The following is a 53,972-nucleotide window of genomic DNA, read 5'->3' as shown; positions in this document are numbered from 1 at the left end:
TATGGTGGCACAGGCAACGACACCTATGTGGTAGACAGCTCCTATGACACGGTTTCCGAGTACGCATCAGAAGGCACGAATGATTGGGTCTATTCTTCTGTCAGCTACAGCCTAGGTAGCAATGTAGAAAATCTCTACGTGATGGGAACAGCCTACTCTGGCTACGGCAACAGCCTCGACAACGTCATCTACGGCAATAGCTCGAGTAACTACCTCGATGGTGGTACGGGCAATGACGCGATGTATGGTGGCTACGGCAATGACATCGTAGTCGGTGGCTATGGCAATGACACCGTGAATGGCTATGGCGGTGGTAGTACAGAAGTTGACTACCTCTATGGTAGAACTGGCGGTTACAACTACGGGTACGCTGATGCTGATACCTACGTTCTCGGTGACGCCTACGGCGCTTACTACAATGGCGCTTCTAGCTACGCTATCGTGACAGACTACACCTACTCCGAAGGCGACAAAATCCAACTATATGGCAGCTCTAGCAACTACTACTTAGGTTATGGCAACTACGGCGGTACCAGTGCTACAGATACCTACCTCTACTCCTATAGCGCCTCTGCTGGTTACGATCTGGTTGGTATCGTTCAAGATGCAACCACTCTCAACATCAGCTATGTGTAATTAGCACGGTTGGACTGGATGGGATTCGCTAAGTCTCCGAGTTTGTCGTTGCTTAAGCTAACAATCCGTTTAATGTAGATTGGAAACCCCCAGTCTACATTTTGCGTTGATGAAGCCTCGGCTGTGCCGCATGAGGGAGTTTCAGGTTGATATTTTGCAGATGTCGAGTCGGAAATAGCGGCAAACTCTAGTGTTTTTTCCCAGAACCTGCGATCGCCCTTTGCTCCGTTTCCTCGTATGCTCTTCGGCTTGAGCAATCACCTTGGGTGGTGCCCTTTTGGGGCGATCGAAAATCCCCGACGGGTAGCTCGATTCTCTGCTAAGAGTACCTGAAAACTCACGCGATTGCTCATTTCACCACTTCTCACTTCCAACGTCCAGTTGCCAGGGCGAAGCTGCCAGAACAAAGAATTCGATGAATCCATGGCTAGCTTTTGACCATTCAGCCACCACTCCACAGGCTGGGTTGGTGTTGCCGCGAGTTTAAACTCTAACCGTTGCACAGCATCTGATTCGGTTGGGTATAACAGGAAAGAATCCCCCTGCCGAGGAGACACAATCTTTAGATGATTACCCGATAAAGATAATTCTCCCCCCTCTGGCAATGTCTGCGAAACAGAGGATAACGTCGCTTCACGCGGCTGCATGGCTAACCACTCGTTATATTCCTCCGGTAAATTCAGCCGATATTGTGAGGGTTGCCCATCGCTTCCTGAAGATACCCCTTGATAAAAGGTATCTGGATGGCGTTCGTATTCGCCCAAGTCTTCTGGATAGAAGTATTCCTGCACCACTGAAGGACAAGCTGGAGTTGGGCGCATTCCAGAAAGAGCACACACCGGTCGTTGCACTAAACCGGAAGGAGGCGAAAAGCCTGTCGGTTCTTGATGTTCGTGTAGGTGTAGCATAATCCGATTCCAGAGTGGGGCTGCACCCGTCACTCCAGAAACCTGCCGCATCGGTTCGCCATCAAAATTGCCCACCCAAGTTGCAACCGTATAGTCGGTGGTAAATCCCACCGTCCAAGTATCCCGATAATTCGAGGAGGTGCCCGTTTTAACGGCGACTGGAAACGGTAGATTAAGCACCGAGTCAACACCAAAGGCTTTCGCACGGGCATGAGGGTCACTTAACATATCAGTAATCAGTGCCCAAGTTGTAGCGGTGCCAATTGGCTTTTGATGATGGTTTTCCGGATTAAGGAAAGTTTTGGGGGAACTCATCTGAGTTACCAATGGTTTAACTTGTCCTTGGTTCGCCAAGATCAGATAAGCGTGGGCTAACTCCCACAGACTCACTTCACCACTGCCCAACGTTAACCCTAATCCGTAATAGTCTGGAGGATGAGTTAAGTGTGCAAAGCCCAGTTGATGCAATCGTTGCAAAAACGTTGGCACTCCAACTTTCTCCAAAACCCGCACGGCTGGAATATTCAGAGAATTCGCTAAAGCCACCCGAACTCGTACCGGCCCTTGAAAGGTTTCGCTATAATCCGCAGGACTGTAGAGTTTCGCCCCAGGAATGGCGTAACGAGTTGGCACATCCGCTAAGACGGTATTGGGGCGAATAATGCGGTTTTCTAGAGCCAATTCATACACAAAGGGTTTCAGGGTAGAACCGGGTTGGCGTAAGGCTTGGACTCCATCATTTCGACCTAATTGGGCTTCCAAAAAGTAATCGGGAGAGCCAACATAGGCTAAAACTTCATCTGTATGGTTGTCTATCACCAAGGCGGCGGCATGATGGACATTATTCGGGGCGAGGGTGCGAATAATTTGCTGTACTTGGGCTTCTACAAATTGTTGCAGAGGACGGTCTAGGGTGGTTCGGATTTGGGACATCCGATTGGGGCTTGGGGATTTGGGATTTGGGATGGATGAATGGGGGAGTTGACTGGCTACCCAAAATAAGAAATGGGGGGCGGCAAGAATGCCTTGTTGACGCGATTGAAGGGAAATTTTTTCTTCGTAGGCTCGATCTGCCTGCTGGCGGGTGATATAGCCGTCTTTAACCATACGGTTGAGGACGTATACCTGCCGCCGTTTTAAGGGTTCCCAATAGTCGTAAGGATTAAGATAGTTGGGATTGTTGGGGATAGCGGCAAGGATGCTGGCTTGGGCAATGTTGAGTTCACTTGCAGACATGCCGAAATAGATGCGGGAGGCGGCTTCTACTCCATAGATATTCCCGCCCATGGGCAGTCGGTTGATGTAAGCGTCGAGAATTTCCTGTTTACTCATGCCTGCGGCTAAGCGCCAGGATAGCCAAATTTCACCGAGTTTGGCCGATAGCGTGCGGGGCGCAGGTTCAAGCATCCGGGCGAGTTGCATGGTAATGGTGGATGCGCCACTGGTAATTCTGCCGGCCTGAATGGAACTGACAAGCGATCGCGCAATCGCCTTCATCTCCAAGGCACCATGTTGATAAAATCGCCCATCTTCTGCCGCTAGAATCGCCTGGATGAAAGGGGGAGATACCTGTTCAAGGGGGAGTACAGCCGTATGGTCTTGGTCACGGGTGAGCAGGGTTCCGAGGGGGAGTCCGTTGCGATCGCTAAATTCAACAGCTTGTTGATCTTGAATTAGATCGCTAGCGCGAATCGGAGCTAGATTAGGAAGCGATCGCACCACAAGTCCCAGAAGCACCACAACTAGGGTCAGTTTCCAGAACCGCCGATGTGAACGGTTCAACCTCTGCCAAACCTTCTGCTGAATGTAATCCCTCATAAGACAAAGGATGGAATTACTAAATTAATTCTGTTCTTTACCCCACCTTATCCTTTCGGTCGGGATACAAGCTGTAAATTGCGTTGAGACCCAGTTTTTAATTCTTGGTGATGTAGCATTGAGCAAAAAACTCCCAAGTTAAACTACATGAACTGTTTCTCCAGACAACTCGAGATCGCCAGTTAAGGATGCAACTTAAACTGGCTTCTATTTTTTCTGGCTGTAAGGGTTATGAATTCATTAAAATTAAAAGATATTATCATAATTTATCGATAAAATCTGTTTATCTATATGTTGCGTCGCTTAAAAATAATTGGTAATAAAATAAAAATATTTTTTCATAGCAAAAATTCAGCCTATTTAAAGATATGAGCTAACTCCATTGTTCTCGATGAGAAGACCAATCGTCCGTATAACCCCATGGTGAATGCAGGAGCGATCGCCACTGCTGATTTAATTAAAGGTAATGGGGGAACCGAACGGCTCAAACGCCTCCTAGATATGTTTCGGCGTTATACCGGACGAGAGCATGATATTAATGTGCCAGTCTTCTTGTCGGAGAGAGCCACGGGTCATCGAAATCGCGCGATCGCTTACTTAATGCGGAATTTTGGCATGATTAGTGAGCAAATTGATGAAACCCTTGACCTTTACTTTCAGCACTGTTCGATGATGGTTAATGGTCGTGATCTAGCGATGATGGCTGCAACCCTAGCCAATGGTGGCATGAACCCAATCACCCAAGAACGTGCGATTGATGAGCGCTATGTCCAGGATGTGATTAGTGTGATGCTCACCTGTGGGATGTACGACTACTCTGGAGAGTGGACTTATCGAGTGGGGATGCCTGCCAAAAGCGGAGTTGGCGGTGGTATTACAGCCGTTGTTCCGGGGAAACTAGGAATTGGCACATTCTCACCACCGTTAGATGCAAAGGGAAATAGCGTCAGAGGCATCAAAGTTTGCGAAAACCTCTCTAGAGATTTTGGCTTATACCGATTTCCTAAATCGTTGCTACAGATACTTTTCTTGTTCCCCCCTTGATAAGGGGGGCTAGCCGGAGCTTTAGTGAGGAGGTCAATTTGTAGCGCTATTTTATGAAATTGGTATTACACCTGTTTAATGCTGCCAAACCCGAACGAGATTTGAAGGCTTGGATTGAAGGTAGCGATTCGATTGATAGTTGATAATCCCTAAAGCATGGCTTAATTGCATTTTTATCTCAGTGATCGGGAGACTTAGTAGTTAGCTCGAAAATTCAACAACCCTTCCTCGTTAAAGGAGAGGGAGATAACCGTGAGATCGAGCGAATTAAAGCGATAAGTAGCAATAATTCAACGGTACGGGCAACCGCCCAACATTTAATACAACGTTTTGGCAATCTCAGTGCCATTAATAGCAGCCAAAACTTGAAATTTAAAATGGAGGGGGCATGGCAATATGTCCAGGTACTTCCCTGCCAGGATGAGCGGGGTATTGATTGGCTGATTGTGGTTGTCGTTCCTGAGTCTGATTTCATGGGACAAATCAATGCTAATACCCGTACAACAATTTTATTATGTTTAGTTACACTAGTTGTAGCCACAACAATCGGTATTCTCACAGCTCGCTGGATTAGTAAACAGATTCTTAAGTTAAATAAAGCTTCTCAAGAAATTGCCAGGGGTGACCTGGATCAAAACATTGAAGTCAACGGCATTATTGAGATAGAAAATCTTTCAGGTTCATTTAACAGTATGGCTCATCAACTGCAAGAGTCATTTGATAGCCTAGAAGCAAAGAATGCCGGCTTAGAGCAGGCGAAAGAAGCATTAGCCCAGGCAAAAGAACAACTAGTACTACGAAGGCATCATTCAAGACATCTCCAAACGCAAGCAGGAAGAAGATGCACTCAAACGTCAACTCCAGGAACTACGCATTGAGATTGACCAGCAAAAGCGGAAGCAGGATGTTGCGGAGATTACTCAATCTGACTACTTCCAGGAGTTGCAGGCTGCTGTAGAAAGCTTACGATTTGACGAGGATTGGTAATCCGTTTTCAGTTACATGTACCACACACTAAGAACACGATATTAAACATCGAGTTGGTACAGTGATATCGGCTCCTCAATCCCCTCAAATTCTCGCTGTCCCAGATTAATCGGTTGCAGAGGTAGAAAATTTTTAACGGCTTCATAGACCGTTTGAGAAATACAAATTCCTCCGGAGGGAGCTTCAGCTTGTAATCGCTGTGCAATCTTAATTCCAGTTCCAATAATATCGCTGTAACTGAAAATCACTTCACCCAAATGAATCCCAATGCGATAAGTGAGTAAGGGTTCTATGGAAGGTTCAGCCGTCTGCCGTAAAGCCAGTTGAATCTCTTGAGCACAATTTACAGCATTCAGCGCACTCGGAAAGTAGATCAACAATGTAGCACCGAACGATTTGAGTAGCTGACCTTCAAACTGTTGAGCCAGTTGGGTAATCAATTGGAAGTCTTGGTAAAGCTGAGTCTGCGTTCGTTCTGGGTTCGTGTTTAGATTGGCCTCAAAATTTACAGCATCCGTGAAAACAATTGTAGCGAGGCGACTTTCTTGGATTAAATTTAACTGCAATCTACTCAGGCGATCGCTAAAATACTGACGATACAAAGCGCAACTCGGTACTACCCGCTGATTGTGTCCCCGCACTAGTCCCATACTTTGTAACTTAAATGCCTGTACTGGCTCTAATTCCACGGCGCTTTGTGACTTTACAACCTGCGTCAATGCACTCACGAGTTCTGGATACTGTTTAAGATTCCATAATTGCCGTCTCAAATAATCGCTGTACAGTCCATCTTCGGCGATGGCTGTTTCTAAAAGCTGCTCCAGCGTAATCTCTTCACCGCTAATGTGATGAAGTGCCAACTGGACTAAATAAGGATTTCCACCGCTCAACGCCATTAATTGTTCGACTTGCTTATCCGTCCAATTCAGTTCATATCGGGTTGCTAAATCTTTGACTTGCTCAGCCGTAAACTCTGGCAACTCCACCGAAAAACCCACATTAAAAGGGGATTGATTGATGTTGAGCGGAATATAAACTTCTGTGGAATGCACGACTAATAACCGCAGTTTTTGCCAAGCATCGCTACTTTCATCTCCATACTTAGCTTTCTCATACCAAGCTCGCAGCAAGCCAAAAAAGTCGGTGGCAATTTCTGGGTAATTAAACACCACATCCACTTCGTCTAAGGCCAAGACGATGGGGCTATTAATTTGAGCTAACAAGTAATTCTCAAAGTAATCCGTGCAGTTATAATTGCTGCCGAAGATATCATCCCAATACTCAGCTAGTTGATTGGGAACACCTAAATTCCGACTCACAATCGCACAAAACCACTGGAGAAAACGAGTTAAATTGGAGAACACGCTTGCATCCGCCAATTGGAAACTTAAGGTCACGGTTTTATAACCTTGCCTTCGCGCCGAGGAGAGAATCCTAGCCATCAGCGAGGTTTTCCCCATCTGCTTGGGCGCTTTGATCCGAATCAACGCTCCCGGCTGTAAAATCGTCTCGTAACCCAACAGCTCAATGGGGGGACGCTCTACATAAAAGGGAGAATTGAGAGGGACTTGACCTTTGAGGGTAACTCTCTGCTGATTCTCTAAATTTTCGCGCTCCTGCTTCGTGTAGTCACTGGGGTTGAGTTTAAGCTTAAAGGCGCTGAAGAACGATTCGATGCTGTGTCGATCGACTGCAATTTCGCGGCGTTGTATGCGCGTGAGTGTATTAATACTCAAGCTCGTGCGATCGCGCAACTCTTCCAAAGTATAGACGTTGCCCGCATTTTCTTGCATTTCTGACTGCCGCTTGGCGGTTTGCAGGCGATTCCAACCTTGAACCGTTAAGATCACACCTCGTTTACGCTTGGTTGATTGATTTTCTTTAGACACAAATTTTAAATCCTCCCAAGGAAATAACTTCTTGGGCTGTCTTCTTGCCAGTCCGCACAGCTAGGGCATCAGGCTGGGATTTTGCCGGTGAAATTTTATTATCCTCAGATTAACAGCTCGGCTGGCTCATCTCTTTAACTACAGCCGATAAGTTTTTCAGCAGTGAGCTTAAGCCGCCTCATTCAACTTGTGATGTTGAATAGTTCAGCTTCTGAGGTCAGGAGCGACTTAATTGTAGCAATGTTAGGGATTTGGCATCTATTGTTAGGTTTTTTTCCCAGCGTTGCGCGTTGGCGTAGTGTTCACGCCAACGCGCCCTCAGAACCTTATCAATAAATATAGTCCTGTAACGCCTTCACCTCCAGGGGTTGGGACTGCAATGAGCGAATAGCCGCCGCTGTCGCCTTCGCCCCCGCAATCGTGGTGATAATGGGAACTTTGTAAGCCAAGGAACTGCGACGAATTAACCGCCCATCCACTCGTGCCTCTTCCCCAGACGGTGTGTTGATAATGAGCTGAATCTGTTTATTTTTAATCCAATCGAGCACATGAGGACGACCTTCATGGAGTTTGAGGACTAACTCAACATCGATCCCATGCTCCTTCAGGGCGTGTCTTGTTCCTTCCGTGGCGACAACATGGAAGCCTAAGGCGATAAAGTCTTTCACCACCGGAACCACACTGGTCTTATCGCGATCGCTGGTTGAGACAAACACAGTACCAGATAGGGGCAACTTCTGACTAGCGGCTAATTCAGCCTTGGCAAATGCCTTACCAAAGTCTACATCAATCCCCATCACCTCGCCCGTGGAGCGCATTTCTGGCCCCAAAATCACGTCCGTACCCGCAAATTTCTCAAACGGTAACACGGCTTCCTTAACGGCAACGTGCTTGATTATGGGTTCCTGAGTCAATCCTAGGGATTCTAGAGTTTCACCGGACATAATGCGAGAAGCGAGTCCTGCGAGAGGTACCCCTGTTGCCTTCGAGACATAAGGAATGGTACGCGACGCTCTAGGGTTGGCTTCTAGGATGTAAACTTGCGGCTCATACCCTTGGAGTCCTACCACCGCAAACTGGATATTCATCAACCCAATTACTTTGAGTTCCTTCGCCAACTCTACCGTCCATGTGCGAATTTTGTCCAAGACGGTTGGGGGGAGGGAGACGGAGGGGAGGGAGCAAGCGGAGTCACCCGAGTGAATCCCCGCCTGCTCGATATGCTCCATAATGCCACCAATCACCACACGACCCGTATGGTCTGCGATCGCATCCACATCCACTTCAACGGCGTTTTCCAGGAACTTGTCAATCAGAATCGGATGTTCTGGCTCAACCTGTACGGCAAAAGTCATGTACCGTTCCAATTCCATGTCGGAATAGACAATTTCCATCGCCCGTCCTCCTAATACATAAGAAGGACGTACCACAACGGGATAACTAATGCGCTTAGCCACATCCAAGGCTTCTGAGTAACTCCGGGCCGCACCATTGGGGGGCTGTTTGATGTCTAGCTTACGCAGAATTTTCTCAAACTTTTCTCGGTCTTCTGCAATATCAATCGAGTCCGGCGAAGTCCCCCAAATCTTGGTTGGGAGTGCCGCTTGGATATCAGGACGGCGCAAAAATTCTTGCAAGGGTACCGCTAGTTTCAGGGGTGTTTGACCGCCAAACTGAATGATGATGCCTTCGGGTTGTTCCGTTTCGATGATGTTGAGAACGTCTTCTTTGGTTAGGGGTTCAAAGTAAAGGCGATCGCTCGTATCATAATCGGTCGAAACCGTCTCTGGGTTGGAGTTGACCATAATTGTCTCAAACCCCTGTTTACTGAGAGCATAGGAGGCGTGACAGCAACAATAATCAAACTCAATGCCTTGCCCAATTCGGTTCGGGCCACCCCCCAAAATCATCACTTTGCGCCTATCGGAGGGTAACACCTCCGTTTCTTCCTCGTAGGTAGAGTAATAGTAGGGGGTGAAGGCTTCAAACTCCGCCGCACAAGTATCCACAACCTTGTAAACGGGTACAATGCCCAGACTCTTGCGGTAAGCGCGAACCTCATCTTCCGTGGTTTTGGTGGCGAAGGCAATTTGGCGATCGCTAAATCCTTGGCGCTTAATATCCCATAATTGCTCTTTTGTCAACTGCTTTAAGGGAGTCCGCTTCAGGGATTTTTCGGTTTCCAGTAACTGCTCAAACTTATCCAAAAACCAAGGGTCAATGTTGGTGAGTTCATAGACTTCCTCCACCGTCATCCCCATCTGCATGGCATGACGCACCGTGAAGATCCGCTCTGGATTGGGAGTTCTTAAGCCTGCGCGAATTTGTTCCAGGGAAGGCAGCTTTTCCGCTTTATCGCAACCCCAACCCGCACGACCGGTTTCCAGCGACCTCAGCGCTTTCTGGAACGACTCTTGGAACGTGCGCCCAATCGCCATGGCTTCCCCAACCGACTTCATTTGTGTGGTGAGTACAGGTTCGGCACCGGGGAACTTCTCAAAGGCAAAGCGGGGGACTTTCGTCACCACATAGTCAATCGTGGGTTCAAACGAAGCGGGTGTTTTTTTGGTGATGTCGTTGGGGATTTCATCCAAGGTGTAGCCGACGGCTAGTTTTGCCGCCATCTTAGCGATGGGGAACCCTGTCGCCTTGGAGGCAAGGGCGGAACTGCGAGAAACGCGAGGGTTCATTTCAATCACAATCAATTCCCCGGTCACGGGATTGACGGCAAACTGAATGTTAGACCCTCCAGTTTCTACACCAATTTCGCGGATGATTTTAATCGAGGCATCCCGCAGCCGTTGGTATTCTTTATCGGTTAAGGTTTGGGCCGGAGCAACGGTGATGGAGTCGCCCGTGTGAATCCCCATCGGGTCGATGTTTTCAATCGAGCAGATAATCACGACGTTATCCGCCAAGTCGCGCATCACTTCTAGCTCGTACTCTTTCCAGCCTAAGAGCGACTTTTCTACCAAGATTTGCGACATGGGGGAGGCATCTATACCAACCTGTGCCATTTCTTCGTATTCTTCCTGGTTGTAGGCAATACCGCCTCCCGTGCCACCCAGAGTAAAGGCGGGACGAATAATTAGGGGATAAGAGCCAATTTGTCGGGCAATTTCTTTGGCTTCATCCATATTATTGACAATGCCCGAAGGACAGACGGCGACCCCAATTCGCTCCATCGCTTCTTTGAACAACTGGCGGTCTTCTGCCATCTCAATGGCTGGGAGTTTGGCTCCAATCAACTCGACGCCATACTTCTCTAGTACCCCATTTTTCGCTAGAGCAACAGCGAGGTTGAGGGCGGTTTGTCCCCCCATTGTGGGCAATAGGGCATCGGGTCGTTCTTTTTCGATGACCTTCTCCACAATTTCCGGTGTCAATGGCTCAACGTAGGTACGGTCAGCGGTTTCGGGGTCAGTCATGATACTGGCTGGGTTAGAGTTCACCAGCACCACTTCGTAGCGTTCTTCCCGAAGTGCCTTACACGCTTGAGTACCGGAGTAGTCAAACTCACTGGCTTGTCCAATGACAATCGGGCCAGAACCCAAGAGCAGAATTTTGTGGAGGTCGTCGCGGCGAGGCATATTTCGTTCGTCCGTCGTAGATGACAGTGCAGACCAAATTATTCTAAATTAAATGTCCTCACCGCAATTATTTGCAGTGGCTTTATCCAAGTTTGATGACTTAGCGGATACTCTCTTAAGAGTCTCAGTCTAGACGGGTGAACGCTTGTAGTGGCGGATTGGGAAGGAGAGCGATCGCTTTTCTGAGGCTATGCGATCGCTTCTCCTCCCCTCCTTATTCACAAACTGTCATCGCACCTCAAACTCTGTAACTATTCTTCACTGAGTCTCTACAACCAGGCTCAGATCGTCCTCTGCGGGTTGAGGAACTCCGAAAACGCGACTGAAATTATACCGCCACTGTAATGCAGGACTCATACCAATTTGACCATCTAATGAACTTGTCAAAATACGCGCCCACTCATTGCTATTCGGGAATCGTGCAAAGTCTTTCTGCGTCTCGATTACCCAATTATCAGCAGCATCGATAACACCAAGATAGAAAGGTTGAATAGAGTTTATCTTTTGTAAAGATTCAATATCTGACGTGGGAAGTGGTTCAGCATCTTTGGCAATACGTTTTTTATTGACTTTTTGAAAGTCTATATAAGCTTGCTGAATACAACGCTGCACAGATGCGGAATCTTGTAGGCACTCAAGCAAACGAAGTAGCTGTTTTGCACGCCAATCACTTTGATTTACATAGGCTAAAAATCGGAATACCTTCTGCGCCCAAGCTTCGTTTTCTGTCACCAGCCATTCCCGATGCTTTTTAGCAATTTGGCAAAGCCGATAATCAGCTATCTGATTTTTTTTGAGATACTTAAATTTAATAATTTGTAGCTTTAATGGCTGCTTTTTTTTAGCTGTTTGGTAGTCAGTGAGTAGTATAAGAGCGTCATACTCTGAACCAATCAGTCTTTCATAAGCTGAGAAAAAGGGTTCACTTGTGCAGTAGTTTTCTGAAGGGGATTTAATACCAACATCCAAATCAGGTAGGTCAACTCCTCGTGCTGGATTAACCCGTAAAGGAGGTATTTCAAGACCTTGAAATATAATTTTTTCGAGTACTGCGACTAACAACATCTCCATAACGCTACCAACTGTCTTGCCATCCAGATTTGGTAGTGTTTGCTGGGTTTCGAGCTGCTCGTACCAATGCGGAATCCGTCCACCTCGTCCAATGCGGATTAAGACTTCTTCAAGTTGTTCAAGGTTTTCTCCTCTCAGTGCACGATTGACTTCATAAATCGTGGTATCAATAGATTCACGTAACCGTGAGCGCAATTCTTCCTTAGAAAGCATTAGGTATGGAGAAGAGTGATAATTGTTCAAATTTAGGCGTCGTCATCACTGCTAATCTATTCTGCAATACGCAATCCATCACCCATCCAACCAGAGGAGGTGGTACTGCATTCCCGAAAAGAGGATATTGATCGTAGATAGATATCCCTGCACAGTGTTCGTCTGGAAAACCTTGGATACGAGCATATTCTACATTCGTAAGGCGGCGATACTGATGGCCAATTTTATAACGTTCGTAGTGCCGACTCGTTGTGGAGGTGAGAGTTGGTGCAACGCCATCAATACCAAATACTGTGTAACCCATCCGCGCTCCCCCAACTTGATTGTAGAGAATTTGTACTCCTTGGACGAAATCATTGACTGAGGTACTATCTTTTAAGCGTTGTAAGGTTGATTCAGTAAAATCAAATTGAGTGTCTACATTAGACTCAAGCACTGTCCGTAAAGGAACTATTGGCATGGCATTAAAAAACTGAGCCAAATCAAAGCCAAAAAATTGGCCTGCTTTAGCGATCCCCCAAGTTGGAAATCTTTTGTTGTGTGCTTCTATGTCTGCCCAATTTTCAAAATGAGTGAGAGTTTTAATGCTTGATTCTGGTAACTCGGAAAGATTCTGACTTGAGGCTAATCGTATACTTGGAACATCTTCCTGTGTATCGCTATCTAAAGCTCCGACTATGACCACTCGTTGGCGATTTTGGGGTAAACCGAAATGCAGGGCGTTGACTAAACGCCACTCAATGGTGTAGTCCAAGCTTGCTAATCTGCTTAGTATCTTAGCAAAGTGAGTTCCTTCCTCCATCGACAGCAAGCGTTTTACATTTTCTAAGATAAAAAAACTGGGCTTGTGTCTGTGCAAGACATCTACAATAACTTCAAAAAGATTACCGCGGGGATCGCGGACTCCTTTTTTCTTACCAGCACTGCTGAATGGCTGACATGGAAAACCAGCTGTCAATAGATCGTGAGAAGGGATTTCATTTACTAATTCATGGATATCACCCTGCCGTAATTCTGCATCTCCAAAGCAATTGCGATACACTTTGCAGGCTTTCGGGCAAATATCATTTGCCCATATAGTACGTATGTTTCTTTCTTCAGCAGCAATGCGAAATCCTCCAATTCCACAAAAAAGTTCAACAGTTTTGGTGATAGTTGGTTGACTAATACTACGCTTTTGACCTTTGACTGTATCCATGAACGTTGCTTGAGTCTGCTTCAAAATTATAGCGATCAGCTTCGCTGGTGCCGTAGGCGATCGCTCCTCCTCCCCTCATTTGGTACAAACAGCGGTCGCATAGCCTCAGAAAACCGATCGCTCCTCCTCCCCTCCTTATTCACAAACTGTCATCGCACCTCCAACTCTGTAACTATTCTTCACTTTTCGACGGCATATCCAAATACAGTGTGATCAACTCTTGTAGCGCTGCTGGATTAATGTGCCCAAGCGCGTCGGTTCCCCCAAAGGGATAGACATGATCATCAACAGGCTGTGTAGCCTTGGTTTGCACAGGTTAGTCAGTAGAGTCCTACGGTGTCTTATGAAGATGTAGGAGAGATGATGAGGCTTGTGAGGAAAAAAGTTTCTCTGAGTGGCGTTTGTGTAGCAAACACCTAGTTCCGCCTAGTCCCAGGTTAGGATTTCCCAAGATGACGCAGCTTCAGCACCTCTGCCTGAATATGAACAAACCATTAAGTATATTTACTGGTCTTCCTTGCGATAGAAGTGCATAAAGGCTAACTCTAGGAAAATTAAAACTGAAGGCATCAACCTATATGTATATATTTTTCGCTGTATGGAAATAAAATTTATTAGAGAATATGCTTTGAAGATGTCAGCCGTATTTGCTAGTAGAGCCATCAACGCCAAGAATCGAGGAGAAAAAGAGAATTACATTAACGACTTAGAAGCAAGAAGAGATTTGTGGGAAAGAGTCGCGCATTTACCCGCCAATAGCAACAAATGGGAAATTGCTCAAGAATATATCAGTCTTATGTCAACCCCAAAAACTACCAAAATGGAACTTAGGCGTCAATATAAGTTTTTGCAAGAAAAACTAGGCGACACAGACTTAAAGCACTCTCAACATATTCCAGATAACAAGACGGCTTGAATCAGACTGATGAGAATTGATACGAAGGAGAAAGCCTCTGGCTCATTACCAGAGGCTTTCTTTTTGGCAATGAGCTAGCGAGGTCGCGAAAAAAGTTCACTTTTTTAATATTTCTTTGTTTCTAGTACAGACAGTTCCCCCCTGGCTCGTCAAAGCAGTAATTTCCTTGGCTCGTTGTGCCAGCGTTTCGGGAAGTTCAAGCGTGACAATTTTCAGTCATGTCTCACAAAAAGACCCTTTTCCGTCTGATTGTATCTATGAAGTTTGCCCGAACCTGCTCCGAAAGACTTGCGATCGCTGACATATGACGGCTTTATTCAAAGCTGATAGCAACACAAAACGAGTTCCTGAATGTAGGCTATAGAGTGGCACTGCCTACCAATGAGTAAAGTTAAAATTGCAGTAACGCTTGGGGGTAGCCTTAACCGATGACAGCATCCATTCTCACAGCCATCCAAAAAGCTGATACCCTACAAATTCCCCAATGGCAGCCAGCGACTTGGGAAGATTACTTACGCTATCGCGACGATCCTACTCCTGAGAGAATGAGATTGTTTTTCAATGGCAACTCTCTTCTTGTTGATATGGGTTCAGAAGGTATTAACCACGCTAGAGTGAGTGACTTATTTACACTGCTGTTTGGCTTTTGGTTCAGTCAGTTTGTAGTGCAAACGGCGGAGTCTCTGGGACGTTGCTTACTGGAAAAGCCCAATCAACGTGCCGCAGCACCCGATTTAGTGCTGTATATCGGAGAAGGTGTGCCGCAATGGCAACCCGGTGAACTCCGTCGAATTGATCTGACTCAGTGGCGAGTTCCTGACTTAGTGGGTGAAATCTCTGATACGACGCTGGCAACTGACTTAGATGAAAAGAAAAAACTCTATGCTGCTCTGGAAATCCCTGAGTATTGGGTAATTGATGTGCAGGGGAAACGAGTGATTGCGTTTCGGTTGCAAGCTGATAAGAAGTATCAGCAATGTGTTTACTCTGTAGCATTGAAAGGGTTGCCAATTCCCCTTCTAGACCAAACCTTAGAACGCTTGGTTGAGGAAACTAATATTAGTGCGGCTAGCTGGTTTGCTCGACAAATCGCTGGTTTCAATGTGGAATAAAGGCAATTTCCTTGTCTTTGGGAATGCTTCACAAATTTTCTGGAGAAGAAGATGTAATTGCTCTCCCTAAATTTATAATTCGTTGCCTCGATTAACCCAATAATGCCAATCTGCGATCGCTTCTTGGGTTTCGGGGTTGGCGTCAATTGCCTCTATCTCGTAGAGGGGAACAGAAAACACATCTTCAGCCTCACCTTCTCGGTAAAGCACCTCAACAAACATATCTTTTCCACAATCGTCCTCTGGTGACATTTCCTGGACTTCAACCTCTTCGGATTGACCTTTTCGGTTTATCCATTTAGCTTTAAAGGGAAAATTGAGTTTACCGTCGAGGTAGTAATACCAACCCATTACCTGTTCTTCTTCGTTGTAGGCATCGACGATAATCTCCATCTCGATGCGCTTCTCTCGACTTTCGTCGTATTCAACGCTGGACATAAGCCGCCTCCTTGGTGGGACGGAACTATGATACGAGAAATTTTTCTTGCGAACTCGCCAAAATTTTAGCTTCAGCCATGCCTAGTCTACAGGCTAATGTATATCCCACACTTTTTTAGCCAACTGAGTTAGCATTTCCTGGCGACGCTCAATCGATTTAGAATTCCATTCCTCAAAACTTTCTAGGTCTTTCACAGCACGGTCAACTGCTGTATCTATACCAACAATTACTTGCTTCGGTATCGATTTGGTAATAAGAAAATTTGATTGTGGATAGGCCTGTTTTTTGAATTCAAACGGCTTATTACTTATTGCAGCATTAATTGATTTCTCAAGTAGAGTAAGATTTCCTAAGCGCTTAATGTATGTATCTATTTCATTAGCTTTATCAAAGGCCAACTTTATTTCATCTGTAGTATTTTGAGGTAATATATGTTCGACTGTTACCTTTTTATTGATATAGGTTTTTAGCTCCACTGCTGCTCCACTACTTCCCCAAGCAAGCTCGTCAATGTACTGAGTTAGCTTTGCCAGAATATAGTGCATCATTTTTTTCTGCATAGATGATTCATCCAGCTTACGAAATGCAAGTTCAAAACGTTCAGCTAGCTTCTGTTTAGTAGGCTGAATCTCATCTGCAATGAATGTATCAAAATCTGCCTTGTCTTGCACTTGACGAAGTTTTGCCGTCCATAAAGTAAACAGCGTTTCTAGTTTATTAGTCCCTTCACGAGTAATAATATAGGCAAATAATAAATTCTCAATATGACGAGATAATTCTGTAAAAAGCTCTGGATGTAAGCGCTGACCCGCCAAGAGTAGCATCAGATGCTGCTTGGTAGAAAGATAGCCTATGTTTACCAGATAACGATTTTGTCTAGCCTGTGAATCTTGGCCATTTTTGAATTTAACGAAGGCTTGGGCAGCTTTAAGAAGCTCATCAACAAAAGCAATGGGTCTTGTTCTATACCCACACAGCTCTTTATTTGCCGACAACCAATCGTATATTCCATCCTCTCGCAGACGCTCTCCAGCATCGTACCGTGCTAATATAAAATATCTGAGAAATCGCAAAGGCTTCTCATCTGCTTCAAACAATGTATCAATCATTTTTTTCCACTTATTTTTAAGCCGTTCAAATTCTTTATCTTTGACTTGCATAAACATCAAATTTTTTAGCAAGTCCATAGCATCGAGACCCACACCGCGATTGTTGATAGTTGCAAAAACGGTTAGTGCGTGTGCCATACTCGGTGTTTCTACACGAACAACTTTTACATTTTTTATAAAATAAGCATAGAATCTTTTAACTTTTTGAACAGCTTCCTCATTTTGACCAAATTTACTAACAAGAAAGTCATAGATAAGATAATAAGCATTTTTTATATTCTGTACTGAGCTAGTTTCAGAAATATCATCAAAATTTTCTTGTAGGGCAATTTTTTCCAAAACGCCACGACTATCTTCATACTGAAGTTCAACCCTGTTTCGAGATTTTTCGTCTCCTTCATCATCAATATAAGTAGAAGCAATAAGGCTTTTTATAGAATCAAGAGGTTCATCTGGCTTAATGTTTTTTCGATAATCCCTTATAGCACAAAGAGCCAAGTATGCCGTCGTCATCCGCTGCTGACCATCAATCAATTCATACACATTATTTTCCCTAACGCAGACAATGATGCTGCCAATAAAGTATTCTGAAGATGGGCTAGATCGATTTGAAGAAAACTCAGTAAAAATATCATTTAAAAATGCATTAACATGTTCCTCTTCCCAAACATACTCGCGCTGATAATCTAGAACAACATAGAAATCATTAAAGAGCTTTTCAAGAGTAAAGTCGTGAGATTCAATAGTTGCCATTTGGTATCTCAGAAACGAATGAGCTATTGGGTATTTAACTATGTTAGATATTCATACCTCACTGTAACGCGATCACACTTGTGCCAGTAAGGGAGCGATCGCTAGTCCTTTGGAGGAGGGCAACCAGCCATCACCCAATATACGAGCCATTACCTTTAGTTGAGAGCAGGTCTCAAGCCACGCTCAACCGCCACTTTCAACGATCGCGCCTTGCGTACTAAGCCACTTCGGTAAACCTGCATCAACTTATCGAGTTGATTGGCTTCTTCATTATTGAGTTGCCCCTCGCGATTACGCTCCAAAAGCTCACTCAAAGCTTCTTGTTGCTCTGGTTCCATCTGCATATCGCACAGCGCCAAAACCCAATCATCGGGTAGTGACTCCACAGGGAGTTCTTGACTAGCACGATCAATCCATTCAACTAACACATCTTCAAGTCGTCGGTTCGTCAGAGCAGCAATTTCTTTGGCTCGTTGTGCCAGCGTTTCGGGAAGTTCAAGCGTGACAATTTCAGCCATTTCTTACAAAAAGAGCCTTTTCCTTCTGATTCTATCCATGAAATTTGCTCGAACCTGCTCCGACGCAGAATATCCGCTGGCGCAAACTTCATCAGGAAGTAGCTGCGGAAGGTATACGACTCATCCGGTTTGAGGATAGGGGGACGGTGCGATCGCCCATTTTGTAGCATAGATGTAGTATAATTAGGGTATTGCCCTGCAAACGGCAAATATCAGTCCATTACCCTGGCAAGACAAGGAGCCAGTCCTATGATTCCCCGAAGTAACATCCGAAACATTGGAATTTCTGCCCACATCGACTCTGGTAAGACAACCCTGTCGGAGCGGATTCTCTACTATACGGGCAAAATCCACAAAATTGAAGAAGTTCGGGGAGGTGGTGCCGGTGCCACAATGGACTTCATGCAGTTAGAGCAAGAAAAAGGCATTACGATTACCTCTGCTGCCACCACCTGCTTCTGGCATGACACCCAAATCAACCTGATCGACACTCCCGGACACGTAGACTTCACCATTGAAGTCGAGCGTGCCTTGCGGGTTCTCGATGGTGCGATTATGGTGCTGTGTGCGGTGGCGGGTGTCCAGTCACAGTCCATCACCGTGGATAGACAGATGAAGCGCTACCGAGTGCCGCGTATTGCCTTCATTAATAAGATGGATCGGGTGGGTGCCAATCCCTTCCGCGTTGTGCAAGCGCTTCGAGATAAGCTGAGTTTGAACGCCATACCCCTTCAGTATCCCATTGGCAGCGAGGACAAGTTTGAGGGCGTTATCGATTTAATTGAGATGACAGCAAGCTATTTTGCTGGAGAAAAAGGCGAAGAACACCTGATTCTACCGGTTCCTGCTAACTTGCGGAGTGAGGCAGAAGAGGCACGGGAAAAGATGCTTGATCGCCTCTCCATGTTCTCAGAACCGATGATGGAGAAACTGGTTGAGGGTGAAGAGGTTCCCAAGGAGATGATTTGGGAAACGATTCGCAAAGCAACATTAACTCTGGAATTGACTCCCGTGCTCATGGGTTCAGCTTACAAAAATAAAGGGGTGCAAAACCTGTTGGATGCCGTGACTCTCTACCTGCCATCACCAGAAGATCGGGAAGTGGTAAAGGCGATCGACGTGGAAACGAATGAGCCGGTTCATGTCTATCCTGACCCGGATGGCCCACTTGTCGCGCTCACGTTCAAACTTACCGACGAGGAAACCGGACAGCTAACCTACACTCGCATCTACTCCGGCACACTCCGCAAAGGAGATACCCTCTACAATACCCGTACTGGTCGGCGGCTGCGGATTGGGCGATTTGTGCGGATGCACGCCAACCACCGGCAAGAGATCGCAGAAGCGGCAGTGGGTGACATTGTGGCACTGATTGGTATGAACTGTGCCTCTGGCGATACCCTTTGTTCGGAAGGGACAAACCTCTCTTTAGAAGGGATGTTCGTACCAGAACCCGTGATTACCCTCTCCGTTACCCCGAAGCATCAGGAGGATGCGGATCGGATGTCGAAAGCGCTGAATCGCTTTATGCGTGAAGATCCAACGTTCCGGGTTAGTGTTGACCCAGAATCCAACCAAACCCTGATTTCGGGGATGGGTGAACTGCATCTCGACATCTATATGGAGCGGATGAAGCGGGAATACCATGCAGAGGTTTATGCGGGTGCGCCTGCTGTAGCTTACCGCGAAACCATCTCGCAGGCAGGGAAATTCGACTACACCCTGAAGAAGCAGACAGGAGGTTCCGGAGATTTCGCTCATGTCACAGGTCGAATTGAACCGTGCGATCAGCCGTTTGTGTTCGAGAAGCGGGTGGTTGGGGGTGCCATTCCCAGCCAATTTATCCCGGCGTGTGAGAAGGGGTTCCGTGATGCACTTACCAGTGGACTTCTCATCGGTTACCCGGTGACTGGGGTTAAGGTGATTCTGGAAGGGGGTTCGTACCACCCGGTTGATTCTTCGGAATTGGCATTCCGAGTTGCAGCCAAGCATGGCTTCGAGCAAGCCTTCGCTATGGCTAAGCCAATTATCCTGGAACCGATTATGCTTGTGGACGTGGAAACACCCAACGAGTATGTGGGACGGATACAGGGCGATTTATCCTCTCGGCGCGGATTGGTACTGGGTTCCCAGACGATGGAAGGGTATGCAGTGATTCGTGCTGAAGTACCACTCAAGGAAATGTTCGGGTACTCAATGACAGTGCGATCGCTCACTGCCGGTCAAGCTAGCTTCACGATGGAGTTTGCAACTTATCGTCCAGTTCCAGCTAGCCAACAAGCACAGCTAACCGCAAAGGCGCTTAGGTGAGGCTGATAGATTCCCGACTTCTTGAAGAAGTCGGGAATATCTACCGAACATCTTTCTCAATCAATCCCTTCCAAACCAAGTATCCTTGCCCATTCAAATGGATGCCATCTATTGTATATCGAGCGTCTAATTGATTATTTTCATCCAAAAAAGCCGAGAATAAATCAATATAGTGAAATGAAAACTCTTGCGTTAAAATTCTCAATTGAGCATTGAGTTCAATAATTTTATTATTCGTCCCATTGTTAGGGTGTTTTTGATTATTTAGAGGTAGAATGCTTTGCACAAAAACTTCTGTTTTTGAGGTCTTATCTTGAAAAGACTTCAAAATTATTTTGTAGGTATTTAAAATAACTTCGACGTTCCTTCCTTGATTCAAATCATTGATTCCAATCATCATAAAAATCTTCCGGGGTTTGGATTCAATCACCTCATCTATCCGGTTTAACAGTCCATTGGTAGTATCCCCAGAAATTCCTCGATTTTTGAGGTGAACATTTCTAAAAAATTCATGCCATTCACAGGCATTCGTGAGGCTATCTCCCAAAAATACGATATCTGATTCTGATTGGGGTAAAGTATCGAAGTGGCTTTTTCTCTCCCAGTAGTAAGGGGTGTCATACATAAATTTTGCTCTCGATGCTGCACTTTGCAAGAAGGAAGTTTTACGAATTATATAAGGAATTCCGCCTTTTGAGTAAACCCAAATACTGCCTAGCCCTAAAATGAATATATTAAAGACTAGGGAAATGAGGAAGACAATTTTAACCACTGTGTCTATGAGTCGGCACGTCAAAAAATCACACAAAAGTCAGCTTATCACTAACTGGCTAACTACCACTAATAACAATTCTTCTTGGTAATAGATATAAATTGTCACTCTAGGGGTGCTAATTCAATTGTAAAAATATCTCTTTTTTCTTTCTGTGCGCTCTCTGTGTCTGGAGTGGGACGCTTCGGCAAGCCACTACGCATCTACGTTTAAAAATAAAATCCAATTACATCAAGATTTCGAGGACTTGAAACTGACGCTACGCGCTAGGCAGATGGCACCTTTTTTTGTGGAGAAAGAGTTCTGCGTGAAGAGTAGAAGAAACGCGGTAGCGGAAGCGTGGATGACCCTGGAAACTCACAGTCTGATAGGTTTATCCCTACAACACAACAGAAATATCATCAACCACAGAAATTCGTCCCTTACGCACGGAATAAAGCAGTCGATTGATCACGCACAGTTCATCCTCTAGAAGCGAGTCTTGCAACAGTGCCGCCATTAGCCCATAACGGTCAGCCAGTGTTAGACGACCGGAAACAGTGGCACTAGCAAATAACTCATAGAGGGCTGTGGGTAACAATTTTACAGATGTCATGGCTCGACTATAGGACTCCTAGTGAACTATCACCGCAAAATGCAAGACTTATGCGAAAATCTAGCCATTGAGCGCTCGCCTGAACATGCCGCCTCAGATACCCCCTGAAAACCCCTCTAGCCATTCTTGGGAAAACACATCGGCAAATTTCATCAAACATTCATCCCTTGAGAGCTTGCCGCAGGTAATTTCTTTACAAAATGTTAGATAACTTAAGGATAGCAACGAAGCGGTGAGTTTTCAATCACTTTAGACCAGAAGTGATTCAACGTTTTACAGCATGTAGGCGTCGAGAGCTGAATCAGCACGCAGGATTTAGAGGGTTGACCAGCTTAAATGGAAGCCACCGCCTTCTTTCTTCGGCCTAAAGCCGGATGTTTGCCAGAACTCTACTCAATCCCTACCCTTCAAGATGCGAAGATAGGCAAAGCCTGTCTAGATCGTGAAACGCTGAGTGAAACTATGGTGAGTAAAGAGCAAATCTTGCAATGGTTGCAGGCTGTGGCATTAGTTTTAGAGCAGAATAAGGATTATCTGACCCAACTCGATGCTGCAATCGGAGATGCTGACCATGGCATTAATATGAATCGGGGTTTCCAAAAGGTGATCGCTCAGTTACCTAGTGTTGCCGATCACGATATTGGTACTATCCTCAAAGCGGTTAGCATGACCCTGATTTCTACTGTGGGTGGTGCGAGTGGGCCACTCTACGGAACGCTGTTTCTGCGAGCAAGTACAGTAGTAACGGGTAAGCAGGATCTCACGGATGAAGACATGGTAACGTTCCTCCAAGCCACAGTGGATGGTGTTGTGCAACGCGGTAAAGCCAACTTGGGTGATAAAACCATGCTGGACGCTCTTTCTCCCGCCATCGATGCCTTTAAGGACGCGATCGCACAAGGCGCAAGTACGCCAGAAGCCTTACAAAAAGCCGTAGCCGCCGCTGAAGCAGGCATGAAAAGCACCATTCCTCTAATAGCCAAGAAAGGACGGGCTAGCTATTTAGGCGAAAGAAGCAGTGGTCATCAAGACCCCGGTGCTACTTCTACTTATCTCATTCTCCAGGCGCTACTGGATACTGTTAATAGTCATTAGTTATTGAGCATTTGTCATTCATTATTAATCGCCGAAAATTTCTCAAAACCGTTGGACTGGCTGCATTCGCCGCTCAGTTGCCGCCTATCGCTCAAGGGTACCCCTCCCCGGAAACGATTCTGAAACCACCCCGCTTAAAAGTGGGCGATACCGTTGGATTAATCAATCCTGCAAGTCCGATTGAACCTAAAGATATTGAACAGGTCAAACAAACCTTGGCAGGACTGGGGTTAAAGGTTAAATTGGGGGCGCATATCCTCGATCGCTACGGCTATCTCGCAGGAACCGATGCTAACCGTGCGGCTGATGTCAATGCGATGTTTGCCGACTCATCGGTTCAAGCGATTCTCACCCTGCGCGGAGGTTGGGGTTGTAATCGGATTTTGCCACTCCTCAACTACGATCGCTACCGCACCTCTCCTAAAATTCTCATGGGCTATAGCGATATTACAGCTCTGCTCTTAGCCATTTATGCCCGCAGTGGAATCGTCACCTTTCATGGAGCTGTAGGAACGTCAACCTGGAATCCATTGACAGTGGATTATGTGAGGCGCATCCTGTTTAACGGGGAAGCTCTCACCCTACAAAATCCCCGTCCTAACCGCGATAATTTGACGACAACCCCAATCCGTGTGGAAACCATTACTCCTGGAAAAGCCAGGGGGAAATTAGTTGGCGGCAATTTATCCGTACTTGCCGCCATGGTGGGTTCAGCTTACCTACCTTCCTGGAAACAAACCATTTTATTTGTGGAAGAAATAGGGGAAGACCCTTACCGAGTAGACCGGATGCTAACTCAGTTAAAATTAGCAGGAATCTTGCCCCAAATCGCTGGGTTTATATTTGGACAATGTACTAATTGTGTGCCAAAAGACAAGGAAGATTCATTAACGTTGGCACAAGTATTGAGAGACCATATTCAACCCTTAGGTATTCCGGCTTGGTATGGTTCGATGATCGGTCATATCAAGGATAAATTCACAGTACCCGTTGGTTTGGAAGTGGAAATTGATGCTCATCAAGGCACGATTCATCTGTTAGAATCTGCTGTTGTCTGAACGACTGTTTTAGTCAATCTTCACGCGGAAGCGGATTGAACCAAAATTGCTCCCCTCTTCATTAGAGATATCCCCCAGATTCACAATCACGGCTCCCTCAGGATTAGTTTGGTTAGAGCAGGAATTTCCCGCAGGTAACGGTGCCAAGGGTGAGAAGAAAGTACCTTCTCTTGGGGTTATTCCATTCAATGCCTGAATAGTATTAGGAACAAATGTTGTTCCTGTAGGAATCAAGTCACAGACATTGACGTTGGTGACTGGGCTACCTCCATCCGAGAGAAAATAGACGGTGTAATCCACTTCATCGTTAGTTTGTAAAGGATAGTCAAGCCCCAGATTATAAAGTCCCGTTGGCGAGAGTTGTGACCAACCCGGTGCATTGTCATTCTCATCATTTGGGTCATCCACAAAGCTCGCGAAATTAATCCCTGCGAGTGGTAGCCCACTTCTGGTTACATTCGTAATTCGCTTCACCAGACGCAGATTAGCTGCCCCAGTCGTGACAACGCGGGTGGGGTCGGTTACAGTGTTGTTCGTCTCATTACTATCCCCTGTTGTGGAAACTACAGCTTGGTTGGAGTAGTTACCGGGGGGTGAGGTTACGTTAACGTTGAGTGTGATGTCTGGAAGAGTGCCACCGGGATTAACAGCAGGGCCATTGTATACACAGGTAACTTGTTGCCCGACGGCGGAGCAGTTCCAGTTATTGCCCGTAGCGGAGACGAAATCGAAACCCTCAGGCAAAGTATCTGTTACCGCTACCGGGCCATAGGTGGGTCCCGTAGCCGTTGGCAAATTTTGCACTCCCAAGGTGTAGGTACCGGTTTGGCCTTGAATGAAGTTACCGGAGTGAGTCTTGGTAATGGCTAAGTCCGGTAGAGGTGGAGTGGCTATGGTTTCCACCTGCACATTGATCAGTTCATGAAAATTTATCCCATCCCCAGTCGAGCTGGCAAAACCAAACTTGAAACTATCGGGTCGGTTGGCTGGAGCTGGGAAAGCATCTAAAACAGTTTCAAAAGCTGAACCTGTCCCATTCGGGTCTATTTCTAGAGTGATGGTGTTATTGGTACTGAGCGTAACCCTAACTCTCCTTCTTGTGCCTGAAGCTGTGCGCGAAGTAGCTGTCGGGTTATCAATGCTGAATCCTCTAGGTCTAGTCGTTAAGTTACCGGAATTGCCGAGGAAGCAATATCCTGTTGTCCCACTACCGGGACCTCTGACTGTTACTGAGTCTTTAACCTGTGCCTCTGGTGGAGACAACCCCGGTCCAAACCCGAAGGGAGAACGATTTGGACAACCATTACCTCGTCCTTCATAGTCATTAGCAAAATTGCCAAACTCATCGATTCCAACACCGATGTAGGCATTTGTTAGCCCATTTTCCTGGGCAGTATTGCTGAATTCTTGGGCATACCCCAAGGCACCACCTGGAGCACCATAAACAGGTGCATTAGTCCTGCCGTCGAACAAGAAGAACGTTGTCCCATCAGCCCCAGAACCAGCTCCTAAGCCGCCACCTCCGTAAGCGAAGTAATCGAAGGTAATGACCAATCCTTGATTGGAAGGAATGGCATAGTCGTAAAAAACAAAACTTCGTATGCCTTGGAGAGTGTTAGTCAACCGCAAGGCTCCAGCTCCGGGAGCATCGGCGGTTGTAGCACAGGTGGGAAGTGACCCTGGCGACGATGACCCTGTAGCTGTCAAGCAAGGGGTAAATGTTCCACCCCCTGTCCATCCATAGGAAGTCGCATCGGTGAAGTCCTCTTGGACGATGGTGACGTTAGCGGCTGCGGGTGAGCTGTTAACTGCGAACAGTAGGAGTGTACTGCCAAGCAGCCAGCCGAGACGCTGATGTTGAATTACAGAAGTAAATTTGTGGTTAACAAATGGCATGAGCGAGCATAGCAACAGCGGCCATCGTGAGACACACGACAGCTCAGGCTGTTAGCATCCTTCAACAAAGAATTGGCTTAATTTCTTAACGAGGTAGATGCTAATGGCTAATTAGTTGCCTCGACTCTCCCTAAAGAGGGAAATATTTGTTAAGGTGGATTGTGTCATGAACAAAGCTGGCATATGAGCAGCTACAACACAAAAGATCGATTTTGTGTTCACCCCACAAAGAGATGTATTAGCACCGATTGAGAAACTCCTTGTTGGCAAGATTTTATAGTTTTTAAACAGCCTATATTTAGGGCGAATAACTATTAGTATTTGCAAAATTCTCAAGAAGAATAAAATCGCCGATCATATGAGGAGGGCTGGGGGGAGATCAATAGCCGCTCAAGCACGGCAAAATTTCCTCTACGGTGCGTTAGTCCTGATTCTGTCCCATTGCTTGACCCGCTAACCATCCCGTCGTCCAAGCACTCTGAAAGTTAAATCCACCCGTGACGCCATCAATATCCAAGATTTCTCCCGCAAAGTAAAGACCCGGAACTAAACGACTTTCCATCGTCTTAAAGTCCACTTCTTTTAAACTTACCCCGCCACAGGTAACAAACTCCTCTTTAAAAATCCCCTTTCCTTTAATCCAATACTGTCCTTGAATCAGTTCTTGAATGAGTTGGTTGAGCGCTTTTTTCGAGACTTCCGCCCAACGTTCTTCTGCACCAATACCAACACTAGCCACTAAACTCTCCCACAAACGCTTAGGGATAGGCACAGGACAACTAGTCGTGATTTGGCGTCGCGGCAACTGAGACTTAACGGCCAATAGCATTTGACGCAGACTTTCTTCGTTGTACTGAGGAAGCCAATTGACGAGTAAAGGAGTTTGGTAATGATGCTGATGTAAAAATCGAGCACCCCAAGCAGAAAGCTTGAGAACCGCAGGGCCACTTAACCCCCAGTGAGTAATTAACAATGGCCCTGTTTGCTCTTTTAAGGTTTTACCCGCTTCCGGTAATCGTAAATGAGCATTACTCACACTTACCCCTGCTAAATCCTGCAAGCGGCGGTCAGGAATATTGAAGGTAAACAGAGAAGGAACAGGGGATACAATTGTGTGACCTAACGCTTGAGCGATCGCGTAACCTTGGGGATTGCTACCCGTGGCGAGGAGGATGCGATCGCACCTTAAAATCTCACCCGTTTTTAATTCAACCTCAAACGCCCATGGGGTAGGGTTGCTATCCTTATTTTCTCCTGAGAGTCGAGAATGTTGTGGTTCAATTGACTTCACTGGTGTACCCATGCGAAACCGGACTCCAGCATCCTCAGCGGCATTCATCAAACAATTCACAATGGTTTCTGAATTATCTGTGACGGGAAACATCCGTCCATCGGACTCGGTTTTCAGCTTCACACCCTGAGACTCGAACCAAGCAACGGTATCCTTCGCGTGAAATCGCGTAAAAGCCCCCCGCAACGCTTTGCTGCCTCTGGGGTAATTTTGCACCAAAATCGCTGGGTCAAAGCAGGCATGAGTGACGTTGCAGCGTCCCCCACCCGAAATCCGAACCTTAGATAAAGGCTGACGCCCAGCTTCTAGTAAAGTAACTTGGGCGTGGGGATGGGCAGACGCACAGGTCACTGCACCAAAAAAACCCGCCGCACCACCCCCGATGACTATAATTCGTAAAGGTTGCAAAGTTAATAAAGTACCAATAAAAACGAACGTTTTCTACTCTTCATACTCTTCAAAGTCTTCTTTCGTTACACCACACACAGGACAGACCCAATCTTCAGGGATATCTTCAAAAGCGGTTCCCGGTGCAATATCACTATCCGGGTCGCCTTCTTCCGGGTCATAGACGTAGCCGCAAACGGTACAGAGATATTTCTTCATTGTTACTCCTCCAAGCACCGAAAATAGTATAAACCTCCAGAAAGCGGCTTCCGGAGGCTAAATATTTTATTTAGGTTTAGCTAAACGGTCGCTTTTTGCTTCGACCAGACACCATTTTCATCTTCTTCATACTGTTGGTGAACCGTCTCCCAAGCTGCCTGTTCTGCCTTCAGCGGGTCTTCTGTCTCATCGAAGACAGTGTTGTAGCGTTCCATGAAGGTTCTTTGAGCCTCTTCAGAGAGATGCGATCGCACTTCTGGAGACAAGTCCCTAGCCTCATTACACCGACCCGGACAGGCGCGAGGTAGGGTCATCTCAGTGGTATGCACTTCTTCCCCACCCGCACTTTCCAATAGCAATTGAAATTCTCCACTTTTATTGGCGGGGACTTCTGCCATCACCAGAAACTCACCCGCTTCCACGCGAGTTTGGTAAATGGTTGCCTTCTCTTCCGGCATTCCCCAGGCGACAAGGGCAGAAACTAAACCTGCACCCGCACTTCCTGCGATCGCTCCACTTGCCGCACCCAACAGTAGCGCACCTAAGGGGCCAGCTGCTACTACAGGGCCAACAAAGGGAATAAACAACACACCAACACCCGTTAGTAGAGCCAAAAAGGAGCCAAATAAGGAACCAAAAACTGCACCGGATCGCAATCCCCCAAAGACGACATCCCGTTTAGTGATAAAACCGGCAATTCGGGTTTTGGACTGAAAATTTTTGCCCATGACCGAAATGTGGTCTTGAGGCACGCCCCGATCCATTAATCGCCGCACCACTTGATCGAGTTGCTCTTGTTCCTTAAATACGGCTGAAACCGTGCGTTCTGCTTTATATTCGTCAACCATTTTTACCCTCCGTAGGCATATGTTCTGATTCTTGATGTCTCTAGAAGGCTACTTGACGGCTTATTAGCACAAAATCGCCCTTAAGATTGATTATTTAGCAATATTTAAAGATACTTGATAAATCCTGTATGGAGTGTTACAGGTTAAGCTTAATAACGCCGAGTTTTCTGAACGCCGTAAGCCAATCCCGTGGCGATCGACAGCAAAATTAAGATCCAAACCACAATACCCGGTAAAGCCGTGAAACCAGGAACAGCAAAGCCTCTCAGGACATAAACAATAACAGTAACCGCCAGAGTACCAGCAAAAACGTAAGACAATATCTGAGTATCAGATGGGGGAGATTGACTCATAGGATTTAGATTTGAGAGGTTAGATTTGGGATTGGATAGAAATCTAGTTGGGTGCAAGAATTTATACACTCATACTATTCCTTCCGTAGCGGGTTGCCACTCGATGAAACAGACCATGTTCAAAATTCTCCAACATTACTGGACTGGAATAGCCGTTTACGATCGAAATCAACCCAGAAAACGCGGGGACGTGGGGACACACAGACGCGGTGCAAGTAGTCTAGGAGTGAGATATTAAATACCTAGCTTGGGAGATTATTGTTGGATTTGCATTTAATAATTTGGAGTAAAGCACTTACAGGAGAGGTATGGCTTTATGTCTCAGCCAAATGATAGCTGCTTGGTTAAGTTAGTTTAGTTGCACATCTCATCTAAGCCCATGAAACGACTCCAGCAAACAACTGCCGGTTTAGCTTTTACGCTGTTGGTATTAGCGACAGGATGCGGTAAGGAGCAGACTCCACAACCTGATGCCATCTTTGTCTTAGGGGGAGCAACAGAGCGAGAGCGGTTTGCGGCTAAGTTTGCTGCACAGCACCCAGAGCTACCCATCTGGGTGTCGTCGGGTAGCCCTAAAGACTACGCAAAACGCGTATTTGCCAAAGCAGGAATTAAACAAAGTCGCGTCCACTTGGATTATGAAGCAGTGGATACAGTGACTAACTTCACAAGTTTCGTGGATAAGTTTCAATCTCAGGGAGTGGATAGCGTTTATTTAATTACTTCTGACTACCATATGCGCCGCGCCCTTGTTATCGGTGAAATTGTGTTTGGCAGCAGAGGAATTAAGATTTCTCCTGTACCGATTCCTACGGGGAAGCCTACCGAATCCACAAAAAAATGCCTTCGAGATGGTGCAAGAGCCATCCTTTGGGCCAATACAGGTCATACCGGCGCGAGTCTCTCTCAGAAAGCAGACATTGCCCAAAAACCGAAACTCGATTCTAGTATGTTGTTAAGTGCTTGCTACCGATAAGTGCAACACAAAATTGGCAAGGTGTTCAGAATCACCTATTCTTTTTTGGCAACAACACGGAGCCTTTGATAATCAGCAAACCAAGTGCCATCCCCATATAACTCTGGTCGTAATTGATGTTCAATCTTTTCAATAACACCTGTGCGTTCGTTAATCGGGATAGCTTGGAAAAAGCTATTGGCGAACATTTCCAGCCAGTTTTGCAAACCTTTTTCGCCATCTTCTAGGGGTGTTGGACGCTCGAACAAAGTGGCATAGGTTACTGAAAAGCCTTGTTTTTCCAGTAGAGTTGCATAATCTCCGATGCTAGGAAAATACCAGGGGTTACGCTCTGGTTCTGCCGGATAGCCAACGATTTCTAAGGCATGATTAATCGCCGTTACGATTGCTGTGATATTTCCTTTACCACCAAACTCCGCCACAAAACGACCGCCCGGTTTTAGAGCATTCCCAATACAAGTGATGACTTTTTCCGGTTCTTTGATCCAGTGCAGCGTTGCATTAGAAAACACCGCATCAAACGGTTCCACAAAATGAAAATTTGTGGCATCGGTAACTTCAAATTGCAAGTCTGGATAATTCTGCTGAGCTTGTGAAATCATCGTTGGTGCCCGATCAATGCCAATTGCGATCGCACCGCTTGCGGCAATTTCCGCCGTCAGTTGCCCAGTTCCACACCCCAAATCCAGGATTCGCTCACCCCGCTTTGGGGACAACAATTCTAAGCAGTCAGCACCATACTGCCAAACAAAGGAATGCTTGCTTTCGTACAATGCACTCTTCCACTGATTCTCTGCCATTGAACAACCATTCTCCACGGCGATGATGAGTATAAATTAATCCTATCCCCACCTCCCCTGCCCCCCGCCCCCCCTGCTACCTTAAGCACTACATTAAAATTAAAGGCGTCACAGCTTATCCCGATTCTGGATAGCCTCAAAAAGGTTCACGATGAACAAAGATTTTTAACATAAACATCTATCTTAAGAGGGATTGTTGCTATTCTCTAAAGTAATAAATTTCGTGATTGGCAGTTGTTCATAAGCACAGACATGGCCACGACCCGGAAATCAAGCTCTTAGTTGGAAGGGAGTAAGAGCTTTCCGTGAATCTAAATAGTGTGTTGAGTATCGCTCAGCTTTGCTAAACAGCCAGGAGAAATATGTTGGGATTAAGGCATCCTCAGCTACACACCTATGTCATGGCTTTTCTGGCTGTTACCCTAGCGACATTAGTCACGCTGCTGTTGCGATCGCTAATTGAGCCGACTTTTTTTTTATTGTTTTTTGCGGCTGTATCCTTTAGCGCTTGGTATGGTGGCCTTGGGCCAGGGATGTTAGCGACTGTTCTGAGTGTTGTAGTCTACACTTACTTCTTTATCGCTCCCTTCGATTCCTGGGTTATCAGCCTGGGTGATATTATCCGGCTGGGATTATTTATTTTAGTGGCATTGTGGATCACTTCCTTAAGCACTCAATTGCGAATGGCAAAGCGGCGAGTTGAGATGAACCTGCTGAAATTAAAGGAGAGCGAGGAACGCTATCGCTCCAGCCAACAGCTGTTCGAGAGCTTTATGCAAAACATTCCGGGCACAGCTTACATCAAAGACGCTCAGGGGCATTACATCTATATTAATCCCGTCGGCGAACGGGTACTCAACCGAACGCTGACGGATATTGTCGGGAAGACGGATTTCGACCTCGTGCCGGAAGCCGCTGCACGGCAGATTCATGCTCATGACATAGCTGCTCTTGCTGCAAACCAACCCATTGAGGTGCTAGAAACCCTGCCCCTGTTAGAGGGTAAGCAGTATTGGATGTCCTTAAAGTTTCCCATCAACGACGCCTGTGGGAAGTCGCTTCTGGCAGGCATGTCCTTTGACATCACCGATCGCAAACATGTCGAAGAGGCACTCCGACACAGTGAAGAACGTTTCCGCATTGCTCAGGAACTTTCCCTCGATGCCTTTACCGTCCTGCGGAGTGTGCGAGATGAAACGGGAAAGATTATCGATTTTGAGTGGACTTATGTAAATCCCACCGCTGCCAGAGTTCTTAATCATACAATCGAAGAATTGGTGGGTCAGCGTCTTTTGCAGCTTCTTCCGGGCAACCAAACGAATAATGACTTGTTTGAGCGCTATGTGAAAGTAGTTGAAACCGGAGAACCTCACGATCTGGAACTCCACTATGAGTCGGAAGGCATCAAGGGCTGGTTCCGCAACATGGCGGTCAAATTAGAGGATGGGGTGGCGATTTCCTTTAGCGACATTACCAAGCGTAAGCAGCAAGAAGCCGAACGAATTGAGTTGTTGGAACGGGAACGGGCGGCACGGGCACAAGCCGAAACGGCAAACCGTGTCAAGGATGAGTTTCTCGCTGTCCTCTCCCATGAATTGCGCTCCCCGCTGAACCCGATCCTGGGTTGGTCAAAGTTACTCCGAACTCGCCCCTGTGATCAAGCAACAAGGGAGCGTGCTTTGGAAATTATTGAGCGTAATGCCAAATTGCAGACCCAACTGATCGAAGAATTGCTCGATGTTTCACGCATTCTGCGGGGCAAACTCAGCTTAACTCCCAGTCTTGTCAACCTGCAAACGACAATAGAAGCGGCATTAGAGACAGTGCGTTTGGCGGCTTCAGCCAAGTCTATTCAAATTGAGACGGTATGGGAACTCGCTCAAGGGCAAGTTTGGGGGGATGCCAATCGCTTACAGCAAGTGGTGTGGAATCTACTCTCTAACGCGGTTAAGTTCACACCCACTGGCGGGCGAGTTGAAATCAGACTGGGGCAAAGCGGGAAACAAGCGGTAATCCAAGTCAGCGATACAGGCAAGGGCATCAGTCCGGACTTCCTGCCCTTTGTTTTTGATCGCTTCCGCCAGGAGAATAGCACGACGACACGAGCCTTTGGGGGGCTGGGGCTGGGGTTAGCGATTGTCCATCACCTGGTAGAACTGCACGGCGGAACAGTCGCTGTCGCCAGTGCTGGAGTGGGGCAGGGAGCGACTTTTACCGTGACGCTACCGCTGAGGAACTTGGAGGCGATACCAAAGACAAAAGACGGGTTGTCCCTCGATTACCCCAATCTCGAAGGAGTCCGTCTCCTGGTGGTGGATGATGAGGAGGACACCCGTGAATTGTTAGTCTTTAGCCTGGGGCAGTATGGTGCCCAAGTGGCTGCCGTGGCGACGGCGGCTGAGGCTCTCCGGGTATTGGCACAGTCACAAGTAGATGTTTTGTTAAGTGATATTGGGATGCCGGACGTTGATGGTTATATGTTGATGCGTCAAATCCGATCGCTGCCACCAGAGCTAGGGGGAAAAATTAGAGCGATCGCCGTAACCGCCTATGCTGGAGAAGCCGACCATCAACAGATTCTCCTGGCTGGCTTTCAAGGACATATCACCAAGCCCATCGATCCAGCCGAGTTAGCCAAAGCGATCGCGTCTGTTGTAGGATACACCGTGCAAAAAGTGTAATCTTAACTTTCACCAGAAAAGGAGAAAAGGCAAAGGGCAGAAGGCAGAAGGCAGAAGGCAGAAGGCAGAAGGCAGAAGGCAGAAGGCAGAAGGCAGAAGGCAGAAGGCAGAAGGCAGAAGGCAGAAGGCAGAAGGCAAAGGGGCAGAAGGAAAGGAGGAAGGTTGCAAGGTAAAAGGAAATGATGGCTGTTTAGCCGGACATGATATGCCAAACTTTTATTCACAACAAATCAAAGGTCATCCGTTGGCTTGGATGATCGGTGTAAGCATCCTCATCCTATTTTTGTGCAGCAGTCTCCGACACGCGCTGTTTCAATCCACCGGCTGGGATTTGGGAATTTTTGACCAAGCCATTTACCTGATTAGTCAAGGACAACCTCCGATCTCTTCTTTGATTAAGGTTCACATTCTGGGCGATCATGCGGCTTGGGTGTTTTATCCCCTAGCGTTGCTATACAAGATTTATCCCAATGTCCACTGGTTATTCTTGGTGCAATCAACGGCTGTGGCATTGGGAGCTTTGCCGACTTACCATTTAGCTCGTTTAGCAAGCTTGAGAGAGGGACAAGCGATCGCATTAGCTGCCGTTTACCTGTTGTATCCGGTAATTTTTAATGCTAATTTGTTTGATTTTCATCCAGAAGTGATCGCCGTCCCTGCACTTTTAGGTGCTGTTTTAGCCGCTCGCTTGAATCAGGTTTTGTGGTTTTGTCTAGCAATTATTTTAGTCTTGGGTTGTAAGTTTATTTTAGCTCTGACCGTTGCAGCGCTTGGCTTCTGGCTGCTGGTGTTTGAGAAGAAGCGTTTATGTGGGGTGTTAGCAATTGTGGCTGGAATTGCCTGGTTTATTATTGCCACCAAAGTCATCCTCCCCATATTTAATCCTCAACAGATGACCTCGATATCTCGTTATGGTTATCTAGGTAATTCGATTTTTGAAATTGCCCAAAATTTGTTTCTCAAACCCAGCTCCATTTTCCAAGTCGTCTTATCATTTGATAATCTTAAATACTTGATTTTGGTGTTTGCGCCCGTGATTTGGGGACTCTCGCTCCAGCATCTCATTCCGTTAATCCCGGCGGTACCCGCCCTAGCCTTGAATTTGTTGGCAGATTACCAACCGCAAAAAGATATTGTGGCGCAGTACTCTCTCCCCATTGTGCCGTTTCTGATGTTAGCGCTCATTGCAACCTTAGGGGATGGTCGGGGATGGCTACGCTCCAAACGCGCTATGGTAGTGTGGTCTTTAGTCTTTTTCTTGGTGTTCGCTCGCTGGAGCTATTTTTTCACCAAATACTTACCTACTATTGATACTTGGCAAGCCACCCGTGAAGCGATCGCATTGATTCAAACTCAAGGGGGTGTTTATACCACCAATGAAATTGTTCCTCATTTGAGCCATCGACCCCTGATTGAGCGCACAGTTACCACTGAACCGCATGATCTGAATAAATTCCAGTATGTGTTATTAAACTTGCGTCATCCGGGGAGTAATAGTTCACCAGAGTTTGCGGCACAACTGGTTGAACAACTTCAACAAACACCCCAATTTCAAAAGCGTTATCAGCGTGACGGGGTTATGCTATTTCAGAAGGTTACTCCGTAGTTGGCGATCGCTCAATAGTATGAGATAGCAATTCTCTTTGATTTGTAAACAATAAACATCTGCGATCACTAACCTGAAAGCCTTGTACCAAGGTAGCTGAATCCTAAATTCCGGAGATGTTTAATAACCAACCACAGAAGCTTAGAGAACACACAGCAGAATTGGAATAATTTCTTGTAAGATTAGTTTTCACGCCGAAACCGCTGGGAATAAAGTTGAACGCGAAAACCTTTAAACTGGGAAACCAGGACAATCCTCATGCTCTAATCAAGCAGGAGGAACTGATTTAGGATAACCCAAGTGAAGTTCGTGGCAGACAAAGCTCAACGTAGTCGGTTCAAAACATGGCATATACTAGGAGCAATTTGGCTCATCGGTGCTTTGTGCGATCGCCTCTGGTTAGCCTTTGACCGCTCGATTCCCGCTTGGGACCAAACCAACCACCTGACCGGTTCCTTAAACTACCTCAACGCCCTGCAACAGGCTCAGTGGTTTTCTGGAGAATGGTGGCAGCACTTATGGAAACTCTCTTCTAAATATCCGCCCTTACTCTACATTGTCACCGCTCCCTTTCAACAAATCTTTGGCACTGGCCCAGAGCAAGCGCTGCTGGTAAATTTGCTCTTTAGTGCCATTTTGCTGGCATCAGTCTACGGTTTAGGTAAACACCTGTTCAACCCACAAGTCGGTTTATGGGCGGCAGGATTATGTATCCTTCTCCCCAGACTTTACACTGCCCGCCTCCACTACTTGCATGACTATCCTCTCACGGCTTTAGTGGCGGCAAGTTTCTTGTGTCTCACCTTGTGGCGCGATGCGAAAACGAAATGGCAGGGATGGCGTTGGGCGTTAACGTTTGGTGTCTGCTTTGGTGTGGCAATTATGATCAAGCAGACTGTCCTGTTTTTTCTGTTTGTACCCTTATTGTGGGTGAGTATTCCACTGCTGCGAAAACTTGCTTGGGGACGAATTGCACAGTTAATCGGCGGCTTACTCGTCTCTGTCTTGATTTTCGCACCTTGGTATCGCACCAACTGGATTTATTTATTCAGTGCCTATCAGAATGCCATTGTCGTACCCGGAACCGAGGAAGGCGATCCCCCCCTCAATACCCTCGCGGCTTGGACGTATTATTGGCATGACTTACCCCGTGCGGTATCCTGGCCTTTACTATTAGTTCCCTTGGTTGGCTTGCTGTTGTATGGGATTCTGCTATTGCCCCCATTCCGCAACCGTTTCCAGGGCGATGAACTGAGGGAACCTGTCCCCGTACCCGATCGCGACAGTGATGACTCAGAACACTACCGACTGCAAGAAGTAGGCTACCCCCAGAATCCTCATCCCACCTTCAAACCCCGCTACCACAAGCCAGTCCGAGAACGGCATCCACTCTCCCAAAGGGCATCCGCTTTGTGTTGGTTAGCCCTGTTTCTGATCGCGTCTTACTTGATCAACTCAGCAAATTTCAATAAAGATACCCGTTATGTCATGCCCTATATGCCGATTCTTTCGGTAATTTTAGCCTATGGGTTGACGCTATGGCCTAGGCGTTTGCGGGTTGTGCCTTGGGTGACGGTGGGTTTAGCCTTTATCTTAATGTTGCTGAATCTGTTCCCCATTGGGGGAATACCGGGAAATTACTTAACGCAGACATTGAGTCCCAAAGCGCAAACTTATCCTCAGTTTGGCTCAAACTGGCCTCATCCTCAGGTGGTTGCGGAAATCATTCGCACAACGCCCCAACTGAAAGCCACGGTGGGTGTGCTGCCTAGGATACCCGATTTGAATCACAACAATTTTAATTACTACGGCGCATTGAGCAAGTTTCAGGTGTATGGGCGTGAGGTGGGTACCCGTAAGAAATTTATACCCCAAGATGCGCGATCGCTCTCTTGGTTTGTCACCAAAACCGACTATCAAGGTGCGCCGAAAGAATCGCAAATGATGATGATGCAAACGGTGGAACAAAGCCGAGATTTTCAGGTACAAAAAACGTGGAAATTGCCGGATAACAGTACTCTCAAGCTCTATCATCGCGTTCAACCGCGTGTACAAGTCAGGGCAATTCCCCAATCCCTCACTCAGGTAAAATTAGAGCGAGTCGTTGTGCCACCACAAGCCCCCCCAGGAGTACCCGTCCCCGTGACTTATGAATGGTCGGGTGCGTGGCAGCAGTTGCGATCGGGTATCGTTTTACTAACTTGGAAAAAAGATGCGAGTCTGGATTCAGGACTTGTAGGGGCAACACCTGCGTCGCCCTTACAGAAGTCAGAGGATACAAATCAATCAACTGTCTCTAATTCCCAGATTCAGCCGTCGGTGCAAAATCCCAAATCTACCCCTCCCGAACGTCCTCTGCCTAAAAAGGAAAGCCAAACTCCACAATCAAATAATCTGGCTCAACCCAACCCGCAACGATGGATACATGACCACGGTATCGGATTAGGAGAACTTTATCCTGGACGCTTGAGCGATAAAGTATTGCAAAGTAGTTTTCAGGTGATAGAATCCACGGCAATGTTGCCTCCGGCGGATGTGGCACCTGGAATTTATAGCCTGGAAGCGAATTATCTGAACCGAGAAACGGGTGAGAATTATCCGATTTCTGTACCACCAGTCACCCTGAGGATTGACCCCAAAGCTGCCGCTACACCGGCTCCTGAATTGGATTTAGTCACTCAGATGTATGCATTAGCTCGTCAGTTACCCGAAGGGCGACAAGCGATTGATCGCGTCTTTGATGAAATTGGACGAATTAATCAGTATGACCCGGTTCAAGATTACACGATTCAGACCGAACGTGTTCTAGAATTTCGCCTCCAGCAGGAACCCAAAAACCGCGATTTTGCTTATGGACTGGCGTTTTCCCACATTTTGCAAAAAGACCCAGAAAATGCGATCGAAGCGTTGAAACGTGTGGTGCAACTCGATGCCCAGAACCCTTACGCCCATGCTTATCTCGCCTTTCTTTATCTCTATCAATGGCGGGGTAGACAGGCAGAAAATGCGATCGCGCCCGCTCTTAAACTCAATCCTAATATTCCCGAAGTGCAAGCGCTCTCCGGTGGGGCGGCTCTTTTGCAAGGACAGGTTTTTAAGGCATGGGATATTCTTAAAGGAGTAAAACTGTGAACTTTATACTCTCCTCGCTCTCGAATGATTGGATACCAAATGAGCAGTATAATCCCTTTCTCTCTTTATTCTCTCCTCTGCGCTCTCTGTGCCTGGAGTGGTTCGTTTAAAAAAGGAGATAGTCAACCCGGATTTAATATGAGCCGTCCTTATTAATTACCATGTTTCTGTTTGCGTAATCGGCCCAAAACAAGGCTGAGTCCTCCTAAACCCAATACCCCTAAAGCAGAAGTCGGTTCGGGAACAGATTTGGCTTCAGGTGTGAGGAGAAAACCACGGGATTCGCCATTGATTTTGCCCGTGCCAACAATCTGATTTTTGTTATTGATTGTTGATGCAGATACGAGTTCCCATCCCGAATCAGGGGGAATCAGGGTGTTGAGGTCTAATAACTCACCATCTTCCCACAAGACAGCCTGTGATGTTGTTGTACTGATTCGTTGCGAACCTACCACAAGGGTTGAATCATTAATACTGTTGGCAGAGAAGACGTTGCCATCGAAGTTATCCAATATTGTTCCCGTATTCCCGTCCCACAATAAGGAGTCAATCCTACCTATAGGGAAGAAGAACGGAACTGACAAAGAGCCAACAACTTGACCGGCACTGTTGATGTCTTTTGCATGAGCATAGTTTACCGCAGTAATAGCTTGAGGACTATCTAGTGCAGTAAGGATGCCATTGTTCCATACGAATGCTATACTCAAACGCCAGGAACCAGTGCCAATAACTTGGCCTGCATTGTTGATGGCATCGGCAGAATTGATAAGGTAAGAAGAGATCGCATCGGTTAAGCTGCCATTAGACCAGACAAATCCTAGCTGGTAGGGGTATGCTGACGAGTTAACTAAATCACCGACGATTTGACCTTGATCGTTAATGTCATTAGCCGTTGTGTAGTAGCAACCTGTACAAAGCGAGGCAGGAGGAGTACCCAAGCTACTCATGATGCCATCTTGCCATACAAAGGCGCGATTACTGCTAGAATTTCCAAGCAAGCCAGAACTGCCGACGATTTGACCTAAGTTATTGATGCCCTTAGCGTAAGTAGCATTAGCTCCAGGCAGAAAGCCCAATTCAGTTAGCGTTCCACTTTCCCACAAATACTGAGAACCGACGATTTGACCCTTGTCATTGATATCTGAAGGGACAAAAGGTAATTCAGTAATGGAATACAAGGAGACAGCCGTCGCAGGCTCAACGGTTCCAATCGCAAGTAGGGCTACAGTTTCGGTTGCGAAGGAGAGTTTTCGTCCCATAGACGTGCAATTCATAGTACCCCTGAGAAAATTTTGTGATGGCACAAAGGATGAGTACCTCAAGCTTAATCGTCTAACTCAACAATAAACTTGAAGATTTCTATGAAGCCAAACAAATCGCAAAAATCATTGGATAGCCTCTCCCCAGATAATAAGAGATATATATAGATTGAGTCAGCAATCTGCTTTCCTATCTGCTGAAGAACTTTCCAATGCACTACCGTCTCAAATCTCTCAGCCTTGCCACTGCTACTCTACTGCTTTCGCTCTTCACTCCCCTTTTACCGCTTACCTTGAAGTTTGAGCCTCTGGTAGCACAGGCGCAAACGAGCCAAGACAGAAACGCTGAGGCGCAACGGCTGAACCAAGAGGGACTTCAGCTAGTAAACAAAGGTCAATTTCGAGAAGCCCTGGAGCAATTTCAGAAAGCTTTAGTCATTGTTAAAGAAATCGGTGAACGTCTAAGCGAAGGGAAAATTCTGGACAACATTGGGGCTGTTTACCGCAACCTGGAACAGTACCCCAAAGCCCTGGAGTTCTATCAGCAGGCTTTAGTCATTGCCAAGGAAACGGGCGATCGCAAAAAGCAAGCCACAATCCTTAGCGACATTGCGGATGTTTACGAAAATTTGGCAGAGTATCCGAAAGCACTAAAGTTCTATCTAGAGTACTATGAGCAAGCCTTAGCTATTGCTAAAGAAAAGGGCGATCGCAAAGAGGAAGCTACAATCCTTGACGACATGGCGTATGTTTACCATATTCTTGGACAGTACGCAGAAGCCTTGGAGTTTCGTCAGCAAGCTCTGGCAATTCACAGAAAATTGGGCGCTCGTGCTGGTGAAGCAGCTACTCTCAGAGCTATTGGAGCAGATTACGACATTTTGGGACAGTACCAAAAAGCATTGGAGTACTACCAGTCAGCATTGGAAATTGCTAAAGAAGTAGGCGCTCGCTGGACTGAAGGTCGAACTCTCGATGGAATTGGACAAGTTTATTACTACCATCTAAAACAGCCCATAAAGGCATTAGAGTACTATCAGCAAGCTCTTAAAATCAGAAGAGAAGTTGCAATCGAAAGAGGAGTGGGTGATCGTACATGGGAGGCGTACATCCTTAGCAACATTGCGGTTGCTCTTACAGATTTAGGGTACTATCGGCAAGCATTAGAGACTTTGCAACAATCACTGACAATTTGTAGAGAGGTAGATAATCGCTATCTTGATAATCGCCGTCTTGAGAGTTTTATTCTCAACGGTATCGGCAAAGGGTACTTCAAACTCGGAGATTATCCAAAGGCGTTTCAAGCTTTGCAGCAAAGTTTACTGCTTAGCCGAGAGGCAATCAATCGCTGGACTGAAATCGATACCCTTTCCACCATCGGTGCATTGTTAGAAAAACAGAGCCAACCTGAACTCGCCATCGTCTTCCTCAAGGAGTCCGTCAATGCCACTGAGGCAATTCGCAGAGATTTACAAATACTCTCAAAAGAGCAACAGCAATCGTACACTGAAACCGTAGCAGGCACCTATCGCCGTCTAGCTGACCTCCTCCTCAAACAAGACCGAATCCTCGAAGCCCAACGAGTCCTCGACCTCCTCAAAGTCCAAGAACTCGACGATTACCTGAGCAACGTTCGCGGAAATAACAATACCGCTCAAGGATTGCCAAATCTCCCACCCGAACAACAGGCATGGGAGAACTATCAGGCCGTTCTTGACAAAGCGATTGAAATTGGCAAAGAACTCACTCAACTGCGACAAATAAAACCCGAAAACCGCACTACCGAACAAGGACAGCGTATCGCCCAATTGGTGAACGTCCAACAAAAAATTGTCGAAGATTTCAACAACTTTATCGAAAGTCCAGAAGTATTAGCACTCGCTCAGCAACTCAATCCCAAGGCAAGGAAAGCGGATTTAGTCAACAATCTAGACGAACTCATCGCCTTACAAGACAACCTCAAGAATCTGCAACAAAAGGCAGTTCTCCTCTACCCCTTAATTCTGGACGATCGCATAGAACTCATCCTCACCACCCCCGACTCTCCCCCCATTCGGCGTACCGTCTCTGTCACCAAGAAACAACTCAACGAGACAATCGTTGCCTTCCGTAGCGCATTACTCGATCGCACATCCGACGCCAAACCCCCCGCACAACAACTCTACAACTGGCTGATTAAACCCCTAGAAGCAGAACTCAAAGCCGCAGACGCCCGAACCATTATCTACGCACCCGACGCTCAACTGCGTTACATTCCCCTGGCTGCATTGCACGACGGGCAACAATGGCTAGTGCAACGCTACCGCATCAATAATATTACCGCCGCATCCCTCACAGAACTCAACACCAAACCCCAACGCAAAATGCAAGTCTTAGCGGGTGCCTTTGCCACCGGACGCTACAGTTTCAAGGTTGGCGAACAATCCTTTGATTTCGCTGGGTTGCCTTTTGCTGGAGTCGAGGTGGAAAATTTAGCCAAGACTGTTCCCACAACAACCAAATTCATCGATACAGCCTTCACCCCCCAAGTCACCGTCCCTAACATGGATGACTACAGCATCGTGCATCTCGCCACTCATGCCGCGTTTGTCGTGGGGACACCGGACGATTCCTTTATTCTGTTTGGCAATGGAGAACGCATCACCCTCCGAGATATCCAAAAATGGAGCCTCAAGAACGTCGATTTAGTCGTCCTTTCTGCCTGTGAAACGGGATTAGGCGGAAAACTGGGGAATGGGGAAGAGATTTTAGGATTAGGCTACCAGATGCAACGGGCAGGAGCAAGGGCTGCGATCGCATCCTTATGGACAGTCGATGATGGCGGTACGCAAGTCTTGATGGATAGCTTCTATGCCGCGTTGGAATCGAAGGGAGTCGGACAAGATGCTCAACCCACAAAAGCTGAAGCCCTACGTCAAGCTCAAATTGCCCTAATTACGGGCGATTATAAGGCATTAGGTCAACAGCGAGGACTGGGAGTACAGCAACGGATTCAGAGTCGTTTATCGCCAAGGGTCGCCTCGAATCTGAGCCATCCTTATTATTGGGCACCGTTTATTCTGATTGGCAATGGCTTGTAAGTGGAACGCTTTTCCCGGTACAACTGTCGAATGAAATCAAATCTTGCACACCCCCCTAACCCCCCTTGATTTCGGGGGGAACAAGAAATGAAGATGGGCTTCTCCCAAAGCATGAGAAAACTTATAGCAAAGCAGGATGTAGTTCGGGGGTAACTAAAGTGCCAAAAGTTCACATGCAAGATATGAGATAAACCCAAGTTGTATAGAGAAAACCTCCAACCTAATGAAGTTTAGCGAAATTGTTGAAAAACTTAGTGGTGCGGCTCAGTGCAATAGCCTCACGACCCATCCCAACCTTAATCCAGAAATTGCCTGTATTTCGCCGATTGAAGACACCTCCCCTGGTACGATGAGTTATATCGAGGGAGCTAAATTTGCCTCTTGGGTGGGGAAAACGGCGGCGAGTGCCTTGGTTTTGCCGTTGGATGAAGCGTTGCAAACTCAAGCAACGGAAAGGGGGATTGCTTGGATGGCTTCATCTGAACCCCGATTGTTATTTGCCCAAGCGATCGCACTTTTTTACCAACCGTTCCACCCCGCACCGGAAATTCACCCCACTGCTGTGATTCATCCTTCAGCGGAGATAGGCAAGGATGTATATATTGGTGCTCATGTTGTGATTCAACCGGGGGTGAAAATTGGCAATCAGGTTTGTATTCATCCCAATGTGGTGATTTATCCAGAGGCGCAAATTGGCGATCGCACAATCTTACACGCGAACTGTACTATCCACGAACGAACTCGCCTGGGTGCCGATTGTGTGATTCATAGTGGTGCGGTGATTGGTGCGGAAGGGTTTGGTTTTGTGCCTGTACCTGAAGGCTGGTTCAAAATGCCGCAGTCTGGCTGTACTGTACTTGAAGATGGTGTTGAAGTCGGTTGCAATACGAGTATTGACCGCCCCGCCGTTGGCGAAACGCGAGTCGGTCGGAATACGAAGATTGACAACTTGGTGCAAATCGGTCACGGTTGCCAAATTGGCGCAAACTGCGCCTTGGCGGGGCAATCCGGGATGGCGGGTGGCGTTAAAGTTGGCAATCGCGTGATTCTCGCGGGGCAATCTGGAATTGCCAATCAAGCGAAAATTGGAGATGGTGCGATCGCCAGTGCCAAAGCAGGTATCCATAATGATGTAGAACCCGGAGCGATCGTCAGTGGAATTCCCGCCTTACCTCACAAACACTTTCTCAAAGTCGCCGCTGTCTATAGCCGTCTGCCGGAAATCTATCAAACCCTAAAGCAGCTACAGCGACGCTTGGAGGAAAAGAAATAAAACAAGTTCACAATGGAGATTCTCACTCTCTCCCTCTTGGTTAATCTCCTCAAGTAGCCACTCAGACATTTCTAGGTATATATTAATGGCTTCCTTGAATACCTAATTCGATGGCGCTTCATCACAGGGCGATCGCATCCAGCGCCACTCCCTCTTAATTACCCGGTCTGACCAGAATACTCTCTTTGCTGATTGCTGCTGCTTGGAACACACAGCAACAGCATGCTTGAAATGGAACTCAATCGCCAGAGAGATGTTCTTTTGTGCTGAGAAGCCAAAGATCCTACTGGGTAGCGTCGCATGGTGAAAAAAAAATGACCCAAATTCTAGAAACTTACCCAACACCCAACCTGGAAAAAACTCATAGGAGTTTTATCACAACCCCAATATACCCTAAATGTAAAAATATAACCGAGAAATTAAGAACAGTAATCGCCAAATTAGAACGGCAGGACATCGGATGGCTAGACATTCTGACAGCAATGGCGAATATTGCTGCCGAACAAGAGAATGATGAGCAAGTCGCGGAGGTGCTCGAAGCGACAGCGCTTTCGTTAAAGCGGAATAGGAAAATCAGACGTAACTTGTAAACTACCCCGCCCTAGCCATCTCTGAATACAGCATCGCTTGAGTGGGGTTCGGAAATCCTAACGTTGTTCATCGATAGAATTATTATTCCGAACCCCATGATAGTTAGGTGTACTTAAGCTGAGGCTGTTTCCTCGGGTTTGGCTTCTTTGGGCTTGCGCTCAAAGACTTGTATATTGGGCTGATCCAGCACAAATCCCCCTTGCAGAGGCTCACCCATCCGGCCTGCAATTGCCGCCACCCACATGGGATAGCTTTCTTGTGCCTGCTCAAGTTTTTTAAAGACTTTCGGTTTAACTTTCACCCTAACAAGTTGACCGTCGCAGTCGAGATCAAATTCCTTCCAGCCGTTCTCGACAGTACGAATATCGGTTGGCATTTCGTTGATTTTAATGGTGAGTTCCAACTTTCCTGATGTAGGCATAACATCTATCTCCTGCTTTTCCTTCCTTATATATCAGTTGTACGAGCCTATCAAACTATCATGTTGGTTTCTCTACTCACAAGCGGAGAAAATTTCTGGGCGTAGGTGTGTAGCATGTGAATCAACAAAAGGCTGAAGTATGATATGACGTTACCCCACCTCTAGAGTTCTTCAAGCAAGAACAGCACTAGCTTTGCTGCAACTGCGCCGCTCTGTTTGCCGTATCAAGTGTGAAGCATAAGGCTTGACAAATATTTTGGGTTATGTATTTGATCGATTTTTCTTTATCACTCGTGGTAAGGCTCCTCTGCATCTGGGTTGGAGTGTTAGCGATCGCCTATTTAATGGCTTGCCTCTACCTGTTACTCCGGCAACAGTACTTCATTTTTAAACCTCCAACTGTTATCCGCACGACACCCGCTGCCTTTAACTTGAAGTATCACGATGTCTGGTTACCCGTTTCAACTGCTTCAGGTCAGATCAGCCCCATTCACGGCTGGTGGGTTCCTGCCACGGCACCAGAAGCACCCGTATGGCTGTTTTTGCATGGCAATGGTTCCACCATTGGCGATGAAGTGAAACGACCATTTTGGTTTCATCAGCTAGGCTTTTCCTGCCTACTCATCGACTATCGGGGATATGGTCGTAGCCAAGGGAGATTTCCCACGGAGTCAAGTGTTTACGCCGATGTAGAAGCCGCCTGGAAATACTTAACTCAAAATCAGCAGATTCCACCCTCACAAATTTTTGTGTACGGTCATTCTTTAGGGGGAGCTCTAGCGATCGACTTAGCCCTAAAACACCCAGAAATTGGTGGATTAGCTGTGGAAGGTTCATTCACAACCATGCGGTCAATGGTCGATCATCTCTATCGTCAGTTCGGTATATTTCCGGTAGATTGGCTATTGCACCAAAAATTTGACTCTTTGAAAAAGGTTAGCTCTCTCTCCATGCCTGTTCTGTTCATTCACGGAACTGACGATAGACTGATTCCGGCCCAGATGAGCCAAAGCCTATTTGAAGCCGCCTCTGAACCTAAAAAACTGCTTTTGGTGCCAGAGGCAGGACATCACAATGTGGGGGAATTAGGGAGTGAGTCCTATTTCCAGGCGATTCAATGGGTGGTTGACCAAGCTCAAGCAAAATTTGTGCAACTTGCTGAAGGTTTTCCTTAACCCTTCAAGAATTGTGAATTGAATGTCTCAAAGCTCATACGAGGAGATCAATTCGACTTTGGCAAGAGACCCCATGAGCGATGCGATCTCGCAGCTTTACTTCGAGGATTCCCTCACGGCTCAAATTCACGCGCAAGCCCCCTATGCCGCTAAGGGACAGCGCGCTCAGAGAAATGATCGAGATGGCATCTTTCGAGAGGGTGGTGAGCAACTCATGCTCCAGCTAACCCAAGATGCACAAGGCTACGTAGGGACATTCGATATAGGGCTTCAGATAACTTGAATTGTAGAAAGCTGCTAGGGTGCGCTCCGACGCACCCTACTTGGAGTAATCCCCTTAGGGTTGAGAGGATACGAATCGATCTCCCCCTGTCGCTGGAATGACCACCACTGACTCTTGAGCGATATTGTTTAGACCTGCCGCACTCAAAAGTCTCTCCCAATTGGCTGCTATTGCCGCATCGTTGGGATAGTTACGACGCAGTTGAACTAGAGTAGCTAAGGCATCCTGCCAAATCTCCGCTTCGGCATATAACTGTACTTGCTGTTGAGGTGATGCCTGCTTGAGCTTATTATTAAGCGTGGCATTAGGTTCTACCCGTCTCACCCATCCTTCTACCGTAATATCTCGCGATCGCTCATCCGGTTGACAAATGATCGTGAATGACCAGTTGTAATCCTCACCCACCCTTAAAGGTGGTAATCCGGCTTGCGTCGGTAGCGTCAGCGTCAGAATACCGGGCTTGCCACTGGTCTTGAAAATGGATTTATAAACAGAATCACCGCTGTTATCTTGTAACTCAAACTCCACCAATAAAGGCGATGCCTGGGGTGATACAGCCGGCATATAAACAAAGAATGTGGGATAGGGAGCAACCGTTACCCCAAAGCGATCGCCAGGGACTAAGGCGGTTAGAGGTTTACCCACTATCGGACAACGACTGTTAGCTGAGCCACCAGAACGTGTTCCCCCTCCTTCTGTACGCATCGGTGCACCAATGCCCCTGGGAGGTTTATACTGCTTGGCTTCCCAACGTCTAGGTATCCCTTGAGCGAAAAGGGTTTGCGGAGTCTGTACGAGCAGGAAAACTCCCATAAGCATGGCCAATTTCAGAGAAACGGCCAAGGAGCCTTTGGAAAAACGGAACCGTATCTGTGCCATGACAGTTGTGGGTTGTTAATTTTAGTTATTGGTGTTTCTGGTACCCTGAGACCTAGATTGTATAGAAACATCATTTAAGTTCACTACAGCAAACAGCTTGTTCCAGGCATCTGTCACAGATGGGTCGTTGGGTCGATTGCGTCGTAGTGCGACTAGATTAGCCAGCATCTCGTACCAACGATTAGCTTTTGCATAGAGAATAATACGTTCTTCGGGAGCAGCCTGCTGAACGCGACGTTCGAGATCTGGGTCTTGTGCAACTCGCTTGATGATCCCTTCAGCAATCTGAGTCTCTCCCCCACTTGGATCTTGAGCATCGCACATCACCCTTAACTGCCACTTATACTCTTGACCCACTTTCAGGGAATAGGGACTCGCTAACCTTAAGCTCATAATGCCGGGGGTGCCTACACTCCCATCGTTAGACTTGGGCAAAGGATACTTGGCGGAGTAAATCTTTTGCTCGTTGGCATCTCTCAGGGTAAACTCCAATTCCGGTGCTGGTGCTGCTCCCTGGTCACCTTTTGCCAGAGCAGACATCCTAGGCATGTACCAAAAAACGGTCGGATACTCAGCCGTCGTCTCGCCTCCGGCAACTGGAACCAACGCCGTCAGTTTCCGTTCGTCCGTAAAGCAGGGTCCCCGGCTTGCTCCACCTTGCCGATTATCGGGAAGCCCTCGACTCGGTACACGGAAGGAACTTTCGAGTTGGCTGCCAAGGGATGAAGAATTCGTTGGCTGAGCTGAGATAGGGAAGGGCGTGCCTAGCGTTAAAGCTAAAGCCAGCAGGGTGAAGCGTGAGGTGTGTGTGAACCAAGCCATGGTAGAAGGAGTTGTGGTAGACCGACAGGTTTTTATTCCAAGATGGCAGAACTGATGCCTAAGTTCCAATACCTCGGTAGCAAATCTATAATAATCAGGTTCTAAGACCCGTATCTGCCTTAGTTCCAATTGTTATCACTTGAGGCATTAAAGGCATCCGCAACCTTGATTTCTTATTTAAATCTTCATTTGGATTAACTATGATTCCCGACTCAGCTTCATCTGTTCCACCCAAACAGAAAACTTTCGCCACCATTAGACCCATTGGGGCAGCCGCCTTGCAGGGCATCGCCTTTTCGGGAGAAACTCTGTTTGCCATTGATGCCACAAACGGCTATCTGCTACAAATTGATCCGAAAAGCGATAGCTCAACAATTTTGAACTCCAGTCGCGAGTTAGATTGGGTGGGCGCTTCTGGACTAGCCCTTGCTGGAGAAACCCTGTGGTTGACCTTGGATAATAGTGTTTACTTTTGCCAGCTCAAGGGTGATTTAAGTCTCCAGCACTTTGTTACGTTGCCTTACACGGCTAATGGAATTGCGGTTCGGGATGCAACAATCTATATCACCAGCCAAAGATCTGGGTATATTTTCATTTACAACCGCGATACAGGACGTGAGATTACCCGGTTATATGCTCCAGGCGTTGGGGTTGAGCATATTACGCTCCGAGGCGAGGAACTTTGGGTTTCAGATGCCGAGGAACAGACGGTTTACTGTCTCGATCGCGCAACAGGCGAAATACACTTTAGTGTACTCACTCCCTTTGCAAACCCGACCGGTTTAGCCTTTTACACCGATCCTGAGACGGGTCAAGATATTCTCTATGTGGCCTATGGGGGTGAGGAACCGTATATCCGCGATAACCCCAACGCTGACCCCAATTACGAATTACAGTATCGCGATCGCACATTCATTCATCCCCTCTACTTTAGCCACAATGCCGAGCGCCACTATGCCCTCTCCAATGGCTATTTGATCGAAATGTCCTACGTCGAGGAACTTGCCCCCCTCGAAGATGTTGAACTCCAACAGGTTGAATGGCGCATTGCCCTGCCGGCGGAAACCGATCGACAAAAGATCAGAAAAATTGAACCGATAGGTATGCCTTTCACCGAAGATGTTCAGGATGGACAGCGCGTCGCTGTTTTTAAATTCGATACTCTCAAACCCGGTGAACGACATCTCTTCGGTTGGAAAGCCCTTCTAGAAGTCTGGAGCATTAAATACCGTCTCACCCCACGAGAAGTGGAAAAGCTACCAGATTTATCTCCAGATTTTGACACTCGCTATCTGGTGGATAATGATCAGTTAGCGATGGACACAGAGAGCATTCGTCGCGCCGCTCGTGAAGCCATTGGTCGAGAAACAAATCTCCTGCGGAAAGTTTACAATATTCGCAACTATGTCTATGACAAACTCTCCTACGGCATTAAACCTCACATCGATACTCCAGATATTGTTTTAGAGCGCGGTGTTGGTTCCTGCGGCGAGTATTTGGGTCTGTTGCTAGCCCTAGGAAGGTTGAATGGGATTGCCTGTCGCACCGTGGGTCGTTACAAGTGCCCTGCCCACAATGACAAGTTCGGTATCCCCTTAGAACCTGACTTTAATCATGTGTGGATGGAATTTTATGTCCCCGGAGTCGGCTGGTTGCCGATGGAATCGAATCCCGATGACACTGTTGAAGGTGGCCCTTACCCGACTCGTTTTTTTATGGGCCTTGCCTGGTATCACATGGAGATGGCAAAAGGAATTCCCTTTGAAACCCTCAAAAGTGAAGGCGATCCTGTGAATAAGGAAAATGCTTCGATTGGTGAACTCGCCATTAATCATGTCCGGTTCAAAATTCTCGAAGAATTGTCGCCGCCTCAGTGGACTTAGGGGTTGCTGTTACCTAAGAATTACACGAAGTAGGTTGAACGCGTTCTTGGTTAAGCTAAGTAGAGCGATTTTCAAATAAATAGACCACAGGCAGACCTCTCTCCAAACCTCTCTCCTACCAGGAGAGAGGCTTTGATTGTCTCCCCTTCCCTCGTAGGGAACCGGAGCGACCGCCGGAGCTTTAGTGAGGACTTTAGTGAGGATGAGGAGCTGGGGGTTAGGTTTTATGATTGTGGTTCATACCCTTGAAAACTGCTGTAAGGTTCGTTGGATGATGAAAAATGGATGTTATTCCAGCAATTGATTTGCTTGAAGGTCGGTGTGTGCGGTTGTATCAAGGAGACTATGCCCGATCGCAAGTCTTTAACGATAACCCGACCGATGTTGCCAAACAATGGATTGATCAGGGTGCCACTCGCCTACACGTTGTTGATTTAGATGGGGCAAAAGTGGGTTATCCCGTTAATACGGAAACCATTGCAGCTATTGTCCAAGCGGTACCGGTGCCGGTGCAAGTCGGGGGAGGTTTGCGCGATCGCACAGGTGTGGCACAATTGCTCGATCTCGGTGTCCATCAAGTGATTTTGGGCACAGCGGCGGTAGAAGATCGCCCGTTAGTGCAGCGACTGTGCGAAGAGTTTCCAGGGAAAATTATGGTGGGGATTGATGCCCGTAATGGTTTAGTTGCCACCCGTGGCTGGATAGAAACGTCCGAGGTTAAGGCAACCGAACTTGCCCACCAGATGAGTCAGTTGGGGGCGGCGGCAATTATTTATACTGACATTCATCGGGATGGTACGTTGAGTGGCCCCAATCTAGACGCCCTCAGAGAACTGGCGCGTAGTCTCTCCATTCCCGTTATTGCCTCTGGCGGTGTGAGTTCAGTTACCGATTTGTTGAGCCTGCTGGCGCTTGAACCGTTGGGTGTGAATGGGGTCATTGTCGGTCGTGCGCTTTACACTGGAGATGTTTCCCTGAAAGAAGCGATTCAGGCTGTGGGACAGGGACGCCTTCAGGATATTCCCCCTGATTTGGGATTTTCGACCTTTGCCTGAGGTTTGATGTCTCCTAAATGGCGCGGATGGCTAGGTTTTTGGGGAACAGGTCAAAAACAGGGGAGTACATCATATGTCTGAGCCGACCACCGGCGGGGGCTTACCCGTACTGCAATACTGGTTAGAACAAACCCTCTCACCCCAAGGATTATCCATCTGGCAAACCCTAAACCATCATAGTGCCTGCTTGTCCTGTGCTTGGGGAACGGGGGGACAAAAAGGGGGTTTTGTCAATGAAGCGGGGGAATATTTACAACGCTGTGCCAAAAGTGTCGAAGCGATCGCCGCCGAATTACAACCCGCCATCCCCCCCGATTTTTTCAGTCAATTTAAGATTAATGAGTTACAACAACTCAACTCGCAACAATGCGATCGCCTAGGCAGATGGAGTTATCCTCTCATCTACCGCACCGGAGCAGACAAGTATCAAAGAATTAGCTGGGAAGAAGTCTATGCGATCGCCACATTAGCCCTAAGCCAATCTCCCGAAAGAATTGCCTCTTATAGTTCCGGACGCTCATCTAACGAAGCCGCCTATCTGCTGCAACTGCTGTTCAGAGCGTTAGGGAGCAATAACCTCGCTGACTGCTCCGATCTTTGCCATGCGCCTTCTACCGTGGGTTTAAAGCAAGTTTTCGGCTCAGGCACCTCAATGGTGAGCTTGGAGGGACTGCAACACTCTGATTGTGTGGTTTTAGTCGGTTCCAACGCTCCCGCCAACCATCCCCGTCTGATGAACGAATTAATCAAAATTCGGGATAAAGGCGGCAAAATCATCATTATTAACCCTCAACTCGAAATCGGCTTAGTCAAATTTGCCTCCCCTGCCTTTCCGATTAAATCCCTCCTCAAAGGGGGTTCGGAGATTTCCACCCTCTACCTCCAACCGATTCCCGGTAGTGATGTCGCCCTGTTTGTCGGTATCCAAAAATCCCTGATTGAACAAAATCTGCTGAAAACAGACTACCTGCAAGCCTATACAGAAGGATACCAAGCGGTCTTAGACTATGCGGCTCAAACCTCCTGGGCAGATATCACGGCGACTTGCGGCGTATTCCAGGAAGAGATTGAAGAAGCCGCCTATGCGATCGGCACATCCGGGCGGGTGGTGTTTGCTTGGGCGATGGGCATCACCCAACACCGTAATGGGGTGCACAATGTCCACAGTATTGCCAATACGGCTCTCCTAACAGGCAATGCGGGCAAACTGGGAGCCGGTACGATGCCCATCCGGGGACATTCCAATGTTCAGGGTTTTGGCTCAATGGGAGTAACGGTGCATTTACGCGCTGAGATTCAACAAGCGCTTGCCCAACTGTTAGGGCATCCCCTCAGCGACACCCCAGGTTATGATACCCGTGCTTTGATTGAAGCGGCTGACCAGGGGAAAATTGATACTCTTTTTTGTTTAGGAGGCAATTTATATGCCGCTAATCCCGATTTAACCCAAGCCCAGAGAGCGTTATCCCAGATTGACACGATTATTTATGTAGCAACGAAACCGAATTTAGGACATTTTCACGGTTTGGCAAAGCATAATACCTTGATTCTTCCCGTCTTCAATCGGTTTGAAAATCCCCATCCGACGACCACAGAATCGGGTAATAATTTTGTGCGTTTAAATGAGCCAGGAAAGAGTCACTTACAAGGGGCAAATGCAGAATTAGTTTCGGAAGTAGAACTGCTGACAGAGTTAGCCCATCGCTTATTGGGAGAAACGCCGATTAACTGGCGAAAGTTACAAGACACTCACTATGTGCGGGAGTTGATTACTAAAACGATTCCTGGCTATCAACAGATCGAAAAGATTGATGAAACGAAAGAGGAATTTACCATAGAGGGGCGCATTTTTACTGAACCAAAATTTGCCACGCCGTCCCAGAAAGCGCAAATGTTTGTTACCCCTCTACCTAGATTATCCCTGCCCACAAAAAGCGATTTTGGTCTGTCTGAAAATGTGCCTGGAATTATTCTAATTTTAGGGACAGGTAGAAGTTATGGACAACATAATACCGTAGTTTATCGCACCCAAGATAAATATCGAGGAATGCCTCACCGTCATTGTATTTTGATGAATATCAATGATATCAATCGGGGAGGATTTAGTGAACATCAACGGGTAACTGTGAAAGGAGATGCTGGAATCTTAGATAATATTGAAATTATTGCAGGGGGTATGCGGGAAGGAGCCGCTTTTATGTTCTATCCAGAAGCTAATATTTTATTTAAAGCTGATATTGACCCTGAAAGTGGTACTCCGGCTTATAAACGAGTCCCTGTGGTAGTTTATAAGCCGGAGTAAATTCAGTATTCGTCAAAGTTAGTGAAAAGAAATAACATTCATTCACTCTTCGCGTTTGTTTATAGCGAACCATCTTTACTTTTGTTCAAAGTCCAATTCGAGTTCAATAATACTAATTTCATTAACTAGTACAGTGTGGCGTAAATAACTGTCCAGTTGAAAAAGGTTAAAAAGCTTACTGTACAAACTTTCTTGCCTTCTGCCTACTCCTACGGAGAACGCTACGCGAACTGCCTCCTGATCTTCTGCCTTCTTGCACTAGTGCTACAGTTGTACCCCCCTTATCAAGGGGGGTACAAGAAAAGCCTCTGTAGCAGGATTTGAGTGAATTGGTATAAAGTAGGGGCACGGCAATGCCGTGCCCTCCCTGTGATCTACCGAACGGGCAGAAAATTACCTCGCCTGTGCCACAACTGTCCGATGACGCGGACTATTAGGAGTAATCGTCGGTGAATCAAAACCAGCCTTCACCAGTTCTTGTTCAAGATTCAACGCAAAATACTCATCCATATAAGGTTCAGTACTCTTGAGTAACGTCAAAATGTAAGGTGGCATTTTTGCATAAGCTTCTGACTTAGGATTCATATCCATCAAGGTGAAATAACCACCCGGACGCAGCAAGCGACGTACCTCGCGCAAAATTTGCTGGGCGACTTCTTGAGGAAGTTCATGGAACACTAAGAAAGTAGAGACTAAATCGAAAGAAGCATCTGGTAAACCTGTTGATTC

At 46.9% G+C, this 53,972-nt stretch carries 43 protein-coding genes (1 of these 43 only partly in view); 20 read left to right on the top strand and 23 right to left on the bottom strand.

From position 1 onward, the window contains the following. On the top strand, positions 1–636 hold a 636-nt coding region (locus tag NDI48_24020), incomplete at its 5' end, for a hypothetical protein (GenBank protein ID MEP0834237.1). On the opposite strand, the gene NDI48_24015 is transcribed toward NDI48_24020, so the two are convergent. Both NDI48_24015 and pbpC read right to left on the bottom strand, forming a co-directional pair. Next, the gene (locus NDI48_24015; GenBank protein MEP0834236.1) at positions 627–893 is read right to left on the bottom strand and encodes a hypothetical protein; all 267 of its coding nucleotides are present in this window, start codon (positions 891–893) and stop codon (positions 627–629) included. The two genes, NDI48_24020 and NDI48_24015, sit on opposite strands and share 10 nt — an antisense overlap. Further along, positions 894–3,362: a penicillin-binding protein 1C gene (gene pbpC, locus NDI48_24010; GenBank protein MEP0834235.1), complete on the bottom strand. Its 2,469-nt coding sequence runs from the start codon at positions 3,360–3,362 to the stop codon at positions 894–896. Positions 3,363–3,782: 420 nt separating this feature from the next. On the opposite strand from pbpC, the gene NDI48_24005 reads away from it, so the two are divergent. Further along, positions 3,783–4,406, top strand: coding sequence for a glutaminase (locus tag NDI48_24005; protein ID MEP0834234.1), 624 nt, complete (start codon positions 3,783–3,785; stop codon positions 4,404–4,406). A 365-nt stretch (positions 4,407–4,771) separates the two neighbouring features. Next, the gene (locus tag NDI48_24000; GenBank protein MEP0834233.1) at positions 4,772–5,284 is read left to right on the top strand and encodes a HAMP domain-containing protein; all 513 of its coding nucleotides are present in this window, start codon (positions 4,772–4,774) and stop codon (positions 5,282–5,284) included. A gap of 150 nt (positions 5,285–5,434) precedes the next feature. On the opposite strand, the gene NDI48_23995 is transcribed toward NDI48_24000, so the two are convergent. The 5 genes from NDI48_23995 to NDI48_23975 form a co-directional block, all read right to left on the bottom strand. Further along, positions 5,435–7,282: an AAA-like domain-containing protein gene (locus NDI48_23995; GenBank protein MEP0834232.1), complete on the bottom strand. Its 1,848-nt coding sequence runs from the start codon at positions 7,280–7,282 to the stop codon at positions 5,435–5,437. Positions 7,283–7,611: 329 nt separating this feature from the next. Continuing rightward, complete coding sequence (gene carB, locus NDI48_23990; GenBank protein ID MEP0834231.1) at positions 7,612–10,872, bottom strand: carbamoyl-phosphate synthase large subunit; 3,261 nt, start codon at positions 10,870–10,872, stop codon at positions 7,612–7,614. Positions 10,873–11,130: 258 nt separating this feature from the next. Next, positions 11,131–12,156 (bottom strand): hypothetical protein, encoded by a 1,026-nt coding sequence (locus NDI48_23985; protein MEP0834230.1) that lies wholly within the window; start codon positions 12,154–12,156, stop codon positions 11,131–11,133. Then, positions 12,146–13,354, bottom strand: a complete 1,209-nt coding sequence (gene dcm / locus NDI48_23980; protein MEP0834229.1) for a DNA (cytosine-5-)-methyltransferase — start codon at positions 13,352–13,354, stop codon at positions 12,146–12,148. The genes NDI48_23985 and dcm overlap by 11 nt, the downstream gene beginning before the upstream one ends. A 172-nt stretch (positions 13,355–13,526) precedes the next feature. Further along, the gene (locus NDI48_23975; GenBank protein MEP0834228.1) at positions 13,527–13,667 is read right to left on the bottom strand and encodes a hypothetical protein; all 141 of its coding nucleotides are present in this window, start codon (positions 13,665–13,667) and stop codon (positions 13,527–13,529) included. A 285-nt stretch (positions 13,668–13,952) separates the two neighbouring features. On the opposite strand from NDI48_23975, the gene NDI48_23970 reads away from it, so the two are divergent. Continuing rightward, positions 13,953–14,270 carry a hypothetical protein gene (locus NDI48_23970; protein MEP0834227.1) on the top strand — a complete coding sequence of 106 codons (318 nt, stop codon included), beginning with the start codon at positions 13,953–13,955 and terminating at the stop codon, positions 14,268–14,270. A 428-nt stretch (positions 14,271–14,698) separates the two neighbouring features. Beyond that, positions 14,699–15,382, top strand: coding sequence for a Uma2 family endonuclease (locus NDI48_23965; protein MEP0834226.1), 684 nt, complete (start codon positions 14,699–14,701; stop codon positions 15,380–15,382). 72 nt (positions 15,383–15,454) lie between these two features. On the opposite strand, the gene NDI48_23960 is transcribed toward NDI48_23965, so the two are convergent. The 3 genes from NDI48_23960 to NDI48_23950 all read right to left on the bottom strand — a co-directional run bounded on the left by NDI48_23960 (position 15,455) and on the right by NDI48_23950 (position 18,201). Further along, positions 15,455–15,820, bottom strand: coding sequence for a calcium-binding protein (locus NDI48_23960; protein ID MEP0834225.1), 366 nt, complete (start codon positions 15,818–15,820; stop codon positions 15,455–15,457). 93 nt (positions 15,821–15,913) lie between these two features. After that, complete coding sequence (locus tag NDI48_23955; GenBank protein ID MEP0834224.1) at positions 15,914–17,683, bottom strand: DUF262 domain-containing HNH endonuclease family protein; 1,770 nt, start codon at positions 17,681–17,683, stop codon at positions 15,914–15,916. 155 nt (positions 17,684–17,838) lie between these two features. Continuing rightward, positions 17,839–18,201, bottom strand: a complete 363-nt coding sequence (locus NDI48_23950; GenBank protein ID MEP0834223.1) for a hypothetical protein — start codon at positions 18,199–18,201, stop codon at positions 17,839–17,841. 249 nt (positions 18,202–18,450) lie between these two features. Between NDI48_23950 and fusA the strand changes: the two genes are divergently transcribed. Beyond that, positions 18,451–20,511 carry an elongation factor G gene (gene fusA, locus NDI48_23945; GenBank protein MEP0834222.1) on the top strand — a complete coding sequence of 687 codons (2,061 nt, stop codon included), beginning with the start codon at positions 18,451–18,453 and terminating at the stop codon, positions 20,509–20,511. 40 nt (positions 20,512–20,551) lie between these two features. On the opposite strand, the gene NDI48_23940 is transcribed toward fusA, so the two are convergent. Beyond that, positions 20,552–21,283 (bottom strand): GDSL-type esterase/lipase family protein, encoded by a 732-nt coding sequence (locus tag NDI48_23940; GenBank protein ID MEP0834221.1) that lies wholly within the window; start codon positions 21,281–21,283, stop codon positions 20,552–20,554. Positions 21,284–21,662: 379 nt separating this feature from the next. Next, on the bottom strand, positions 21,663–21,878 hold the full coding sequence (locus tag NDI48_23935; GenBank protein ID MEP0834220.1) for a hypothetical protein: 216 nt from the start codon (positions 21,876–21,878) through the stop codon (positions 21,663–21,665). A 336-nt stretch (positions 21,879–22,214) separates the two neighbouring features. Between NDI48_23935 and dhaL the strand changes: the two genes are divergently transcribed. Together dhaL and NDI48_23925 are read left to right on the top strand one after the other, a co-directional pair. Then, positions 22,215–22,973, top strand: a complete 759-nt coding sequence (gene dhaL, locus NDI48_23930) for a dihydroxyacetone kinase subunit DhaL (protein MEP0834219.1) — start codon at positions 22,215–22,217, stop codon at positions 22,971–22,973. Positions 22,974–22,984: 11 nt separating this feature from the next. Further along, positions 22,985–24,031, top strand: a complete 1,047-nt coding sequence (locus NDI48_23925; GenBank protein MEP0834218.1) for an LD-carboxypeptidase — start codon at positions 22,985–22,987, stop codon at positions 24,029–24,031. A 9-nt stretch (positions 24,032–24,040) separates the two neighbouring features. Here NDI48_23925 and NDI48_23920 read toward each other — a convergent pair whose 3' ends face one another. The 5 genes from NDI48_23920 to NDI48_23900 all read right to left on the bottom strand — a co-directional run bounded on the left by NDI48_23920 (position 24,041) and on the right by NDI48_23900 (position 29,025). Continuing rightward, positions 24,041–25,927, bottom strand: a complete 1,887-nt coding sequence (locus NDI48_23920) for a DUF11 domain-containing protein (GenBank protein ID MEP0834217.1) — start codon at positions 25,925–25,927, stop codon at positions 24,041–24,043. Positions 25,928–26,348: 421 nt separating this feature from the next. Beyond that, a complete protein-coding gene (locus NDI48_23915; protein MEP0834216.1) occupies positions 26,349–27,626 on the bottom strand; it encodes an NAD(P)/FAD-dependent oxidoreductase in 1,278 nt (425 codons plus the stop codon). A 33-nt stretch (positions 27,627–27,659) separates the two neighbouring features. After that, the gene (locus NDI48_23910; protein ID MEP0834215.1) at positions 27,660–27,824 is read right to left on the bottom strand and encodes a rubredoxin; all 165 of its coding nucleotides are present in this window, start codon (positions 27,822–27,824) and stop codon (positions 27,660–27,662) included. 80 nt (positions 27,825–27,904) lie between these two features. Further along, positions 27,905–28,672, bottom strand: a complete 768-nt coding sequence (locus NDI48_23905; protein MEP0834214.1) for a ChaB family protein — start codon at positions 28,670–28,672, stop codon at positions 27,905–27,907. Between the two features lie 149 nt (positions 28,673–28,821). Then, positions 28,822–29,025, bottom strand: a complete 204-nt coding sequence (locus tag NDI48_23900; protein ID MEP0834213.1) for a hypothetical protein — start codon at positions 29,023–29,025, stop codon at positions 28,822–28,824. Positions 29,026–29,404: 379 nt separating this feature from the next. Between NDI48_23900 and NDI48_23895 the strand changes: the two genes are divergently transcribed. After that, positions 29,405–30,001: a YdcF family protein gene (locus tag NDI48_23895; GenBank protein MEP0834212.1), complete on the top strand. Its 597-nt coding sequence runs from the start codon at positions 29,405–29,407 to the stop codon at positions 29,999–30,001. Between the two features lie 35 nt (positions 30,002–30,036). Here the strand turns inward: NDI48_23895 and NDI48_23890 are convergent, their stop codons facing one another. Beyond that, positions 30,037–30,801: a methyltransferase domain-containing protein gene (locus NDI48_23890; GenBank protein MEP0834211.1), complete on the bottom strand. Its 765-nt coding sequence runs from the start codon at positions 30,799–30,801 to the stop codon at positions 30,037–30,039. Positions 30,802–31,163: 362 nt separating this feature from the next. Here NDI48_23890 and NDI48_23885 point away from each other — a divergent pair, with 362 nt between their 5' ends. The 3 genes from NDI48_23885 (at position 31,164) to NDI48_23875 (ending at position 38,220) form a co-directional block, all read left to right on the top strand. Continuing rightward, positions 31,164–33,482, top strand: coding sequence for an ATP-binding protein (locus tag NDI48_23885; protein ID MEP0834210.1), 2,319 nt, complete (start codon positions 31,164–31,166; stop codon positions 33,480–33,482). Positions 33,483–33,687: 205 nt separating this feature from the next. Beyond that, positions 33,688–35,088, top strand: coding sequence for a DUF2079 domain-containing protein (locus NDI48_23880; GenBank protein ID MEP0834209.1), 1,401 nt, complete (start codon positions 33,688–33,690; stop codon positions 35,086–35,088). A 309-nt stretch (positions 35,089–35,397) separates the two neighbouring features. Next, positions 35,398–38,220, top strand: a complete 2,823-nt coding sequence (locus NDI48_23875; GenBank protein ID MEP0834208.1) for a phospholipid carrier-dependent glycosyltransferase — start codon at positions 35,398–35,400, stop codon at positions 38,218–38,220. A 152-nt stretch (positions 38,221–38,372) separates the two neighbouring features. Here the strand turns inward: NDI48_23875 and NDI48_23870 are convergent, their stop codons facing one another. Next, on the bottom strand, positions 38,373–39,494 hold the full coding sequence (locus tag NDI48_23870; GenBank protein MEP0834207.1) for a hypothetical protein: 1,122 nt from the start codon (positions 39,492–39,494) through the stop codon (positions 38,373–38,375). A 197-nt stretch (positions 39,495–39,691) separates the two neighbouring features. On the opposite strand from NDI48_23870, the gene NDI48_23865 reads away from it, so the two are divergent. From NDI48_23865 to NDI48_23855, 3 genes are all read left to right on the top strand, one after another. Then, positions 39,692–42,559 (top strand): CHAT domain-containing protein, encoded by a 2,868-nt coding sequence (locus NDI48_23865; protein MEP0834206.1) that lies wholly within the window; start codon positions 39,692–39,694, stop codon positions 42,557–42,559. A gap of 223 nt (positions 42,560–42,782) precedes the next feature. Further along, positions 42,783–43,832: a UDP-3-O-(3-hydroxymyristoyl)glucosamine N-acyltransferase gene (gene lpxD, locus NDI48_23860; protein ID MEP0834205.1), complete on the top strand. Its 1,050-nt coding sequence runs from the start codon at positions 42,783–42,785 to the stop codon at positions 43,830–43,832. Positions 43,833–44,146: 314 nt separating this feature from the next. Continuing rightward, a complete protein-coding gene (locus NDI48_23855; GenBank protein ID MEP0834204.1) occupies positions 44,147–44,422 on the top strand; it encodes a hypothetical protein in 276 nt (91 codons plus the stop codon). Positions 44,423–44,535: 113 nt separating this feature from the next. Here the strand turns inward: NDI48_23855 and NDI48_23850 are convergent, their stop codons facing one another. Continuing rightward, positions 44,536–44,844: a fertility inhibition FinO-like protein gene (locus NDI48_23850; protein ID MEP0834203.1), complete on the bottom strand. Its 309-nt coding sequence runs from the start codon at positions 44,842–44,844 to the stop codon at positions 44,536–44,538. Between the two features lie 263 nt (positions 44,845–45,107). On the opposite strand from NDI48_23850, the gene NDI48_23845 reads away from it, so the two are divergent. After that, positions 45,108–46,019 (top strand): alpha/beta hydrolase, encoded by a 912-nt coding sequence (locus tag NDI48_23845; GenBank protein ID MEP0834202.1) that lies wholly within the window; start codon positions 45,108–45,110, stop codon positions 46,017–46,019. Positions 46,020–46,092: 73 nt separating this feature from the next. Further along, positions 46,093–46,302, top strand: a complete 210-nt coding sequence (locus NDI48_23840; GenBank protein ID MEP0834201.1) for a hypothetical protein — start codon at positions 46,093–46,095, stop codon at positions 46,300–46,302. Positions 46,303–46,356: 54 nt separating this feature from the next. Here NDI48_23840 and NDI48_23835 read toward each other — a convergent pair whose 3' ends face one another. Then, on the bottom strand, positions 46,357–47,181 hold the full coding sequence (locus NDI48_23835) for a DUF928 domain-containing protein (GenBank protein ID MEP0834200.1): 825 nt from the start codon (positions 47,179–47,181) through the stop codon (positions 46,357–46,359). Between the two features lie 21 nt (positions 47,182–47,202). Further along, positions 47,203–48,003: a DUF928 domain-containing protein gene (locus NDI48_23830; GenBank protein ID MEP0834199.1), complete on the bottom strand. Its 801-nt coding sequence runs from the start codon at positions 48,001–48,003 to the stop codon at positions 47,203–47,205. 200 nt (positions 48,004–48,203) lie between these two features. Here NDI48_23830 and NDI48_23825 point away from each other — a divergent pair, with 200 nt between their 5' ends. From NDI48_23825 to NDI48_23815, 3 genes are all read left to right on the top strand, one after another. Further along, positions 48,204–49,886: a transglutaminase gene (locus NDI48_23825; GenBank protein ID MEP0834198.1), complete on the top strand. Its 1,683-nt coding sequence runs from the start codon at positions 48,204–48,206 to the stop codon at positions 49,884–49,886. Between the two features lie 281 nt (positions 49,887–50,167). Then, the gene (gene hisA, locus NDI48_23820; GenBank protein MEP0834197.1) at positions 50,168–50,941 is read left to right on the top strand and encodes a 1-(5-phosphoribosyl)-5-[(5-phosphoribosylamino)methylideneamino]imidazole-4-carboxamide isomerase; all 774 of its coding nucleotides are present in this window, start codon (positions 50,168–50,170) and stop codon (positions 50,939–50,941) included. A gap of 73 nt (positions 50,942–51,014) precedes the next feature. Next, on the top strand, positions 51,015–53,243 hold the full coding sequence (locus tag NDI48_23815) for an FdhF/YdeP family oxidoreductase (GenBank protein MEP0834196.1): 2,229 nt from the start codon (positions 51,015–51,017) through the stop codon (positions 53,241–53,243). A gap of 393 nt (positions 53,244–53,636) precedes the next feature. Here NDI48_23815 and NDI48_23810 read toward each other — a convergent pair whose 3' ends face one another. Further along, positions 53,637–53,972, bottom strand: the 3' end of a protein-coding gene (locus NDI48_23810) for a class I SAM-dependent methyltransferase (GenBank protein ID MEP0834195.1). The gene runs 582 nt beyond the window's last position; only the last 336 of its 918 coding nucleotides appear in the window; its start codon lies off the right edge, out of view — the gene reads right to left on this strand; the stop codon is at positions 53,637–53,639.

Origin of the sequence: Microcoleus sp. AS-A8, from assembly GCA_039962225.1 — a bacterium.
In the GTDB taxonomy this organism is placed as follows: Bacteria; Cyanobacteriota; Cyanobacteriia; order Cyanobacteriales; family Coleofasciculaceae; genus Allocoleopsis.
Note: the sequence above shows the minus strand (reverse complement) of the source record. Positions and strands in the feature narration are given on the sequence as shown.

Excerpts from the sequence above, each read along its gene's own strand:
- pbpC (MEP0834235.1), bottom strand. The coding sequence starts at position 3,362 with ATGAGGGATTACATTCAGCAGAAGGTTTGGCAGAGGTTGAACCGTTCA.
- NDI48_24005 (MEP0834234.1), top strand. The coding sequence starts at position 3,783 with ATGGTGAATGCAGGAGCGATCGCCACTGCTGATTTAATTAAAGGTAAT.
- carB (MEP0834231.1), bottom strand. The coding sequence starts at position 10,872 with ATGCCTCGCCGCGACGACCTCCACAAAATTCTGCTCTTGGGTTCTGGC.
- NDI48_23985 (MEP0834230.1), bottom strand. The coding sequence starts at position 12,156 with ATGCTTTCTAAGGAAGAATTGCGCTCACGGTTACGTGAATCTATTGAT.
- dcm (MEP0834229.1), bottom strand. The coding sequence starts at position 13,354 with ATGGATACAGTCAAAGGTCAAAAGCGTAGTATTAGTCAACCAACTATC.
- NDI48_23970 (MEP0834227.1), top strand. The coding sequence starts at position 13,953 with ATGGAAATAAAATTTATTAGAGAATATGCTTTGAAGATGTCAGCCGTA.
- NDI48_23965 (MEP0834226.1), top strand. The coding sequence starts at position 14,699 with ATGACAGCATCCATTCTCACAGCCATCCAAAAAGCTGATACCCTACAA.
- NDI48_23960 (MEP0834225.1), bottom strand. The coding sequence starts at position 15,820 with ATGTCCAGCGTTGAATACGACGAAAGTCGAGAGAAGCGCATCGAGATG.
- NDI48_23955 (MEP0834224.1), bottom strand. The coding sequence starts at position 17,683 with ATGGCAACTATTGAATCTCACGACTTTACTCTTGAAAAGCTCTTTAAT.
- NDI48_23950 (MEP0834223.1), bottom strand. The coding sequence starts at position 18,201 with ATGGCTGAAATTGTCACGCTTGAACTTCCCGAAACGCTGGCACAACGA.
- fusA (MEP0834222.1), top strand. The coding sequence starts at position 18,451 with ATGATTCCCCGAAGTAACATCCGAAACATTGGAATTTCTGCCCACATC.
- NDI48_23935 (MEP0834220.1), bottom strand. The coding sequence starts at position 21,878 with ATGACATCTGTAAAATTGTTACCCACAGCCCTCTATGAGTTATTTGCT.
- dhaL (MEP0834219.1), top strand. The coding sequence starts at position 22,215 with ATGGAAGCCACCGCCTTCTTTCTTCGGCCTAAAGCCGGATGTTTGCCA.
- NDI48_23920 (MEP0834217.1), bottom strand. The coding sequence starts at position 25,927 with ATGCCATTTGTTAACCACAAATTTACTTCTGTAATTCAACATCAGCGT.
- NDI48_23910 (MEP0834215.1), bottom strand. The coding sequence starts at position 27,824 with ATGAAGAAATATCTCTGTACCGTTTGCGGCTACGTCTATGACCCGGAA.
- NDI48_23905 (MEP0834214.1), bottom strand. The coding sequence starts at position 28,672 with ATGGTTGACGAATATAAAGCAGAACGCACGGTTTCAGCCGTATTTAAG.
- NDI48_23900 (MEP0834213.1), bottom strand. The coding sequence starts at position 29,025 with ATGAGTCAATCTCCCCCATCTGATACTCAGATATTGTCTTACGTTTTT.
- NDI48_23895 (MEP0834212.1), top strand. The coding sequence starts at position 29,405 with ATGAAACGACTCCAGCAAACAACTGCCGGTTTAGCTTTTACGCTGTTG.
- NDI48_23890 (MEP0834211.1), bottom strand. The coding sequence starts at position 30,801 with ATGGCAGAGAATCAGTGGAAGAGTGCATTGTACGAAAGCAAGCATTCC.
- NDI48_23885 (MEP0834210.1), top strand. The coding sequence starts at position 31,164 with ATGTTGGGATTAAGGCATCCTCAGCTACACACCTATGTCATGGCTTTT.
- NDI48_23880 (MEP0834209.1), top strand. The coding sequence starts at position 33,688 with ATGCCAAACTTTTATTCACAACAAATCAAAGGTCATCCGTTGGCTTGG.
- NDI48_23870 (MEP0834207.1), bottom strand. The coding sequence starts at position 39,494 with ATGAATTGCACGTCTATGGGACGAAAACTCTCCTTCGCAACCGAAACT.
- NDI48_23865 (MEP0834206.1), top strand. The coding sequence starts at position 39,692 with ATGCACTACCGTCTCAAATCTCTCAGCCTTGCCACTGCTACTCTACTG.
- lpxD (MEP0834205.1), top strand. The coding sequence starts at position 42,783 with ATGAAGTTTAGCGAAATTGTTGAAAAACTTAGTGGTGCGGCTCAGTGC.
- NDI48_23855 (MEP0834204.1), top strand. The coding sequence starts at position 44,147 with ATGACCCAAATTCTAGAAACTTACCCAACACCCAACCTGGAAAAAACT.
- NDI48_23850 (MEP0834203.1), bottom strand. The coding sequence starts at position 44,844 with ATGCCTACATCAGGAAAGTTGGAACTCACCATTAAAATCAACGAAATG.
- NDI48_23845 (MEP0834202.1), top strand. The coding sequence starts at position 45,108 with ATGTATTTGATCGATTTTTCTTTATCACTCGTGGTAAGGCTCCTCTGC.
- NDI48_23840 (MEP0834201.1), top strand. The coding sequence starts at position 46,093 with ATGAGCGATGCGATCTCGCAGCTTTACTTCGAGGATTCCCTCACGGCT.
- NDI48_23835 (MEP0834200.1), bottom strand. The coding sequence starts at position 47,181 with ATGGCACAGATACGGTTCCGTTTTTCCAAAGGCTCCTTGGCCGTTTCT.
- NDI48_23830 (MEP0834199.1), bottom strand. The coding sequence starts at position 48,003 with ATGGCTTGGTTCACACACACCTCACGCTTCACCCTGCTGGCTTTAGCT.
- NDI48_23825 (MEP0834198.1), top strand. The coding sequence starts at position 48,204 with ATGATTCCCGACTCAGCTTCATCTGTTCCACCCAAACAGAAAACTTTC.
- hisA (MEP0834197.1), top strand. The coding sequence starts at position 50,168 with ATGGATGTTATTCCAGCAATTGATTTGCTTGAAGGTCGGTGTGTGCGG.
- NDI48_23815 (MEP0834196.1), top strand. The coding sequence starts at position 51,015 with ATGTCTGAGCCGACCACCGGCGGGGGCTTACCCGTACTGCAATACTGG.